The sequence below is a fragment of the Mucilaginibacter sp. 3215 genome (assembly GCF_050433785.1).
In the GTDB taxonomy this organism is placed as follows: Bacteria; Bacteroidota; Bacteroidia; order Sphingobacteriales; family Sphingobacteriaceae; genus Mucilaginibacter.
In genome coordinates, this window is record NZ_JBNPWO010000003.1 from 1 (window position 1) to 57,671 (window position 57,671).

A 57,671-nucleotide genomic window follows, 5' to 3' on the forward strand; every position below is an offset into this window, starting at 1 on the left:
TGAACCTAAGAAACGGAAAAAAGCAGCCTTTGAGATTGTTTACGACATATTCAATCCCTTAGGTTAACGGATATGGTGTTGTCACCAACAACTTCATATTTATTTTAACAGGTGTTCAACTTTTTTAGGTGTGAACACTTACAGATATCCTCCCAAAAAAACAACTGATAATCAACTATTTAATTTTAACGCATATTACCCATTCAAACAAAATGAACGCATAATAACTGATAATCAATTACTTAACTTTACACGGTTTTATAAGTTGAACACCCGTTTCTAAAAAATTGAACACTTAAATTTCATTTCAAAAACATGTTGTTGGTAACAACACCAACAACGGGCAGAACGAATTATTTGAATGGTAGTTTCATTCTGTCAATTCTTTAATCCCATAAATTCCGGTTCAGACAAATTCTAATCAATTATTCTTCCAGTGCTTGATCAGCCTACCTCCAAATATGGTGCTGCCCAGTCTTACCATATTGCTGCCCTGCTCAATGGCCAGTTTATAATCCGACGACATACCCATCGACAAAATATCAAAACTTTCTTCCTTCCTGAAATAGCTCAATTTTATGCCTTCAAAAAAGGTGTTCAGTTCGTAATATTCTTCTTTAATCTGCTTTTCGTTATCGGTATTGGTAGCAATGCCCATCAAGCCACGAATACGAACGTTTTTCATTGCAGCAAATTCTTCAGAGCGAAGCAATTCTATTGCTTCATCAAAGCCCAGTCCGTATTTGGTTTCTTCGTCGGCTATATAAATTTGCAAAAGGCAGTCAATTATTCTTCCGGCTTTTTCAGCATGTTTGTTGATCTCGTGCAAAAGCTTCAGGCTATCAACAGACTGGATCATACTTACAAAAGGCGCTATATACTTTACCTTGTTGGTTTGCAGGTGACCAATCAAATGCCATTCGATATCTTTAGGCAGTTGCTCATACTTCTCAACCATTTCCTGCACTATATTTTCGCCAAAAAGGCGCTGCCCCGCATCATAGGCTTCCTGTACATCGCTGGCAGGTTTTGTTTTTGATACGGCCAATAATATTACCTTATCTGCTTCCGTTTCCTTTTTTAAGCTTTTGATGTTATCTGCAATGCTCATTTATCCGTAAATTTGCTTAATTAATCAGCCGCTAAATTACTGAATGCATAAATATATAACCTTGTTTTTTTCTGCAGCACTTTTTTTATGTGCCTGCAATGGCAAAAGTATTCCCAACGACGTCCTCAAACCCGACGCCATGGCAGCGGTTTTAACCGAAATGCACATCATCGACGGCAGCCTGTATAATACTACGCAGATACCCGATAGTTTGTATAAATACGGCGCGGGTAAATACATTGCCATGTTTCAACGCCTGCATACCGATACCGCGCATTTTAACCGCAGCATGCGGTACTACGCCATGCAGCCCGATAAACTGCTGGCCATTTATGACCAGGTGGATATAAAAATTAAAAGTAAAACCGATTCGCTTGCCAAAGTGCAAACAGAACAGAGCAAGGCTACGCGTAAGCTCGATTCGCTAAAAAACTTAAATATTAAAACTAAAATAGATTCGGCAAGAAAAATGCATCCTCATGAAAACACGGAAGCCCGCAAAGCCGACTCATTGAAAAATTTAAAAACTAAACTAAAAACCGACTCGGCAAGGAGATTCCATCCCCGCAAAAGCAAGAAAGCCCGCAAAGCCGACTCGTTAAAAAACTTAAAGTCATAACCTGATGCTTTACCCCCAAAACAGTGTAGATAAGCTGGGTTTTACCGAGATAAAAGAACTGATAAAAGCACATTGCCTGAGCGAAATGGGTCAACAAATGGTTGACAAGATCCAGGTGATGAGCAATTACGACCAGATCCATAAATTCCTGAGCCAGGCAAACGAATTTAAGAATATCCTGGTAAATGATGAGGCCCTGCCCATCCAGCATTTTTTCGATATAAAGTCCCTTGCCAATAAAGCCCGTATAGAGGGCGTTTTTTTAAGCGAAGAAGAGTTTTACCAGGTTCAGGCTTCGTTAACCACGGTATTTGCCGTTATTGCCTATTTTAACGAGCGTGAAGGCCTGTACCCTAACCTTGAAGCCCTTTTTGAGCACCTGCCTATTGAAAAGGCGATCCTTAAAAAGATAGACGCCGTGATTGACCAAAAAGGCAAGATCAGGCCCAATGCATCGCGCGAGCTGATGGAAATTACCACAGGCATTGCCAAAGCCGAACAGGAAGCCCGCAAAAAAATTGATATGGTTTTTAAAAATGCCACATCAAACGGCTGGGCTGCCGATGGTTCATTAACTGTACGTGATGGCAGGCTGGTGATCCCCCTGCTGGCCGAAAACAAACGCAAACTGAAAGGCTTTGTACATGACGAGTCAGCCTCGGGCCAAACAGTTTACATTGAGCCCGAAGAGGTATTTGTGCTCAACAACCGCATCCGCGACCTGGAATTTGAACGCCGCCGGGAGATAGTAAAGATCCTGACCGCTTTAACCACCGAATTAAGGCCTTATGTGCCTTTGCTGCTCTCCTACCATGGCCTGTTAACCAAGCTTGATTTTGTGCGTGCCAAAGCGCTGTTTGCCATTGATATTGAAGCCGAAATGCCGCAGGTGATAAACGAGGCCAGGGTTAAATTATACAATGCCCGTCACCCCTTGTTGTTCCTGAATTTTAAGGCCGAGAAAAAAACGGTTGTCCCGCTTAATATGCAAATAGATGAAGGTATACGCATCATCGTGGTATCGGGACCTAACGCGGGCGGTAAATCTGTTTGTATGAAAACCGTTGGTTTATTGCAAATGATGGTGCAGGCTGGTTTACTCATCCCTGCCGATGAAGCCAGTGTTGTAGGTGTATTTAAACAGCTTTTTGTTGATATCGGTGATGACCAGTCGATAGAAAGTGATTTGAGTACGTACAGTGCTCACCTGTCCAAAATGAAAAACTTTGTGGAGCAGGCGAACGGTAAAACCCTCATCCTGATAGATGAGTTTGGTACCGGTACCGATCCGCAATTTGGCGGACCGATTGCCGAAGCCGTATTGGAATCGCTTAACCAAAAAAAGGTTAAAGGTATGGTAACCACCCACTACTCCAACCTTAAAATATTTGCCAGCAATACTGAAGGGATCGAAAACGCATCGATGTTGTTCAATAACATTGAAATGAGGCCGTTGTACCAGTTAGAGATCGGCAAACCCGGCAGTTCATATGCTTTTGAGATTGCACAAAAGATCGGTTTGCCGGCAAACGTGCTTAACCTCGCCAAAAACAAAATAAGCGAAGGGCAAAAAAAGGTGGACACCCTGCTGGTTGATCTGGAGCGTGAGAAACGTTCTATTTTTGAAACCAAACAAAAACTGGATAAGCAACAGCGCAAGGTAAATGAATTGCTGGCCGAAAACGAGAAACTGAAAAGTTATCTTGAAGAAAACCAACGCTCGCTCATTAAAGAAGCTAAAGACCAGGCCAAGAATATTATCCTGAACGCCAACAAGCTGGTTGAAAACACTATATCCGAAATTAAGAGCAGCAATGCCGATAAGGAAAAAACCCGCCAGCTGCGCGAAAACCTGAACGTTGAACTTAAAAAGAACACCGTTAAAACTGAGGCGCCAAAACCTGCAGCTCCTGTTGATGAAGAGCTGAAACCAGGCGACTGGGTGAAACTCACCGATTCGGAAACTACGGGCCAGGTAATTGAGATCATTAAAGAAAACGTAGTAATTGCCATTGGCGATTTGCGTACGGTTGCTAAAAAGAAACGCGTGATCAAAGTTTCCAAATCATCGGTACCTAAAGAGATCAGACGAAATTTCAGTTCGCACACCAATGACATGGCCAGTTTTAGTCCGGAGATTGACGTACGTGGCCAGCGTACTGAAGATGCGCTTCACGCCATTGAAAAACTGTTTGACCGTGCACTGATGATGGGCTTTAACAACCTCAAGATCATTCACGGTAAAGGCGATGGAATTTTACGCAAAATGATCAGGCAATACCTCAAAAAATATGAACAGGTTGACCGCATGGAAGATGAACATGCTGATCGTGGCGGAGATGGAATAACTTATGTATATTTGAAGTAACGGCAAGGTTAAAATATCATAAAAGACCCGTCATTGCGAGTACCCATCAGGGGAAACCTGAAAAAAAAAGTGATGACGTGAAAAATCATATTTGATAACCAGTTATTTACGATCACGTCATTATAAGGTACGAAGCAATCCCCGATTAGCATAGCCGCTCTGTACAGTTTGGGATTGCTTCGTACCTCGCAATGACGGCTTTAATTGAACTACGTTTTTACAATTTGCGCCCTAACCTATTTCAAATATGTCTTTAAAATCTATTGCGCCCATGTTATACACCCGGCAGGTACGGGAAAGTGTTGATTTTTACATTAATAACCTTGGTTTTACCTGTATTGGTTATGATGAAGACTGGGGATGGGCTACGGTAAGCCGTGATGATATTGAGATCATGCTGGCCTTGCCTGTTGACAGTGCATCGTTCACAGTGCCAAAATTTACAGGCTCATTTTATATCCGCACGGATAAGGTTGACCTCTTGTGGAGCGAACTGAAAGACAGGGCGGTGATTTGCTACCCCATTGAAGATTTTAATTACGGCATGCGCGAATTCGGCGTGTTTGACTATAATGGCTACCTGCTGCAGTTTGGAATGCCGATTGAATGATAGTTTCTTAACAAATATTAGTGGATAAGCCAATGATTTATCCGCTTCCCCGCCGTTGTTGGTGTTGTCACCAACAACATTTGCTTACCAGTTTTATTAACCGTAACGTAATAAAAAACATAATTTATTGAAAAAGTAGAAGTTGTTGGTGACAACACCAACAACGGCATAATAATAGTTTCTTAACAAATATTTGCGGATAAGGCAATGACTTATCCGCTTTTTGCATAAGTTTCCTATTTTTAGGGCAGCCAAACCCTAATAAAGATGCGCAGATTATATTTTCTTGTACTTTTTATTGCATTTACCGGTTCAATAACAAGCTGTCTTGCTCAAAATATTATTTTAAAGAGCAAAGATCAGCGCATCCGTTACACCGGGCGGATCAATCAAACCGATGAAGCTGCCGAACTATACTGGACGGGCTCATCCTTAAAAATCAACTTTGATGGAACAGGCGCATCGGCTGTGATGCAGGATGAACGGGGCGAAAACTATTTTACCATCATTGTTGATGACAAGGTTGTAAACACCATTCACCTTGATAATACCAAACAGGCTTATACCCTTGCCGAAAATCTGCCTGCGGGCAAACACACCCTTGAGCTATTTAAACGTACCGAATGGGACAAAGGCAAAACCTTTTTTTATCAGTTTACCTTAGCTAAAGACGCCACTGCATTAACTGCACCAGAGGCTAAAAAACGTAAGATCGAATTTTTCGGCAACTCCATTACCTGCGGTTATGCCGATGAGGACACCACCGGGCAGGACCGCGGCAGCGCTCCTTATGAAAACGGCTACTTGAGCTATGCAGCCCTTACTGCCCGTCACTTCGATGCACAGTATGTTTGCACCTCTAAAAGCGGTATCGGCATTACGGTGAGCTGGTTCCCGCTCATTATGCCCGAAATGTATAACCGTCTTGACCCAACAGACCCAACAAGCACCTGGAATTTCAAAAAGTATACGCCCGACGTAGTAGTGATCAACCTGTTTCAAAATGATTCGTGGATTGTAAACCAACCCAACAACCCACAGTTTAAAGAGCGCTTTGGCAGTAAAGCCCCCGAGCCGGAGCAGATCATTAAAGCTTATAAAGAGTTTGTAAAAAGTATCCGCAAGGTATATCCTAAAGCACAGATCATTTGTGCGCTGGGTAGCATGGATGCAACCAAAGCAGGATCGCCATGGCCGGGTTATATTGAGAAGGCTGTTGCTGCTTTAAATGATAAAGGCATTTACACGCACTTTATTCCTTATAAAAATACCCCCGGTCACCCGAGCCTGAAAGAGCAGCAAGCTATGGCCGATGATTTGATCGCTTTTATGGAGAAGACGGTTAAGTGGTAAATTTTAAATTGTCATCACTTCTTGCGCTCGTTTGCAACGAGCGCAAGAAATAACAAGCGCTAATCTTTTACTTTACTCCCCTACCTTCTGCTGATCAGGCAGCTCATTTGGGCCGGGGATATTGGTTTGTTGTTTTTTACTGGCATCCCCGTCATCATCTGCAGTTCCTTCCTGGTATTGCTGCTGCGGGCTGGGCTTGCTATCACTGGTTTCCGTTTGCCCACTGTCCTCATCCGAACGGCCGTTTTGTGATACGTTGATCACATTACTGTAGTTGGCGTTACCGGCCTGGTTAGGATCCTTAAAATTGCTGTTTTCGGGATGTTCCTCGGCAGGCTGGGTTCGATTAAAGTATTCGTTATTGTTGCCGGCCATTTGCGAGGGGTTGTCTTTATCATTACCTGCCGGGGTGATATTGTTTTGGCCAAAGTTTTCACCCCCCATTCCGTTTCCTTCCATACCCGGATCATTTGGGCTTTTCATTTCCGAACTGCCAAATAGATAGCTTCTTTTCAGGTCTTTTTCTTCTTCATTATTGTCGTCGTCATCCACCCGGTAAGCATTGGGTTTATTTCCTTCATGTTCGGGGCGTTTAAGCTCGTCGCTCCTGAACTCGTCGTCTCGTAATTCCATAGGTTTTGATATTTGATGTATTAATTAATAATAAAATTAATTTCTAATTGTTTTATAAAACCTATAAATCAATGTCAAATCAATCTCTTTTTGGCGTAAGCCTTGTGTGCCGGAGGTGCGCGGCTGACTTGTGCCCTCCGAATTTATCGTCCTAAAAAATTCACAGCCCAAGTTCCCCAACGCCTTTGCCATCGCACCAAACTTGAGCTAAGGCAAAATAATATCCCCTAAATCCATAAAACACAAACCTGCCCTAATAAGTTATCTACATAACCATAAGCTTCAGGCTTATTTTACTTATTTTTATAGCAACCAATTATAATATATGAATAAAGTAGTTAGTGGTGCTGATGAGGCCATCCGCGACATTACCGACGGTATGACCCTTATGCTGGGCGGCTTCGGCTTATGCGGATTGCCCGAAAATTGTATTGCCGCCCTGGTAAAAAAGGGGGTTAAGCAACTCACCTGTATCTCCAATAATGCCGGGGTTGATGACTTCGGTATCGGACTGATGCTGAAGCAGCGCCAGGTAAAAAAAATGATCTCATCGTACGTAGGCGAGAACGCCGAATTTGAACGCCAGTTACTAAGCGGCGAGCTCGAAGTAGAACTGATACCACAAGGTACGCTGGCCACCCGCTGTATGGCCGCCGGTTACGGTATGCCTGCCATATTCACCCCCGCAGGTATTGGTACCGAAGTGGCCGAAGGAAAAGAAGTTCGCAATTTTAATGGTAAGGATTATTTAATGGAGATGGCTTTTAATGCCGACTTCGCCATTGTAAAAGCCTGGAAGGGCGATACTATGGGCAACCTGGTATACCGGTCAACCGCCCGCAATTTTAACCCGGTAATGGCTATGGCCGGTAAGGTAACCATTGCCGAAGTGGAAGAACTGGTACAACCCGGCGAACTTGATCCGGACCATATCCATACACCGGGTATTTATGTGCACAGGATTTTTAAGGGAAGTAACTATGAAAAGCGCATAGAGCATGCGACGGTAAGGAGTAAACAATAAAACAATGCTTAGCCGCGCGTCATTGCGAGGAACGAAGCAATCGCGAACTTTACAGAGGGACTTGCAGGGCCGCTCTGCTTCTTGGGGATTGCTTCGTACCTCGCAATGACGGGAGCTACAAAATACATTTTCAAATTGAATTATGTTAGACAAACAAGGCATCGCAAAGCGAATTGCAAAAGAAATAAAAGACGGTTATTATGTTAACCTCGGCATTGGCATCCCAACGCTGGTAGCCAATTATATACCTGATACCATGGATGTGGTACTTCAATCAGAAAATGGTTTATTAGGTATGGGGCCCTTCCCTTTTGAGGGCCAAGAAGATCCGGATACCATTAATGCCGGCAAACAAACCATTACTATATTGCCCGGATCGGCAATATTTGATTCGGCGATGAGCTTTGGGATGATCAGGGCTAAAAAGGTAAACCTTACCATCCTTGGCGCTATGGAAGTATCCGAAAATGGGGATATAGCCAACTGGAAAATCCCCGGTAAAATGGTTAAAGGTATGGGTGGCGCTATGGATCTTGTAGCGTCGGCCGAAAATATCATTGTAGCCATGCAGCACGTAAACAAAGCGGGCGAATCAAAGTTGCTGCCCCAATGTACCCTTCCCCTCACCGGTGTCCACTGCGTTAAAAAAATCGTGACGGAGCTGGGTGTATTTGACGTTTTGCCCGAAGGTGGTTTCAGGCTTATTGAAAGGGCTCCGGGAGTAAGTGTTGAAGAAATAAAACAAGCTACGGCAGGGAAGCTCATTGTTGAGGGGGAGGTGCCGGAGATAATTCTGTAGTCACGTCATTGAGTAACCATCAAGGAAATCCTGAAAAACACCGCGATGACGTATAAAATATATCTTAGCGATGGTGCGCCGGGCGCGTTAGCGATAGCAGCGGATACCGGCCTTGTGGCTAATGCCCGTGCAGTATGAGCGTATAGCGCGGGCCACAGGCAACGCCCATATCACAAAACAGGCCAAAAAAAAACCAACTTGATAATCAATTATTTAGGATGACGTCATCATAAGGCACGAAGACAACCGACCGTAGGGAGCTCATTAATACCTATAAAACAAATTACAATTATTAATAATCCCCAATAAGCAAGTCCGCTCTGTATAGCTCGCGATTGCTTCGTTCCTCTCAATGACGATTTAGTAAAACCCTATAGCATCCCTCAAAGAAACTCCTATCTTTAAAACATGAATTTCATATTTGGCATTGCTGGAATGATGGGCATGGCCATAGCCGCGCTGCTGTATTTTATACCAGCTATAATAGCCCGCGAAAAAGCCGACTTTAAACTGATCTTCCTGTTAAACCTGTTTCTGGGATGGACTATTATCGGCTGGATCTGGGCGCTTATTTGGTCGTTTGAAAAGGAAAAAGCGCCTTTAGATTATTATAAAGCCGGCTATCCTGATTATACAACCGAAAAAGCGCTGAAGCTGCATGAACTATACAAACAATTTGATGCCGGCGTTATTACCAAAGCCGATTACGACAAAGCACTGAAAGAGATTTTAGGCGATCCGTCTTAAAATAAACGTCCCCTCAAATCAGCTGAAATCTCTTCTGTTATCACCATAATATCTTCAGCAACGTGGGTGTTATTGGTGATCACACGGTCGCATTCATCTTTGTAGGGCAGCAGGTATTCTTTATAGGCCGGCACTACGTGGTTGATCCATTTATACATCACATCATCATGCGAATAACCGCGTTCTATCAGGTCGCGTTTAAGGCGGCGCTGCAGGGCAACATCTTCATCGGCATCAATAAAAACCTTCAAATCAAGCAGCTCAGCAATATCTTTAAAATGCAAAATGAATAAGCCTTCCACTATCAGGATAGGTGCAGGCTTGATCTCTATCATTTTAGGGATAGCATCGGGGTTATTGAAAGTGTATTCCTGTTTCAGGATAGGTTCTTTGTTTAAAAGCTTGCTGATATCCTGCTGAAAATGTTCATGATCAATAGTTGAGGGGAGGTCAAAGTTATATTCTTTGTTCTCCTCCTTGGTCATGTTATGTGCTACCGGGATGTAATAATCATCCTGCGATACGAGGCTCACCTCGTCGGCAGTAAAATGTTCTAAAAAGCACTTTAAAAAAAAGGTTTTGCCTGAGCCGCTTCCGCCGGCAATTCCAATAATATAAGGTTTATTCATTCGGGCTGCCGTAGCTGATATTTACCTGGAAACGTTTATCTAAAGCACCTAAAGCATCGGCAGTGTTCTTGGTCATGATGATCAAAACATTTTTGTTTGTTTCGTTATCGGTAAAACGGCCAACAACCTTTGCAAAGGTGGTATGATTGTTCATAGGGTTGGTAATTTTAATGATGGTGCCTATTGGTGCTGTACGGTGCAGTACCAATTCCTTTTTAGGATCTAAACCAGCGTCATCCATCCAGGTAGCTACACCTTTTTCAACCTTCTCGTACAAACCAAAACGATTAGCTTTGCCATGATCGCCGGTGGTGTCCTGCTGCGCAGCAACAGAAGTTGAATCGCGCTGCATTACAGGCTGTTTAACCTCTTCGGGAGGTAAACCGCTGCGCACATTAATAACCTGGTTAGGAGCTAATGAATCAGAGCTTAATTTATTAAGTGCTTTGATATCCTCAACAGAAGTATTGAAACGCTTGGCGATAGAAAACAAGGTCTCTCCGGCTGATACTTTGTATTGCTGCACGTTAAGCATGCTTACTTTTTTAACGGTATCGGCAGCAGCCTGCTGTGGTTTGCTTGCAGCAGGTTGCGTTACAGGCGCAGGTGAGCTAACCGGAGCTTGTACCTGTGGTTTGTTTTGCTGAACAGGGGCCTGGGTAACCGGCTTTTGTTGTACAGGCGCAGGAGTAGTTGCTACCTGTTTTGCAGGCGCAGTTACGGCAGGCTGTGCAGCAGCTTCACCTGAAAAAGGTAATTCGGTAGGTACTTTAACAATACCGCCAATTTTAAGCGGGGCGTTATTATTAAACTGTATAATAGCTTTAGGGCTGACGTTGTAGCGACGGCCTATAGAGTAGTAATTGTCTTTGGGATCGAGTTTGTGAACAATCACTTTTTTGCCGTTCAGGTTTTCAACGCCTATCGAGTCGACAAGCGGGTTTGCAAAAAGCGATATGGAGAGTGTGAGTAAGGGAGCGACCAATAATAAAATCTTAAATTTCATAATAAATTATAATACAGTAATTTACAAGTTCAACACTATTAAGCCCGATCTGTTTTTTAAATAGATGAGCTGATTATTATGTAGTACAAACGCCTCGGGTTGCATTTTTTGTATAGCGTTATGTAACAAATCGTGATACAAAAGGGTACCCTCCTCGTTAAATACAAACAAGTGCTGTTCAAGATGCTCCTGCAAAAGCGTGTGCAAAGATACAATTCTGAATCTATTGTAGCTGATATAATGAACCGCATTTGCATATACGCTGAGCGGTAAATATGAACTATTTACTTCCGTTGCAGGTACCAATTCAGGGCTAATGATCTGATTATTCAGAGGTTGATCAGGCACGGGCTCATATCCTTTTAGTGCATTGCCGGTTTTAACATCAAGTAAAAATAATTTCTTTGGTTGTAGCTGGGCATTGTAAACTACAGGGCCATTTACCGACAAATGATCAAAAGCTAAAGTAAAGTTGCTCCATAATGCCTTGCCTGTTGTAGCTTCAATAGCTGTCAAGCCCTTATGTACCGGCCCCATAGCCGATTGGTAATTATGTAGCAACAATACACTGTCGTAAGCAGCTTCAATACCGATAAGCCAGCGCTCGGGGGTGGTTAAACCTTCAAAATAAACATCACCGCTTTGCAGGCTCAGGGCCGAAAAACTAACCTGCTTATCGGCATGGTCCCTGATCTCCAGAAACAGCGTTTGGCTGCTTTCGTCAATTTCCATACGCCAAACCGGGGCCTGGTAATTTTTGATGATGAAGGGTAAAAGCGAAGTCATAAAGTTGCAAATATGCTCATTAAAATTAAAACTGTTTACCTTTACCAAACATTGCCCGCAAAGGCATGTTACACTTAAAAACATCACTATTTATTTATGAATGCTAAAGAAATAAGCCTCGAAGAAGTTAAAGTAAAACCCGTAGTTGACCACCTGAACGACCTGCTGGCTAATTACCATATCCATTACCAAAAACTGCGCGGCTGCCACTGGAACGTTAAAGGCACGAGCTTTTTTACCCTGCACCTGAAATTTGAAGAGCTGTACACTGCCGCGCTGGTTACTATTGATGAGCTTGCCGAAAGGATCCTGAGCCTTGGCAAACCTCCTATCAGTACTTTTAAAGATTATATTGAAACATCAAGCATCAAAGAGATCCAGACCATCGGCCTAAAGGATACCCTGATGGTGAAAGCTATTATTGAGGACCTGGCTGCGCTGATAAAAATGGAACGCGAGATATTGACCATCACCGCCGATGCCGGAGACGATGGCACAAACGACATGATCAACCGCTTCATGCAATTCAACGAAAAAAATACCTGGATGCTGCGTTCATTCGTGAACGAGGACTAACGCGTACATAATCCTACTGTAAAAAAGCCACATCGGGGACAAACCGGATGTGGCTTTTTTTAAAACGGGGTTTACACCGGTTTGCATATTTCATATATTTGCACTAAACAAAATGCCGTCTCTTTAAGCGGCAGATGCTCTGTTTATTTTCCTATGGTGTAATGGTAGCACGTCAGATTCTGGCTCTGAAGATTGAGGTTCGAGCCCTTGTAGGAAAACTTATTTTGAAAGCCCTTAGCTTATTGCTAAGGGCTTTTTTTTGCATTTTGTAGCCTTTATTAAAGACTTTATAAAGAAAATATGCCCATTATTGAAGCTAAAAAGCTTTGCCATTTTTGACGAATTTATCGAAAATGTTTTACCATTGTTTTACCTTATTTTATGGCAACGGTAAAAGAAGTGGTACTCAAAGAAAACAGCGAGATGGTGGGGCATGGAATTTAGTTATGGTTCATTGAACTTTGCAATTATAAAGCTAATATTTATCATCAACTGGATCGGGCATAAAAGAAATATTAAGATCATCAATAAGCCGCCGTCATTTCGGCCGCGCAAAAATCATCGTACTTTTGCTGATAATAAAAGCGGCGGAGCGGGGCTCCCTCATTTAATAACGCAAAGTATCTCAGAGATAACATCATACAACGACGACACCTTTGTTGCCATCTTTTTAAAGAATTTTTCCATACCCAAAATTGCAGCTTGGCGTACGCCGAAATTTTGCTGTGAGGCTCTATTTGTTTGTTATTACGCCACCTCCTCAATGCGCGCATTTTTGGGTGATGTGCCAAATTTTTCTTTGTATATTTTAGAGAAATGAGAAATGTTTTCGAACCCGCTTGTATAAGCAATGGTCGATACCGGGTCGCAGGAATTTTTGAGCTGGTATTCTGCATATTCCAGCCTGCGGTTTATTTGCCATTTTACCGGAGTGGTGTTAAAACGTTGGGAAAACTCCTTTTTGAAAGCGCTTACACTTCTGCCGGTGAGCTTCGCCATATCTTTTAAAGACAACTGCCTGTTAAAATTCGCTTCCATAAAATAAGCGAGGTCTACCTTTTTTTCCTCAACCAAGTATTTCAGAAACGCTACAATTTTTTTTGATTGATCATTCGCCAGGATCTGTAAAAGTATTTGATGGGCCACAAACTTTACTATACACCTGGAGTAATCCTGCTGGTGCGAAATATGCTGAATGGCCTGCGTTATATTTGCATTTATAAATTCAGTGGTTTTAAATACAAACGGAGGCAGATCTGCTATAAATCGTTCCTGCTTAAAATCCGGCACGTGACTTTCCAGAAAATAATCTACAAACTCATTTTCCATGAAAATAAGCAGGCTGGTATAATCATCAGACGGAAATATCTGATAATTACCGCGCCTCCTGAATTGTATATCGCCTGAATTGAGTTGTTGCACGCAGCCGGCGTACCGCACATCAATAGAGCCTGTTAAAACAAGTTCGAGGCAATGCATGGTTTGCAGTGCGTCGTCACAACTGTACGGCCGTTTCTTATCGACCAGCACGCCATACATTTCGGATTGACGTAACCGGATGTGTGTATGGTGATTTAATAAATCTTTGGGAAGTTGGATCATCGTAATAGTACTAAGCCACTCTAAGTTACAGTTTGCAACCCGCTATTTGTAATTTTTAAAGAATTGTAACAAAGCAATGATAATAGGTAGATAATTGGTCTCCCCCCTTGCGCTTATTAGTGTTTTCACAAACAAGATGGGTTTACAAAAACACTCCTTTACCCATAAGCCAAAGGCAGGTACTTCTCAGAACATCACCGTGCTTTCGGTGACGACACCTACTGCGGCGGGAGTGGTCACAAGTGGCTCAACCTCGTACACATCAACATCCGGATGTCATTTTCAAACACGGGGTCCCGCGTGAGAATTAAAGAAAGAAGATACAATTGGGGTACTATCAGTAAAAGAAATCTCAACTGATTTGTCATGTTCGGCAAAAGGGCTAATGCGCATTGCCAGAGAAACCCCAGATGCGTTGGTCTAAGTATCAGATACTACATCATTTAAAATGAGCTTTTATCTGATTTTAGTTCTTTATAATATCCTAAATATTAGAATATCAAAGCATTAACACTAAGAAAACCTCCAATGAAAAATTAAAGACAGATGCAAAATTGGATAAATATTCCCCGATAAAAAACAAGATCATATCCAATATAAATATAACCAAATTTAAAAGGATGTCGTAATTGAATATCAGGACTCAAATCTGTTTGTTTAAAATGCAACTAATTATGTAAGCGTATGTCTTTTATTAGTAGCACCTCAGGTTAACAAGCAATGGCAAAATATTTAGTCTTAACAGATCTGCAACTGATCGATCATTTAAAAAAAGATGATGAAAACGCCTTTTCCGAAATTTACAGTAGGTATGCAGATTCGTTAGCAGATTTTGCAACCTCCAAATTGTTTGACGTGGAGGATGCCAGAGATATTATTCATGATGTTTTTGTTAAGCTTTGGCAGCAAAGGGCCCAATTAAAAATTGACCGGGATTTAAAAGCTTACCTCTTCAAGCTAACCCGCGACCGGATAGTGGATAAAGTTAGAAAGAATATTACACGCCGGGAGTATGCGGCTATGCTGGACTCGCTGGCGGTTGGTTACGAAGTCACGATTGAGCAAAAAATAGCTGCAAAAGAAATAGCCAAAAGTATTGAAACATCGCTTGATGAATTATCACCCCGGGTAAAAGAAATCTATTTATTAAGCCGCGAAGAAAATTTAAGTATAATAGAAATAGCTGACAAATTGCAGCTTTCTGAACAAACTGTAAAAAATCAGCTTTCCACTGCGTTAAAACATTTACGAGCTTCACTGGCAATGGTTGCTACCGTTGCATTATTATTATGGCTATCCTAACCCGGCATCTCAGGCAATTACACGCCCCTTGTTTCAGCGTGTCTTCCTTATAGTTAAACTAAATTCACATCTAAAAAAATATTTCATTTCTCTATAGTACCAAAAGGCATCTCATACGGCTACTGTGAAATGGATAACAAATGAGCCGTCATGAAACAGCAGCCTTACTGGATCGTTACCTTAAGGGCGAAACCACAAACGAAGAAAATGAGTTGGTGAAACGTTGGCTGGAAGAGAATGGTAATGCCAACTCCCGATGGCAGGATTTAGATCGTTCAGTAAAAGACCAATGGCTTTCGAGTGTTTTCAGCGAAATTAAAAATACAATTCACGAAACGGAAATTAAAGTAGTGTCGCTTCCGCAAAGAAAGCGTCGGTTATGGCGAGGTGTGGCAGCTGTTGCAGCAGTGTTGCTGATCTCTTTTGCATTATACCTGGAAAGGCCATTATTGCAAAGCCGTCTGCATCCTGTTGAGCTTACAGCTCTTAAGGCACCTGTTAATCAGAAAAGGGTGATAACTCTTACTGATGGCAGCCGGGTGTGGTTAAATATTGGCTCAGAGTTAAAATATCCTAAGACATTCAATGGTAAAACAAGGGAAGTTTATCTTTCAGGTGAAGCTTATTTCGATGTCAGCCATGACACGGCTAAACCTTTTATTATTCATACCGGAACCTTGCTAACCACTGTGCTGGGTACAGCATTTAATATCAATGAGGACAAAAACAAACATACTATTCAGGTAACTGTCACCCGCGGGAAAGTCAGCGTTGCTAATGGCAATAAATTGTTAGGTGTAATTATCCCTAACCAGCAGATCAGCTTTAATACGTTAAAAGAGGAAGTTGTACAAGCTACTGTTAACTCAAACGCGATAGTTGCCTGGCAGCAAAGTGATTTGCATTTTGACGATATGAGCTTTGGTGATGCTATTGCACAGTTGCAAAAACACTTCAATGTGAAGATCAGTTTCGCCAATGCAAAATTGAAAGACTGCCGTTTTACAGGCACGTCCTTAAGTGATGAAGACTTGGATAAAATACTAAAAGTAATGTGCGTTTTTAACAATGCCTTTTATCAGACCAAACCAGACGGCAGCATCGTGATAGATGGGCCAGGGTGTAACAACTAAAAATAAAGAAAATAAAAAATGAACAATAGTTAAGCCCGGCTAAATGCTTTCGTCCTCCAGGCAGGACAATAAGCAAAATAACCTATAAACCGACCGTCATCGGCTTACAGGCGTCCCGGAAAACCGGGGTTTTAAATAATTGCGTCACTTAAAACATTTAAAAGTATGGATTTTTCTGCAAAAATGCGGAAGCCGGGAGGCGTATGTGCAGGTCTCAACGGTGTAATAAAATTAAACCAGTCATTTATTTTTCAGTTAATGCGCCTAAGCCTTGTCACTACCTTTTTTATATCAACCACTTTCCAGTTATTACTGGCTACTACTACTAAGGGTCAAAATATGCACTTGGACATGGTTACTATTGGCCTGCAGGATGAAAGTCTGGCCAGTGGTCTCAAAAAGATCGAGCAACAAACCTCGCTTCGCTTTTATTACCGCAAGGCGGAAATTAAAGCAATTGTCGGCCTTAACCTCGCTTTGGGGAACAGAACAATAGAACAAACCTTGCAGCAACTATTACAAAATACTTTTCTTTCGTTCCGGCAGGTCGAAGGTAATATATTAATCGAACGTGATGCTGAGCAAGCCAACTATGAGATTAAAGGCCGAGTAGTGGATGTAAATCATAAATCAATAGCTTTTGCAAACGTGATCATAAAGCAGGTCGCTACCGATAAAATAATCCAATCTGCACAAACCGATACAGGGGGGCGTTTCAGGCTCTCAGCAACAGAAAAAGGAGACTATCTGATCGGGATCTCGGAAGTAAGTAAGGACAGTTTGTTTCTTGCCCTAACTTTAGGAGACATGAAAACGGTTCAATTACCGGATGTCATACTAAATACATCAATCAAACACCTCAAACAAGTAACCATAACCAGCAAAACCCCTATGCTTGAACGAAAGGTTGACCGGCTAATATTTAACCTGAACAACACCATATCAGCGAGTGGCTCCTCCCTTTTTGACGCTCTGCGGGTGGCGCCCCTTTTAACAGTGTCAGAGAATGGCAGCATTTCTATGGTTGGTAAAGGTAGTATGATGGTTATGGTAAATGAAAAAATAATCTATCTCACCGGAGCCGACCTTGCCAATTACCTGAAGACGCTTCGGGCCGAAAATGTCGAAAAAATTGAGATTATCACCACGCCGCCTGCAAAATATGAGGCACAGGGAAATGCCGGCCTGATCAATATTGTTTTAAAGAAAAACGAATCGTTAGGTTGGCGTGGGTCGGTTGGTTCCACCTATTATCAAAACACCTACCCGTCCTTTAATAACAATATGGCTCTTTTTTTCCGGTCAAAAAAAGTGAGCAGTTCTTTTACATTTAACCAATCACATTATCGCTTTATAATTAAAGAATCGACAGATATAACCGGGCAGCCGAGCCAAATCCTCAGCGATGAGCGTCGTTTAGGAAGATCGCCAGGTTTGCAATCTGGGCTAAGTATAGATTACGAGCTGAACAAACACAATAACATCGGCCTTATTTATAATATTTCAGACTATAAATCGAATACCACCTTTAGTAACAACTATAGCTTTGTTACCGGCAAGGATATCGATTCTGTTTTAAACACTACAGGAAAAATTTCAAGGCCAGTATTTACACAAACCTTCAATTTATATCACGATTTAAAGCTTGATTCGGCCGGAAAGAAATTGAGTAGCTCTGTCAACTTTTTCACGAATAAGCCTGAAATGAGAAATAATTTTGTTTCTGAATCTGAAAACACCTATGCTTCAGTTCAAAATAATAATTTGTCAAAATACCGTATCTGGTCTATTCAATCAGATTTAACGTTGCCTTATAAATGGGCTAAAATAGAAACAGGTGCTAAGTTTGCTACCTATAATAACAGTGCCAGCATAGCATATTATAATTATATCCTCGATAACCTCGTGTTGGACAAAACGCGCAGTAATGATTTCGACTATACTGAAAATAACCTGGCCGCGTATTACAGTATGGAAGCTGAGCTATCGAAAAAATGGACAGCCAAAGCAGGGTTGCGTTATGAGTATACCCTGATGGATGGTTATTCGCCTACTTTAAATCAGCGTAATAAACGTGATTACGGTGCTTTATTCCCTACGGCTTACATTGTTTATAAGGCTGATAAAAACAATGTTTTTTCTTTAAATTATTCAAAGAGGATCAACCGTCCGAGTCTTAATTCCCTCAATCCATTTGCCTATTATACAAATATTTATACTTATTTTACCGGCAACCCATCGCTCTTGCCATCCTATAGTAACAATTTTGAGTTTAACTACCTCTATAAAGGCATGTTTTCTTTTACTGTCTATACACAACATACCAGTGATATGATCTCGCACCTCATAACCGTTAATGGCCCGGAGGTTCATACAAGCACAGAAAACTTTTTGTCGCAGGATAATCTGGGGGCTTATGCATCCTTTAACCGGTCATTATTTAAATGGTGGGACAACAGCATCTCCGCCTCTTTTTCCTATGCATCGCCAAAATCTAAAATAACAGCTATTAGCACTCCGAACGGAATTTCCGGCTCATTTAGTTTCAATAATACTTTCAAAACAAGTAACTTGCTAAGTTTTTATCTGAATTACAACCAAAATCTTCCATCAACGTATGGCAATATTTATACCTATAGTCAGCGTAGTTTTAGAATAGGGGCTACATTAAAGTTGTTGAATAACAATGTGATCATCAGCCCGGGTTATTTTTTGGGTAACACAACGAAATATGAATACCGTTATAGTGGATTTATACAAACAGACAAAACAGACTATAATTATAACACCTTTAGCCTTGGCCTTACCTATTTATTCGGAAGATCAAAGGTTTCCGGAAACAACAAGAACATATCTTTTGATGAGAAAAGAAGAGCTCAATAGTGAATATTCCGGAGGCGTTGACCAATTCATTCGGTAAATGAGTTTAGAGCAATCCGTTACACTTGACCATGGTATCTTCCTGAATTGGATAGCAAAATTTTATTTTATTAACAACCTATGTTGCTCTAATAAGCACGGAAAAGCGTGGTCAAGTGTGCCGGAAGATCCACACAAGGTGATGTTGGTCTTCCGTATAATGCAAGAACGTAATTAATCACAAACTTCCATATCATATAGCAATTAACTTTCAGCCACAATACTTGTAACATTTTTCATTTTCAGATTGGTAATAAGTTATAAAATAGCTTATTGTTGTATTTTGTGCGAGCGTAATAAAAACAAAAATAACCCGGACAACAAATCGTTTACTGTTTTAATGCCCACTTTTAGCTCATACGTTAAGTTAGCATACTACCCCATTTTCAACGCTTGGGCAAAAAAAAGCGCGAGGGGGAAATGGAAAAGCCTCGCCCTTTTGCTGTAAAAGAAATATAATGTAGCTGCTTTCAAGTACAGACACCATGCTTTGGCCGTGTTATGAGAAATGTCACATTCATTTGCTAAAGCGCTAAAGTTAACATTGCCCTGCACGCTCCGCACACAAACTAAGAATGTCCGAAAAAGTTTCAAATCCCTGATATTCATTAATTCCGTTAAACCTTTTTCTATATAGGTTTGAATGTAATTTGCATAAAAACAACAGGTCAATACCCCTGTCGAAATAGCAGGGTAGAAGCCATTAATCCTGGTTTGGGTATAGGAATCGCAACAACAATGTATACATCAATTGGGAAACCGGCAACTATCATTTTCGAGGGTATTTTACAGCTCCCTTGCATGTTTGCCAAATATAATTGGTGCGAATCTCTTGATTAACAGCAAGTCGATTTACTTATCTGGTATGGCTACTTCAAAGCCTCGTTAAATCTTCCTGAAATTTTTGAGTATAAAAATCCTATCCTCCTGTCTTACTTAATAATCACAGGTCAGACTCTGCCAAAACCAACGCTATAACCCATTATAATAATACGCATCAGTTGGGAATTACCCCGGGATGTTAGGATATCAGTATGAACGAAGCCACTATTCAGGACTTGTTACAAAAAATAGCTTTTGAAGATGATCAGCAGGCTTTCAAGGTGCTGTATTTTCAATACTATAAAAGGCTGTATAATCTGGCCTCTTTCTACGTGCGATCTGCCGAGGCTACAGAAGAAGTAGTGAATGATACCTTTATTTCGATCTGGTCACGGAGAAAACTTTTGGCAGACATTACTGACTTCACTTCTTATATCTACAAAGCGGTAAAAAACAAATCGCTGAATTTCCTGAAACAAAGAAACTTCCCGATACATTTTAACATCGACGACGTTAAGGCAGAAATTGAAGATGTTACCCTGAATATTGAGGACCAAATGATCGTGGCAGACTTTCAGCTTTTAATAGAGCATGCAGTTAATAGCCTGCCTCCGCAGTGTAAGCTGGTATTTAAGATGATCAAAGAAGATGGTCTTCCGCACAAGGAAGTTGCCGAGCTTCTTAATTTATCCGTAAGGACTATCGAATATCATATGAGTATTGCTTTGAAAAAATTGTCGGAAAGCCTCAACTACCAAAAGAACACACCCCTGGTTTCCTCCAAATAAGGAAGCTCTCATTTTATTTCATTAGAAAATATTTTCCTTCCTTCCCCGTGCCGGGCAATTTTTGATTGTCTATAAAATTAGAGAACACTTATGGTCAACAATACCTGGATACTTATTTACAAAAAGCTGAATAATACGGCAACTCCGGAGGAACTGAAAGAGATAGACCAGATCCTGAAGGAAGATGGCGGGTCACAATACCCTATAGCCATGCTGGAGCATCTTTGGCGATTATATCCGATATCAAAAGGATGTGATAATGAGCCAAAGGAAGAACGATGGGCGCAATTACAAGCTCAGTTAAATAATAGGCCTGATGCTTATGTTGAAGATGAATACCGAGCCGAAACGATCCAATCGATGCATCGCGGAAGGCTCAACTACATATTGATAGCAGCAGCGGCTGTCATTTTATTTTGTAGCAGCATAGCATTGATCTATTTCAGGTCAACCGACAAAAAAAACGGGATCTGTGAGATTAAGGTACCAATGGGGGGAATTACAAATATACAATTACCCGATGGCAGTACGGTTATCCTGAATGCGGGCAGCAAGCTTGCCTATAAAAACACATTTGATGCCAGGCACCGGGAGATAACCTTATCAGGCGAAGCCTTTTTCGATATCGTTAAAGACCCGGCACACCCGTTCATAATAACAACGCCAACAATAAAAATCAGGGTTCTGGGTACCCGGTTTAATATCAGATCTTATCCGGGTGATAACACTTCCGAAGCAGCTTTAATACGCGGTGTTATTGAGCTTACTGTACTGAAAAATCCTGACCGACAAATTATTTTAAAGCCTTCGGAAAAACTGACAGTATTCAATCAACCGGTAGAAACATCGGCATCACGGTATAGGTCAACCGATACCACGTCAAAAGCGATAGTTGAGCTCAGTGAAATCCACCCGGGCAAAAGGGATTCTTTACCCGCAGAAGCCGGATGGATCAAAAATAAAGTAGCTTTTGACACCATGGAATTTGAGGAGGTAGCAAAAATGATGGAGCGGAAATACAGCACCACCATCATTTTTAAAAAGGAAGAATTGAGAAGGTTAATCCTAACTGGAAAATTTGAAAATATAACGCTTGACAAGGCGTTGCAGCAACTTAAGCTAACAAGCAATTTCAATTATCAAATTATAAATAACCAGGTATTCATTTATTAAATTTCAAACATGCGTATGATCAAATAACAGACCAACAATAAAAAAGAACGGGAAATGCTTCCAACATTCCCCGTCAAATGGTACAATAACTACCAGTCCGTCTTAATAAACCAATTAGTTAAATACCCTTGATACTAAATTATGAAAAAAAATCAAGGCCGCATATGTTATTTGCGGCACGAACGACTTTTGAACGTTCTTCTCATGACAAAATTTATACTTTTCCTGATCATTGTCTCGACACTGCAGTCCTATTCAAAGGGTTTCGGGCAGACCGCGATCAATCTTAACCTGAAGAATGTAAGCTTGAAGACTGCATTCCGGGAGATCGAAAAAAAATCTGACTATCACTTTCTTTATAACGATGAAACGATCAGGCACATTGACAAGCTTAAATCTGTCGAGGTAAGTAACGCATCCATCCATGCCGTGATGGACCTGCTGATCAGTGACACCGCCATTAAATACCAGCTTAGCGAAGATAATACCGTTATCATTTATTCAAAAGGCGAGCAATTGAATGCTCTTGTGGTGAAAGGTAAAGTAACAGATGATAATGGCCAGCCCCTACCGGGCGTTTCTGTTCGGCTAAAAGGTACCTCTGCCGGTACACAAACAGATTTGAACGGCAATTATTCCTTAAACGTTCCGAACGGCAACGTCTACCTGGTATTCAGTTATACCGGCTTTGAGCCCCAGGAGATCAATGTTGAGAGCCGTACTGCCATCGACATAAAGCTGAAAGCCAAAGATAATTCGCTTAGCGAAGTTGTGGTAGTTGGCTATGGTGTTCAGCGCAAATCTGACCTGACCGGCGCTGTAACCAGCATAAAGGGCGCCGACCTAACTAAAATCGGGGGCAGTAACGCGGCAGAGGCGCTACAGGGAAAAACGCCGGGTGTGCAGATCCTGAGCCAGGGTGGTCCCGGAGCCGCACCTACAGTGTTGATACGCGGGCTCGGCACAAACGGCGACCCTACCCCGTTATACGTTGTTGACGGTATGATGGTGACCAATATCAGCTTCCTCGCACCGAATGATATCGCGTCCATGGAAATTTTAAAAGATGCTTCCGCCACCGCAATATATGGATCGCGGGGAGCAAACGGAGTCATCCTCGTGACAACTAAAAAAGGAAAGCCAGGCAAACCGGTCATCAATTTTTTAACAAGCCAGGGGTTCCAGTTCCTGACACGTAAATTTCACGTCGCCAACGGCCAGGAATACGCTCAATTGGTCAATCTGTTTAAAACCAATGCAGGTTTAGCACCGGTTTATGATAATATCAGCCAGATAGGCGCCGGAACTGACTGGACCAAAGAAGTAACTCAAAACGGAATCGTCAGCGATTATCAACTTTCTGTTGGGGGAGGAAGCGAAAATGTTAATTATAATATCAGTGCCAGTTACCATAATGAAGATGGCGTATTAAAATACACCAACTATAACCGTTTAACTCTGCGCGCCGATAATGAATATAAAATCAGCAAAAAATTAACCTTCGGGCATAACCTATCGCTGGCCAGCAGTCATTATAACGGCGATGGCGGTTCCAATACAGGCAGGGGTATTAATTCAATAACCCGTATATCACCCTTGATCCCCGTTTACAAAAGCAACGGTTCATTTTCATCAGGTCAGGATGTGGATATCGTTAACCCATTTGCTGAGCTTTACCTTCATAAAGATGTTCAAAACCATCCGCTGCAATTTGTTGGCAACGGGTATCTGAACTATGAATTGTTTAAAGGCCTTACATTCCGGAGCAGCTATGGAATTGATTATACTTTGAATAATATCAACAGGTATACACCGCCATACAACCTGGGGGCAAATCAAAGCAGTTTAACCAGTATTGAAAACGGATATACTACGGTTTCAACCTGGCTATGGGAAAATACGCTGGCTTACGACAAACAGCTTGGCGCATCTCACCATCTGAACCTCCTGGCCGGTTATACCGCGCAGAATACTGATTATAGAGGAGTAGACGTAACAGGAAGCGGCCCGTTAACTACAACCGATCCCAATTATCGCTATATCCAGGTTTACCCGATATCAAACATCAATTCACTTGGTGCATTGCCTTCCAGCGAATCTATTCTTTCTTATCTTTTCCGGGCTAATTACAGCTACAAGGACAGGTACTTGTTAACCGCTTCGTTCCGTGGCGATGGTTCCTCAAAATTCGCCGAAGGGCATCGCTGGGGATATTTTCCGTCAGTAGCCCTCGGATGGCGGGCCTCCGAAGAGAAGTTCCTGAAGAACGTTTCGTGGATAAGCAATCTGAAAGTACGCGGGAGCTGGGGCCGGATCGGCAGCAACAAAATCGCCAATTACCAAACTTTCAACCTGCTTAACCAGGAAACAACTTATGATGGTGTATTTAATGGCGTTTTCTATCCTATGGCAACAATCGTAGCCGCATCAAACCCTAATATCACCTGGGAGGTTTCACAACAAACTGATGCCGGTATTGAATTTGGCACACTAAAAAACCGATTACGCTTTGAAGGCGACTATTATCGCAGGGACACTAAAAACCTGTTATTGATATTGCCTGTCCCGGGTGGCTCTACAGGTACTGCCCCTGCATATTCAAATGCGGGAACTGTGCGGAACAGCGGTGTGGAACTGGCGGTAAGCTGGAATGATCGCATCGGGGGTTTTGGATATGGCGTAAAAGTAACCGGAACGGCCAATAAGAACAGAATCCTGGACTTTAAGGGCCTCACTTCGTATACATCAGATTTCCAGGTGCCATCTACCCACGTGTCAAAAGCAGGTGCCCCTATTGGTGACTTTTATGGTTATCAATCTCTCGGCATTGTGCAAAGCCAGGCGCAGATTGACCAGCTAAATGCAGCAGCTGCAGCAAAATCAGGCAATCCAACAAAGCAATACTGGTCGGGATTAAAGCCGGGTGACCTGCTGTTCAAAGACATAAACGGCGACGGGTTCGTTGATGCTAATGACAAAACAGATATCGGTTCGCCCTATGCAAAATTTGTGGGAGGGTTAACGCTTTCTGCAGATTACAAAGGTTTTGACCTAACCATTGATATGATGGGCAGTTTCGGCGGTAAGATCTACAATGACACCAGGAACCAGTTTGTAAGCTCCGGGCTATCCAACCTGAATGTTGAGTGGCTGGATTCCTGGACCCCTACCCATACCAATACCACCATTCCGCGCTATGCCGTTAACACGTCAACAACGCAATCATCTGATTTCAATATTTTTGACGGCACTTATATCAAAGCACGGTTCATCGAACTGGCATATACTTTCAATAAGCAGCTATTGAAAAGAGTTGGAATTTCGGCACTTCGCGTGTATGTCAACACCACCAATCCTTTTTACATAACCAAGTACAAAGGCTTCTCTCCTGAAGTATCAAATGCTTACGGGGTTTCAACTATAGGCGATGATTTCCGGACATATCCCGTTTCGGGCACTGCCAGATTGGGTATAAACTTAACTTTTTAAATAAGAAATAACAGTTATGAAAAATATTATAAAATTCATTGTTGTTTTAGAGCTTTTTGCGACATGTTCCTGCAAAAAAAGTTTTCTTGATAAAGAGCCGCTTGGGGTGCTTTCGAGCGCAACCTTTTCGGCTGATACAACAACACTTGGCTTGGCGGTAAACCGCCTTTATGGCTCCATAGCCTGGAGGGAATTCCGTATCGGGCAGCACCAGTACTCAACGAAGGAGATGTGCGGGGATGACTTTATTGTGGGCGGTAATGCTGACTTTAAAGTGTTCCAGGATTACAGCTACCTCACAGATAATTACATGATAGAGCGCTACTGGGGACGGGCCTTTGAAAATATCCATTATTGTAACGTAGTAATTGACCGTACATCGACTTTGAAAGCCTCCTATTCGGCACAATTATTTGAAGCCCAGGCCAAATATTTCAGAGCTTATTACAACTTCGATCTAACGAATGTGTTCGGCGATGCACCGCTGCGGGACCATGACCCGGTATCAACTGCTGAATATAATATCCCTAAAAGTTCGCATGCGGATATTATTAAACTCGTGATATCAGACCTGAAATATGCTATAGATCACCTACCAACAAGGAGCCAATGGGGAACGGCCAACCTCGGCCGCGTGACCAAAGGTACGGCACAGGGACTGTTATCAAAGGTTTATCTTTATGAGCAGGATTATGCTAACGCGAAGTTATACGCCGAAGCAGTTATCAACGGCGGCGAATCCAGTCTTTACAGCAATTACCGCAACCTGTTTAGCCCGGATCAATTGTATTCTACTGAAAATATGATGCCCGGTGGATTTATTTACAACACATCCCTTCCTGCCGGGCGCCAATACGGACCTTACCTTCAATACCAGGGGCTTCCCTCGCTGGGTTCAAATGGTGATATCTTCCCCTCACCTAACCTGGTTAGCAGTTATGAAAAAGGTGACCCGAGAATGAGCGCAACTATTTTTACGAAAACAGACATCATTCCCGGCTTTAACAACAACCAGCCGGTGGCATTCCCGGCATCAACTAATTATGCCAATAAAAAAGTGATCTGGCCATATTCATACTGGAACGGCGGTAACTTTAACTTTCAGAGTGTGAACCCAATGTATCTGAGGTATGCTGACATCATTTTGATAGCCGCCGAAGCCAACAATGAGTTGGGGAATATATCTGATGCGTTGAAATACCTGGAAATGATCCGTTTCAGAGCCCGTGGTAATAAAACATTCGCGGCATCAGTTGCAGCAGGCGAAAATGATGGAGCGGGTATCCTTCCACAAATTATAACTACGGATAAAACAGCATTGCGGTTAGCCATCTGGCATGAACGCCGGATAGAGCTGGCCCTTGAATTCAATCGCTGGTACGACCTGGTTAGATATAACAAAGTAGCCGGCCCCAACGGCAGTTCGGGCACCGGCTACACAGAAAACCTGCTAAAAACTGTTTACGGGAGAACTAATTTTAATTATGCCAAATTCAGTCATTTTCCGCTTCCGCAGACCTTTGTTACATCGTCAAATGGCGTACTCAAACAAAACAGTGCCTGGTAATTGCTCCTTACTTTTTTCGTTGTTCAAGCTCGCATGAACTGCAGACCGTAAATAAGCAACAAATAAGCCAGCGTATATCGGAACTAATAAATAGTTCGACTAAAGGCAAGCTTAGCATTTAGTATTGCCTCAATTAATTTAGTCAGCTTTTGAATTAAAATAATTAGGTGTTCAATAAATCCAACATGTTGAATTTATTGAACACCTCTTACAAAGGAAAATGGCTCAATTATGCGTCTTTTTCACTCTACTTTTTCTTCTCATATTTCTTAAAATCCGCCCTACGACCATCAGGAATCCACAAACTAATTAGACTCTTCCTAATATCAAAACATTAATTCCATAGTAAAATATTAGTAAAACAAAAAACTTATATCAATTAACGTGAGATAGTCACTATTTAATCTGACAGTTGAGTTACAAACTCTTTATCGTTTCCCAGTCAACCACGCCAACTTTATTTGCCCAGGCCAGATATTCCTTTTCCAGTTTAATAACCTTTGCGCGATATTTCATAGCCAGATCCTTCGTTTCAGATCGGTCTGCTTCCAGATCATATAACTCCCATGGTTGCTTCGGTTCGGCTACGAGCTTCCATCGGCCTTTTCTTATGGCCCTGCTACCTTCGTGCTCCCAAAACAAAGTTTCATTACCTCCGGCAGCTTTGCCTTTAAAAACATTAAGCAAACTGGTACCTGCCAATGTTGTAAGGCGCCTGTTTTTAAACAGAGCCGGATAAGTTACCCCGGCCAGTTCCAAACAGGTAGGCATCAGATCGATCAAGTGGCCAGTACTGCTGTTGGTAATCCCAGCTTTGATATATCCCGGATACCAGGCAATCAACGGAGTGGCTATGCCACCTTCGTGTGTGTTGCGTTTAAACAACTTAAATGGTGTATTGCTCAGGTTTGCCCAGGGAATCTCATAGCTGTCAATTGAATTTACGGAGCCGGGGGGGCCGTTCTTTTGTATTACTGTTGCCAGGCTTTTAACCTCATCGGCGCTGCCTCCATTGTCTGATGCAAAAAGGACAATGGTATTTTTGTCTTTTCCCAGTTGCTTCAATTTGGTCATGATCTCACCTATGCAGGCATCCATGCGGTAAACCATGGCGGCATAAATAGCCATCCGGTTATCCCATTTATCTTTTTCATCGGGAGATAATGAATCCCATGCAGGGGCACGTTTATCCCTTGCTGATAGCTGCCATTGTTTTTTGATGATACCTGTTGCCAGCTGTTTTTCATAACGCTGTTTCCGTAATACATCCCATCCTTTAAGATATTGACCTTTAAACTTTGCAATATCCTGCGGCAGTGCCTGGATAGGCCAGTGCGGAGCATTGTAAGCTACGTACATAAAAAATGGCTTCTGCTGGTCTTTGATCTCATTCAATGATTTAATTGCAAAATCAGTGATGGCTTGTGTCAAATATTTTGAAGTATCGCTGCGCGAGATCTCTTTATCATTCAGCATAAAAGTGATCTTGCTGCCATCATTATACAGCGGTGCCGAGTTGAAATAACTGCTCCCGTTATTCAGCATGGTAAATGATTTATTAAACCCGCGGTTGTAAGCCAAAGCAGATTGTTGCAGTCCCACATGCCATTTCCCAGATACAATAGTATTATAACCAGCCTCATCTTTAAGCAATTCGGCAATGGTGGCGCTATGGTCATTCAGGTATCCCTGATATGCCGGCGAACCTTTATATTTTACCATATCACCAACACCCGCCTGATGCGGATACAAACCGGTAAGCAATGCCGCACGTGACGGACAGCACCTGCCCGCGTTATAAAATTGTGTCATTTTTAAACCTTCCCGGGCAAGCCTGTCAATATTAGGCGTGCTGATCTCCGAACCAAAGCAGCCTATATCAGAAAAGCCCATATCGTCGGCCAAAATGACAACGATATTGGGCTTTTGCTTAGGGGCCTGCCCAAATACAGGCCCCGTGCAAAATATAGCTACCAGTAGGTAGCCAATGTATTTACTCATGTTCCGATTTTATTTATTATTGGCAATTTTCAGGTTTTTCATGGTCAATTATTGTTTTCGAGTTTGTGGATCCGTTTATTGTTGATATCATCACGATCAATAAAAGGATAGATGTGATTCTTTTTGGCTTCCGCGTCAAACAGATCTTTCAGTTCCTTTAGCTTTTCAGGATATTTTTTGGCGAGGTCAACGCGCTCGTTAAAATCCTCATTCAGGTTATAAAGCTTCCAAACATCCTTATCGTAATTACGCTCGGGGATGGTTTTCTCTTTCGGAAAGTTTAGCAGGTCCACATTATCCGGGCGGTGCGCAGCCTCGGCCTTCCAGCCATCTTTGTAGATAGAGCGGGAAGTGAAAATGTAGTAATACTGCTGTGTATGCAATGTTTTCGCCTGTGCGTTATTGAATGAGTTAAAGAATGACTTGCCCTGCAATGTATCCTGCTTAATGCCCTTAACGTACTCCGGCAGTTTTAAACCGGCAGCTTCAATAGTGGTCGGGAATACATCAGATACATGGCTGTATTGCGTACGGATACCGCCTTTTTCTGTGATTAGTTTCGGGTAATAAACAATAAGCGGGTTATGGGTCCCCCCTTCAGCGTCAGCGTCAGATTTCCAGTATTTGAACGGTGTGTTTGCTGCCTGTGCCCAGCCTAAAGGATAGTTGGTTGAAGCCTCTGGCGTACCAATGGTTTCGTAATCGCTTTCGTTCTTTTTGATATAATCGACCTCAGGTGTGGTTGCAGCCGAGTTTTTAGGATTGATAACGCCGTGTACAGTTCCTTCTTTACTTGCACCGTTATCCCCTATCATCACAAAAACCAAGGTATTATCAAACTGCCCGGAAGCTTTCAGATAGTTAATCACGCGGCCAACCTGGTGGTCTATATAAGTCAAATAGCCTGCATAAACTTCCATGAACCGGGCATACAATTTCTTCTGATCAGCAGGCAGGCTGTTCCAGGCCTGGATCCGCTCGTTACGCTCGGGGAGTTTAGCATAAGCCGGGATATAGCCGGCCTTTTTCTGATTGTCAAAAACCTTTTGGCGATAAACATCCCATCCCTCGTCAAACTTACCTTTATACAGGTCGCTCCATTCATGGCTCACCTGGTGCGGGGCGTGGGTAGCGCCGGGGGCATAGTATAAAAAGAAAGGCTGATCAGGTGCAGCTTTATGAGCGGCATCGATATATGCAATGGCTTTATCAGTGATTTGCTCGTTCAGGTTACGGCCATCAGGTTTGATGTGAAAATTATCCTCTACCAAATGCGGCGGGTTATATTGATCGGTAGCCGATTCCAGGAAACCGAAGTGATGGTCAAAACCTTTACCGGTAGGCCAGCGGTCAAACGGACCAACCGCTGTAGTATCCTCATCAGGCGTTACCCCCCATTTACCTACAGCGAAAGTGCTGTAGCCATTAGAGCGAAGCGCCTCGGCAATGGTGCCTTTATCTGGCGGGATGCGGCCGTCATAACCCGGGAAACCCGCAGCTGTAGAAGCATGGGCAAAGTTACCCATGTGTACATAATGATGGTTACGCCCGGTAAGCAGCGACGACCGTGTTGGTGCGCAAATGCCTGCCGTATGGAAGTTAACATAGCGTAAGCCGTTGTTGGCCAGCGTATTAAAATTGGGCGTACTGATGAGCCCGCCAAAGGTTCCTGACGCGCCGAAGCCTACGTCATCAAGCAAAATCCAAACGATGTTTGGCGCACCTTTTGGTGCTTTGAGTGGTTTATTCCACCACTCTTTTGATTCGGCAAGCGTTTTGCCTTCCACGCCCTTGTAATTAGCGGGATCAATTGGCGCTATGTTGGCCGGTATTACCTTTACTTGCGGCAGTTGCGCAAAAACAGGTGCGCTGAAGGCAACGGCCATTGCCGACATGGCGACAATACGTTGATAAACGGATTTCATAATTGTAAATGGTTATATAAGTTTTTTAATTAATCCAATCAAGCTATTAGCTTTGGGCTTTCTGCCTTCCGTTTTTAGCTTTCATGTTATTAGTTACTTTTTATAGTTTTTGTGGATACGCTGGTGGTAAACATCATACCAGTCGATAAATGGATACAGGTTATTTTTTTGAGCCTGTGCTTCAAATACAGCTTTCAATTCTCTTAACTTTTCAGGATATTTTTTGGCGAGGTCAACCCGTTCGTTGAAATCCTCATTCAGGTTGTATAACTCCCAGGTATCCTCATCAAAGCTTTTATCGGGCACGTTTTGACCAACTTTAAAATCGCCCAATTCCACGTTATCCGGGTGGTGTGCAGCTTCAGCTTTCCAGCCATCGCTATAAATCGATCTCGACCCAAAAATGTAGTAATGCTGCAACACATGTTTTGATTTTGCTTCGGGATGATCAAATGAATACACCAAAGAAGTGCCCTGCAAAGTATCCTGCTTAATACCGCGGATGTATTCAGGTAATTTAATGCCGGTATATTCAAGCGTGGTAGGTAGTACGTCAATCACATGACCATACTGGGTGCGAATCCCTTTTTCTTTAATGCCTTTTGGATAATAAACTATCAGCGGGTTACGGGTACCACCTTCAGAGTTAGCATCCTGTTTCCAGTATTTAAATGGCGTATTGGCTGCCTGCGCCCAGCCCAGTGGGTAGTTGGTGCTTGCCTGCGGTGTACCGATATCGTCAATGTCTTCAATGTTAGTTTTCAGATAAGCATCTTCGGCAATCAGTTTAGCCGAGTTCTTTTTAGGGTTGATAACACCATGAACCGTCCCCTCTTTACTGGCTCCATTATCGCCAATGATCACAAATACCAGCGTATTATCCAGCTGACCGCTTTGTTTCAGGTGATTGATGAGCCTGCCGACCTCATGATCGGTATAGGTCAAATATCCGGCATAAACTTCCATGAAACGGGCGTACAGTTTTTTCTCGGCATCAGGTAATGATTTCCAGGCCGGGATGCGTGAGTTACGCTCAGGCAATTTAGCGTAGGCCGGGATAATGCCCAATTTCTTTTGCCTTGCGATGACCTTCTCCCTGAAATCGTCCCAGCCACTGTCAAACTGGCCTTTGTACAGATCGCTCCACTCCTTCGCAACCTGGTGAGGCGAATGCGTTGCACCCGGCGCGTAATACAAAAAGAAGGGTTTCTCAGGAGCTACCTTATGCTGGCGTGTAAGGTAGAAGATGGCTTGATCAGTAATCTGATCAGTAAGGTGACGGCCGTCGGGAGTTACATGAGCGTTGTCTTCAACCAAATCAGGTTTATACTGGTCGGTAGCCGATCCCAAAAATCCGAAGAAATGATCAAAGCCTTTACCTGTAGGCCAGCGGTCAAACGGGCCTGCATCCGTAGCATCCTCGTCGGGTGTTAAACCATATTTGCCAACCGCGAAAGTGTTGTAGCCATTTTCGCGCAAGATCTCCGCTATAGTCCCCTTATCAGATGGAATGCGGCCATCATAACCCGGAAAACCCGCCGATAAGGTTACATGCGAAAAACCACCTTCATGAACATAATGATGGTTACGTCCGGTTAACAAAGCCGATCGCGTTGGCGCGCAGATCCCTGCTGTATGAAAATTAGTATAACGCAGGCCATTATTGGCCAACGTATCAAAATTAGGGGTTTTAATGATGCCGCCAAAGGTACTTGTAGCGCCGAAGCCCACATCATCTAAGATGATCCATAATACGTTTGGCGCACCGGTGGGCGCTTTATGAGGCTCAGGCCACCACTCCTTCGAATCATCAAGCGTTTTGCCCACCGTGCCGCCAAATACCGACGTTTGTCCGTTTTGTGCTTTGGCTGTAAATGCTGCAAGCAAGCCAAGCGAAAGGAACAATGTTATTTTTCTTGTTTTCATTGATAAAAAGTTTATTCGGCATAGCTGGAGCGAAACTTTACGCCCCAGCGGCCGTTTTCTTTGATTAGTATGTATAATGATAATTGAGATTACTGCCAGCCGGGGTTTTGCGTAAGCTTACCATTGCTGTTATCAATTTCCTGCTGTGGTATCGGGAACAAGTAAAATTTGCCTGCCGCACCTTTGCTCACATTGGTTTTACCTACTTTCAGCAGACTTGCCTCCAGTATGCCGTTGCCCGAAGCATCCCGCTCGCGGATCAGATCAAACCAACGCTGGTATTCAAATACAAATTCCAGTCTGCGCTCTAAATAAACCGCGTTACGGAATGAAGCCTGATCAAGCCCGGCAAGGTCATCCAGCCCGGCACGTTTTCTCACCCTGTTGATAGAAGCATATGCTTTGGCAGTTGGCCCGTTTAATTCATTTTCTGCTTCGGCATGGATCAGCAACACATCCGAAAAGCGGATGATAGATACATTGGCGCCCGACTCGGCTTCGTTAGATGCCACGCCCGGATCATAATATTTATTAAAGAATGGGATAGAGTCGTTGGGAATAGTAGCGTCATTCAGCTTACCATACCACAGATTAGTTGCAGGACTTTGAAAGCGCGTTACAAAACTCACCCGCTTGCGCTTGTCATTGGCCGGATACAGCTTATAAATGCTGAAAAACTTATCTACGCCGCCGGGTTTGGTAGCATCAGGCACCGGATAAAACACCACCTGATCGGCATAGCTGCCCACTATACCCGGGATACCGTTCAATATTGATCGCGGAGCCTGGTTGTTGCCCTGTCCCTGTGAGTTTGATTTAAACTGCGCCGAAAAAATATGCTCCTTTCCGTTTTTGGTCGCAGGCAAAAACACATCGGCATAGTTCGCAAACAGGTCATAGCCGTATGGGCCATTAATTACAGCTTCGGCCTGCGCCACAGCCTTATCCCATTTACGTTCGGTAAGGTAAACCTTAGCAAGTAATGAATAAGCAGCGCCTGCTGTAGCCCTGCCTACATCCGGACCGGTATAGTTATTTGGCAAATCGGCGCCGGCATTGATTAAATCGGTTTCTATTTGTGCATACACCGTAGCCGCCGCTGTACGCGGCAACTGCAGGTCAGCCAGGTTTATTGACGTTTGGTCATGTAGTACCAAAGGTACGTCACCATAAAGCCTCACCAGGTTAAAGTAATATAGTGCCCTTAAAAACTTAGCCTCGGCAACAAGCCTTTTATTTAGCGTTGCATCAAATTTGATATCTGGGATAGTATCAATAGCGATATTAGCTTTTTTAATAGCCGCGTAATGCTGCTGCCAGATCTGCAGGATGCGCAATCCTGATGCAGAATGGCCCAATACCGACTGTGAACGAACATCTGCGTTGGTAGCACCTGGGCCCGGGCCTTCATCATCGCCCATAAAATTCATACCTGTGTTAAAAAGGGTATTGTATGGTGTTTGCACCGCGTTTGCACCAGCATTAAGCAGAGAGTAAGCCGCAGTGACTGCAGCTACGGCATCGGCCTGGGTTTTATAAAACTGGCTTGCGGGAATGAACGACCGAGGGTCTTCCTTAAGTTTGGCGCATGAAACAGCGGCAAGAGCAACCAGTATAATGAGGTATTTAATATTTTTCGTCTTCATATCTAAAAAATCAAGGTTTAGCCGTTACAGGGTAAGCCCTATGCCAACTATTACAGATTTATTGTTCGGGTAAGCACCGTTATCAACTCCCGAGGTAATGGCCGATTGCTCGTTGCTGCTCACTTCAGGGTCATAACCGGTGTATTTGGTCCAGGTTGCCAGGTTTTGGGCACTCAGGTAGATCCTGACTTTCTTGATAGGCGACCTGGAAAGTACCGACTGCGGAAAAGTGTAGCCAAACCCAAGGCTTTTCAACCGCAAATACGATCCGTTTTCAACAAATCTATCAGATATAGTTGCCGCCGGATCCTGATATGCACTGTGCACATCGGTATTGGTGTTAGTTGCTGTCCAGCGGTTTAACAAGGTTGTGGTGGCATTGGTATAACCTGTTCCTAATTCCAAAACACCTCTTTGCTGGTTGTAGATTTTGTTTCCGTATGATCCCTGTAAAAACACACTCAGATCAAAACCTTTGTAAGCGAACGTATTTGTAATGCCTCCTGTAAACTTAGGTTGCGCATTGCCAAGGATCACCCTGTCGCCTGCTTGTGTTATTTTACCATCGCCATTAATATCCTGGTAGTTTTGTGCACCTGGCGAAGTATTGGCCGCCGGGGTGAGTACTGGTCCGCCGGCCTGGATGAGGCCATTGGTTTTGTAACCGATAAATGAACCTATAGGTTCGCCAACTTTAATGATGGATGGCAGCGATGAATCTGGGATGAACTGGTTAACGCCGTTACCGCCAAGGCTCAGCACTTTATTACGGTTAAGTGCAAATACCAGGTTGGTGTTCCATACAAAACTGCCAACAATATTGCGCGAGTTAATACCCAATTCAAAACCTTTATTTTGAACCGAACCCACGTTTTCATATTGCTGCGGGTTGGTGATAGCTGTATTGGTGATAATGGTTAAACCGCTTGTTGCCGGTAAGGGCAGGTACAGTAACAGATTGGTGGTTTTCTTGTAATACACATCGGCTGTCACTGTAACCCTGTCTTTAAATAAGCCCAGGTCGAAGCCAAAATCATATTGACTGGTTTTTTCCCAGGTTAGGTTGGGATTGTATAAACTATTAGGTGCGAAACCGGCAACGGTTGAATTACCAAAATTGTAGCGATAGTAACCTAACTGCGAGTACGACTGGTAAGCAGGGATATCGCTGTTACCGGTTTGGCCGGCACTTAACCTCAGTTTTAACTGGCTGATGGCTGTTACATTTTTCAGGAAATCTTCGCTCGATGCATTCCAGGCTACAGCAGCCGACGGGAATGACGCCCATTGATGCCCCGGCGCAAACTTCGACGAACCATCGGCACGCAGGGTTAAGGTTAGCAGGTATTTACTGTTAAAACCATAATTGATCCTGCCCAGATAAGATTTTAAAGCCCATGTATTTGACGATGATGATGGTGCGATTGCAAAACCACTGCCCGATACCGAAGTAACACTACCGGAACCAAGGTTATTAAAGGTGTCATAATCGCTCACAAAGCCCGATGAGCCTGTAATAGCTCCTTCGGCTTTAAACTGTTGCTGGGTAAAACCTGCCAATACATTTAATGAATGTTTACCAATTTTTTTGTTGTAGGTAAGCGTATTTTCGTTTAGCCAGTTAAATGAGTTTAGCGTACCAACCTCGCCAAGGCCTGAATAGCCCGAGCCTTCATAAACAGTAGAAGGCAGGTAGCGGTTTTGCTTATTGTCGATGATATCGACACCGGCCAATACTCTTGCGGTAAGGTTTTCGGTGATCTTATAATCACCTGCGATATTGCCTAAAATGCGGCTTGTGGTAGTTGTATTGGTTTGGTTATATAGCGTATTGATCGGGTTTCCGTAGGTGCCCTCAAATACGTTTTTGATAAAGAATGAACCATCGCTATTGTAAACCGGGGTGGTTGGCGTCATTAACAAAATGGCAGGAACAACACCCTGGGGTGCAATTTGCGCGGTGGTGCGGCTACCGGTAATGAATGAAGAGATCTTGAACTTATCGTTATAATCGTGCTCTACATTTACCCTGCCTGCGTAACGCTCAAAGTTGGTATTTTGCAAGATCCCGTCCTGTTTAAAGTAATTGCCGGAAAAGGCAAGTCTTGTACGCTCGGTACCTGAAAATATCGAAAGGCTATGATTTTGTGAAGTCCCCTTACGGAAAGCGGCGGCCTGCCAGTCGGTATTAGCGTTATATGGGTTAAGCTGCGCCTCAGTTTGGGCGGTTTTACCGGTATTTACCAAAGCATCGTTACGTAAAGCTTCCCATTGCGGGGTGTTAAGCAGCGACAAGGTTTTAATTACCTCCTGTTTGCCATAGCTGCCATCATAATTGATAGATGATACGCCGGCTTTTCCCTTTTTAGTCGTGATGATAATTACACCATTGGCGCCGCGTGTACCATAAATAGCCGTGGCCGAAGCGTCTTTCAAAACCTCGATGCTTTCAATGTCCGATGTATTGATAGATGCCAGCGGATTGATCTTTGGGCCATTGGTTACACCTGCATCGGTAAGTGAGTTGCTGTTTGAAGTAGGGAAACCATCAATGATATACAGCGGCTCAGCAACGGCATTGATAGAGTTTACACCGCGGACCTGTACAGTTACGCCCGCTCCCGGCTGCCCGGTGGCCTGTGTAACCTGGATCCCCGAAACGGAGCCCTGCAAGGCCCTGTCGAGCGAAGGGACCGGCTGTTTTAAAGCAAGCGCGGGCACGGATGCAACCGAACCGGTAATATCCTTACGTTTTTGGGAGCCGTAACCCACTACAACCACCTGGTTTAGTTGAGTTTGGGCGTCTTTAAGTTTAATTTCAACCGGGCTGCCATCGGCGATGAACTCCTTCTTTTCGTAACCTGTAAAGGTGATGATGAGCTTGTATGGAAACTTCTGCCCGGTTATAAAGCTGAACTTACCTTCAATATCGGTTGAAACTATGTGCGTGGTACCCTGGATCTTAACTACAGCGCCGGGCAATGGTTCTCGGGTTGTACTATCAATTACACGACCAACCAAATGTGAGTTGATGGTTGGCTGGGTTTGCTGCGCGATGGTTAACAGCGGAAAAGCGATCAACAACAGAAATGGGATTAATAGTAGTTTTTTCATGTCGACAGGTTTTTAGAAGATGAAAAACCGGACAACTGATCAGTAACCGTATTAAACGGCTTGTATAATTGCTGCGGATGAAAAGCATCCTCAATTATTTGCAGCGTAAAAGCAGCTGTATGCAATGGGAAAGGTAACGCGTAGCCAACCCCTGCAATTGCAATATTTTGCATAGATTTGAATAATTAAAATGACACCATTGAAACAGGCTCAACGCCAATCGATCCCTGTTTCGTTGTTTTAATGACTGAGGGAAAGGCTTTGCTTTTCCCTTATTTGAAGAATGTAATTGTTTACTTTTTCATGTTCCTTTCTGGTTATGCCTGTTAAGCAGGCCGATCGATCATTTATTTTAGGGGTATTATTTTAATTGCTGACACAACGGAAACCAAGGTGCTCCATACCGCTGTCTTCGGTAGTTTTCATCCGGCGCGATACGCGGTAACCTGAGCAATAACTATCGTTACACAAAAACGAGCCGCCCCGCACTACCCTTTTAATGGCATAAGGCTCGTCCGGGTCATATGATTTTGAAGCGCCTTTAGGGTTTTTAACTCCCGCCGGACTGCTTACTGTTTTGTAGTAGTTGTTATTGTACAAATCGGCACACCACTCCCATACATTACCGGCCATATCATACAAACCGTAACCATTGGGCGCAAATGAACTAACCGGAGCCAAATAATAGTAATGATCGCGCTGGGTGTTTTTATAGGGGAAACTTCCCTCCCAGGTATTTGCTTTAGGCTGCCCTTCGTTCACTTTTTTATTTCCCCAGGGATAGATCTTATCTTCAAGACCGCCCCTCGCCGCCCGCTCCCATTCTGCTTCGGTCGGTAAACGTTTACCAGCCCATTTGCTGTAAGCCACAGCATCGTACCACGAAACCTGCACTACCGGATAATTATCTTTACCCTTGATATCGCTACCCGGCCCGTGCGGGTGTTTCCAGTTGGCACCTGTTTTCCATGCCCACCACTGGCTGTAATCGTTCAGATTAACCGGTTTACTTGCGGGTACAAATATCAGTGAAGCCGGTACCAGCAAACTATCCGCAGGTTTTTCGGTACCCGGGGGCATTTGCTTTTTAAGCTCGTTCCAGTCGGGCTTGCGCTCGGCTGTGGTGATATAGCCTGTAGCTTTTACAAACTTTTCAAACTGGGCATTTGTTACCTCGGTTTTATCTATCCAAAAACCATCGACAGTTACGTCGTGTTTGGGGTATTCATCAGGTTCAGCCTGCTGGTTATCGGCCCCCATCCTGAAAGTTCCGGCCGGTACCCAAACCATCCCCGCATGGCTGGTTTGGGTATTACCCGTATCGGGCAGAGCAAGCGCCGCACCGCTTAACCCCGCTGCTTTAAACCTGTTGGGGATATTTGATTCGCAGCAAAGTTTCTTTTTAGCACCGGGAACCGTGGCAACCGCAATACCCGCCACTGGTTTCGCCGGTTGTTTACACGATGCTAACCATACGGTACTAAAAAGTATAAGTACAATCTTTTTCATTACGCTTTTACAGGCTGTAACTGAAATGCTGTGTCAACCTGTTCAGCTTCGGGCTGCACTGCAACATCGGGTCTGTATAAGTGATGAGGTTGCAAAGGCACATCTTCTCTAATCATCGGGCCATCGGCCGCAAGTTCACTTCCGGGTATCTTTGATTTAAATAAAGGCCAGGCCAGTTGTGCATACCATTGGTCACCTTCATAATGTGAAATACCATAAGCTTTAGGATACTGGCGAGAGATGTGTGCTGTACCGAAAATAATGTCCCACCAAAAGAACATATTACCAAAATTACCTTTATAATAGCCTACCCCGTCATCGGTAGTAGCTGCATGGTGCGCATGATGCGTTGCAGGCGTTGAAATGGTACGTTCCAGGATCCAGGCTAATGGGTGTAATATTTTATATTTATAAAATGGTTTATCCCATGGGATGCTTGAATGCGCCAGCGTAGTGATAGTTCCTTTAATGCCTTTTACAACTACAGCGGGGATCCCTAAACCAAGGTAAACCAAAGCTGTTGTTAAATAGGTCTGCGAAAAAAAGATGGTATAAATGATATTTTGCCTGCTGGCCATTGCCATACCCATGTACGATGCCGAGTGGTGTGTACGGTGAAAACGCCATAGCCAGGGTACCTGATGGTGCAAACGGTGATACCAGTATTGGGTAAGATCATCGGCTACCGCGATGATGATGAATCCCCAGAAAAACGGAACCCAATCAAAGGTGTTCTTTAATCCTGGTAATACAGCCGGCAGCACTTTTAATCCGTAATAGGCCACCAATGGTTTTACCACCAGTTTAGGGATGGTAAAGCAGGCAATATCCACCCATTTTTCATTTTTGTTCCAGCGCTTTTTATAAAGGCCGAACGAAAATTCCAATACACCGAGTACCAATACCAAAACGGAAAAGCCATAGCCGTTAAGGTTTTCTATTATTTGCTTTATCTGATCAATCATTGTCTGGCGAGTTTGATGTTTTAGTTTTTATGGTGTTTTCCTGTTTATGCTGATGTTGCTTCTTTTCCCATGGGCGCTGACCGGTGATGGCGAAAGTGCCAAACATGAGCGCGATAGGCAGGATATAAAGCAGCAGGCTCAATGAAGCGTTTTTGATAATCTGCTTTTTGGTTGATTGATCCAGTTTCATGAGGGTGTACTGTTTTGAGGTTGAACAATTTGCGCTGTTTTAGTTGCAGAGCCTTTTTCCAATAGCTTACGGCCAAGCCACAGCCCGCCAAAAATGATAACAAAAGGTATGAGGGTTACTATAACGCCTACCAACACCTTTTTCCCAATCAGGGAAACGTCGTTAATGGTCATAATGAACTTATATTAAGTGATTAACAATGCAGGCGTTGCATAGCAATCCGCATAAAGCAGCAATGCCTGGTAAATAATGTAATGAATTGAAAAATTGAGTACCGTGCGATCAACGCACGATTATGGAGGAGGGATTACCCCTTGTACTGATTAGCAGCAACAACAAGAATAACAACAGGAAGTAAAAGCAACAGCGGTTAACTGATAATTAGCAAGGCCGTATTTAGGTAAAAGTTCGGGTTGCATGGTGGGTGCTTTTAAAGATTTTAATTTGTTGTTATTAATTTTCTGAGGCAAATGTAAAAAAAGATTTGATAAATACTACTAATTCTATAGAAATTATATAATAATAATTTATAAGTAAAATAAAGATGTCCCGGCGCTTTTTTGAGATACCTCTGGCTACGTCCCGGATTACCTGAACAAATACAGAGATCAGCCTACAAAGAACCGTAATTAGGCTACAAAGCAAAAGGCCTGTTCCCCGAACTTTGCTTTTATCAAATAAATATAGTATGACACAGCAAACGAATAAAATATGGTTCATCACTGGCGCTTCGCGCGGTCTGGGACGTATATGGACAGAAGCGGCATTGGAGCGCGGAGATCAGGTGGCCGCGACGGCCCGCGAACTGAGCAGCATCGCTGCATTAAAAGAACAATATGGTGATCGGGTATTGACACTGGAACTCGACGTGACTAACCCTGCTCAGGTTAAAGACGTCGTTAATAAAGCGCATGAGCATTTTGGCCGGTTGGACATCGTGTTGAATAACGCGGGGTACCCACTGATCGGGACGATCGAGGACGGCAGTGCCGGCGATATCCGCGCCCTTTACGAAACCAACGTGATAGGCCCTGTCAGTGTTATCCAGGCGGCTTTGCCGCTGCTGCGTGGGCAAGGTTACGGACATATTTTGGGTACTTCCAGTAACCTGGGGCATCTGGCCATGCCGATCCTGGGCTATTACTGCTCGTCCAAATGGGCGTTTGAAGCGATCCACGAAAGCCTGGCCCTGGAAGTGGCGCAGTTCGGTATCAAAGTAACCATCATTGAACCGGGCGCATATGCAACAGAATTTGGTAGCGATCAGATCCCGAAGGTTTTCGAAGGAAATCCGGTCTACCACGATTTTAAAGCGAAATTCATGGAGGGACTAAAAGGCATGGAGAGAGGCAACCCGGCCGCTACCCCGCAGGCGCTGTTCAAAGTGGTGGACTCTGAAAACCCGCCGCTACGTTTTAACCTTGGTAGCCATAACCTTACCGGCCTGAAAGCTGCCTATACGGAGCGCATTGCCACCTGGGAAGCCTGGGATGAAGTTTCGCGCTCGGCGCAATGAAATTACAAAATACGGACACCAGCCACTGCAAATTACGGACTGGTGTCCTTAACTTAGCTATGATGAAAAAGGATGAGAACCCGCCCTTGAAACTGGAGTCGCTGACCGAGGCGCACCGGATGTTCGGCTTGCCGCAGCCTAAACACCCACTGATCAGCCTGATTAACGGCGCACACACCTTGTTGGAAGGCAAATTGCCCACCCGGCATGTGCTGGCCTATTACAAGATCGCTTACAAGCCCAGGCTGGGCGGTAAGTTGAAATATGGCCAGGGTTATTATGATTTTGATAACGGCGGTTTGTTATTCGCCGCACCGGGGCAGATCATCGGCGGTAACGACCTGGAGGGGACGGCATGCTCAGAGTACACCCTGATCATCCACCCGGATTTCTTTTTGGGGTACCCACTGGCCAAAAAGATCAAGCAATATGGCTTCTTTTCCTACAGCACCAACGAAACACTGCATCTCTCGGAAGAAGAAAAAAACACGGTCCTGGCTATCTTTAGCTTTATGGAAAAGGAACTCGACGGCCGGATCGACGACTTCAGCCAGGAGGTGATGATCTCCCAGATTGAACTGCTGCTCAGTTATGCCAACCGTTTTTATAAGCGGCAGTTCCTGACGCGCAAAGCGGCCAGCACCGATATCCTGCAACGGTTGGAGGAAACCCTGGATGCATATTTCAATGATGAACTGACGTTGAGCCGCGGCATCCCTACAGTTGCTTACCTGGCCGAAAAACTGAACCTTTCGCCTAACTACCTGAGTGACATGCTGCGATCACTGACCGGGCAAAGCGCCCAGCAGCACATTCATGACCATCTCATTGAAAAAGCGAAGGAAAAATTGTCCACCACCAGCCTGTCGGTCAGCGAGGTGGCCTATGCCTTAGGTTTTGAGCATTCACAGTCGTTCAGTAAGCTATTTAAGACCAGGACGAATCTCTCGCCGCTGGAATTCAGGAAATCTTTTAATTGACAACTTACTGTTATCCGCTATCATTTTAATAATTAAACGTTTGGCAGATAACAGTTGACCCGTTTTTTGCAGCTGCCAGAATTGCCGGTTGTTCCGCAACTTGAACTACCGGGGTTTGCAGTCGCCAGAAACGTTTACATTTGCACAGAAACGCCCTTTTTCAAATTACCTGCGCCAAAATATTCTTTGCCATCTTTAAGAACGACAACTTTTAAATGGGCAACCTCCTTATTAATGGGATAATTGCCCTCCTGGGCAACCACACGCAACATGATTTCATGGCCGCTTTTTGTTGCCTTGAATTTGATTTTGCTGTACTGCTTTTTCTTAAATTCCCAACCTTCGCCCCTATCCCAGTAAAGTTCGCCCGTAGCGTTGCCTTTTGCATCTGGATTAATATATAGCGTTAAAGTGTTCAACGATTTCTCGCCTGTATTTTGGATAACGTTTCCGGCAGGAATAATAGCACCGCTTTTCAGCAATAATTTAGCTTGATAAGGATCTGATTCTTCGCCATCAACAAGCGTTACCTTCTCCCATTTTCCGGCAGGCAGTTTGATATCTTTAGCAAAAGATGGAACTACCAGAAGGTTGCTGCCTAATAAAAATGACTGCTCTTCACTTCTTAAACTTAAATCTTTCGGATCGGCAAAAAAAGATGGTTGCATTACCGGCAAGCCGGTTTTGTGGGCATAGTAAAACAGGGTATAAAACAATGGCAATAAGCGATACCGACGACTAATTGCGATCTTCGAAGTTGTTTCAACGGCATCGCCAAATGCCCATGGCTCTTTGTTATTTGTACCCGCGCAGGCGTGCCCGCGGGCAAACGGCAAAAACACACCGAAGCCGAGCCATTGGGCCCACAGATCAGGACTGGTATTACCCAAAAAGCCGCCAATATCGGGCCCACTGAAAGGCTGACCTGACAAACCAAGGGTAAGGGACATCGGTACTGATACTTTCATAAACCGTTCGTCGGCTAAATTATCTCCCGTCCAGGTTGCGGCAAAGCGCTGGCCACCCAGCAAATTGGCTCTTGTTAAAATAAATGGCCGCTTATTTGGATTGGCCTCCATCACACCCTGCCGGGTAGCCTGAACCATCAACCGCCCATAAGCATTATGGTATAACAAATGCGGCCCGGCGGGGAGTGCATCTCCACCCCTGTGTTGGTTATTATAAGGCATGGTACCCAATCTTTGCTCTTTCGGTAAAGCCTCGTCATTTACCGCCGGCTCGTTCATGTCGTTCCATACGCCATCAACCCCGGAAGCCATAAATTGATGATACAAATCCGCCCACCATCTACGCGCTGCAGGCATGGTAAAATCAGGGAAAGCACAATCGCCAGGCCAAACTTTGCCGTGATATTCCCGACCGCCAGCGCCTTTAACCCAAATATCGTTGGCTGATCCGGATTGATAAACCGCATATGAACTATCAGCCTTAACACCTGGATCTATCATAAAAACAGAATGAAAACCTTTGGCATGCAGATCATCGTTCAGTTGCTTAGGATTTGGAAAATTATTTTTATTGAAGGTAAAAACACGGAAACCTTCCATGTAATCAATATCCATCCAAATGGCATCGCAAGGTATTTGCTTTTCCCTGAAGGTGTTGGCTGTTTCTCTCACACGCTGCTCTGAAACGTATGAAAAACGGCACTGCTGATAACCTAAAGCCCACCTTGGCGGCATTTCTATAGTGCCGGTCATTTCGGCCAGCCCCTTAACCACCTCTTGCGGTGATTGACGATCGATCACAAAGACACGAAATAACGGACCTTCGGTATTGTAGGCTATTTCTTTCGAATCCGTTTTCAGTTCCGCTTTCCAATAGCTATCAAAAAGAATTCCGAATGCGGTGCCGTCTTTCCGTACACCCATTACCCACGGATGGGTTTGATAAAGGCGTTTTCCATTATCTGTGCCATAAGCACCGTTATCGGTATTCCAAAGTTTTATAGTTTGGCCGTTCCTTAATAGCGGGCCAGTGACTTCTCCGCCGCCATATAGGCTAATGTCGCCCTCCAAATGAACAACGGCGCTTGCCTTCCCCTCATTCAAATTAAACTCAGGAAAAATACGCCATCCTGCCGGAACAGCTTTTTTAATAGAAGGTTCCCTTTGGAGCATCAGAGACGGAACTTTAGATTGATTGAAACCTTCAGGAACAAATTCAACAATGGATTTGCCGATGAGGCCCGATTGCCGGATAGGGATATTTTTTGCATCGACCGAAGAAAAGACCAGCAGAAAAAAGAGAATCAGATAATACCTGATAGAGGTTGTCATATAAAGTTTTAGTTGATGAATTTTAATCCTGAACATTACAGGATCAAAGTAAAACATGAAGGCAGCACCGTGAGCAACAAGTTGTTTCTACAGGTCGAAAAATCCAGCAACATATTTAATTAACAATTTAATATTCAGCTATTTAAACAGAACCCGCATGAAAAAAATCTCATAAAAATCGCGCAACCAACCAATGCATAGCTTAAAAAACCGCGTTTTTCGAGAGAATATCCCTTTCCTTAAAACAGAGCTTGTAAATTTTAGATGTAATTTTATCCCCGTTTGCATAAAGCATCCCTCTTTTGTTTTCGAAATTGGTTTTTGCCGCCTTAGTATATTATCATGCAAACACAACATCTGCCGAAATCATTCAAATTTATATAGTTGAAAATGAAGAAAAATTTACTGCTTGTTATTATCTCATTATCCCTGGTAGTTCGCTGTTATTCGCAGGAACTGAGATCTGATAAAATATTAGCTGTTCTGAAATCTGAACTCGAAAAAGAGAACTCATACGATCTTAAAAAAGAAGACCGCATAAAACAGCTACGCAATCGGCTTAACCTCAGCGACAAAAAGAACTTTAATGCCCAATACGCCCTTTGCAGCCAGATTTTTGATGAATACCATTCCTTTAAGTTTGATTCGGCATTTATGTACGCGAGGAGGATGATCGCCCTTTCAGAAAAGTTTAACAATACCAACAAACTAATTAGGAGCCAGGTACAGCTCGGCAGCACGTTGCTTAACTCCGGTTTTTATAAAGAGGCCTTTGATGCTGTTGAGGCTATTAACATTCATGGCTTATCCGATTCGTTGAAAGCAGATTATTTTAACCTCCGCGCAAGGCTAAACGCGGGGATTGGTGATTATGATGATGACGCTTATTTCTCGAAGATCTATCGCCAGCGATCTGACGAAGATTTTAAAAATGCCGAGGTCGCAACGCCATCAAATGAGTTTGAAAAAACCATCAACATGGCATTTCAACCCGACTCGATCAGGGACAAAAAACTAACCCCCGATTTTTACTATGACTTTATCATTAGTAAGAACCTGCCCGAACACAAAGTAGCTATGGTTGCCACCAGGCTCAGTTTTGCCTACACCGGCGATAACCGGATCCTGTTCCTGGCACTTGCCGCGATAAACGATATTCGATCGTCAACCAAAGAAACACTGGCAATATTTCTGCTGGGGCAGGAACTGTTTAAGCGGAGCAAAACCGAAGACGCATATATTATGATGCAGCACGCTGTAAAAAATGCAAGGTTTTACGGAGCCCGGAGCCGGGAGGTGCAGATAGAATCCATATTACCACTTGTTGCCGGTAAGGTTATCGACCAGAAACAACACGAAAGGGATAAATTACTGATAGGCTTCCTGATATTTTTGATTGTTGCTGTAGTACTTTTCTTTTTACTGGTGATTTACCGGAAGCAGATTGAACGCATTAAAAATAACGAGCGTGTAATTAAGGAAATTAACAGCGACCTAAAAAGCATTAACGGTAAGCTCTGGGAATCATCAAGAATTAAAGAAGAATTTATCGGCCTGTTTTTTAAAACCTGTTCATCTTATATCGAAACACTTGATAAAGTTAAACGCCGCACGCAGCACAACATTAAGCTTGGCAAATACAATGAAGCCACCGCCGTGCTTGATAAAGTACAGGTAGACAAAGAAAAAGATCAATTGTATGACACTCTGGATACCATGTTTTTAACGCTTTTCCCCAATTTTATAACATCTTTCAATGCCCTGTTAAAAACCGAAGACCAGATCTGGCCTAAAAGCGGTGAAATGCTGAATGCCACCCTCCGGATCTTTGCTTTGATGCGCCTGGGGGTAAGCGAATTAGAAACTATTGCCCAAATACTTGATTATAGCGTAAGCACCGTGTACACCTACAAAAACCGGGTAAAAGTAAAGGCAATGGTACCTGCCGAGGATTTTGAGCGAAAAATAATGGAGATCAAATTTATAGATGATCTGCAACTTATCGGTACACCGTTATTGACCTAAAGGACCCAAAGCAAACAGCCACCGGATCTCAAATATCCGGTGGCTGTGGGTTAAACCAACCGCTTAATAGCCGGGGTTTTGTTTGAATTGCGGATTAACGTTCATAATATCCCGCCCGATAGGAAATATCTCGGTATGCTTGTCTCCATCAGGTTTCTTATCCCACCAGGTACCGGTGTTGAACACTCCCCAACGGATCAGGTCGGTACGTCTCCTGTTTTCACCAAGAAATTCCCGGCCCCACTCGTCAAGCATTTCCTGGTCGGTGAGCTGGCTACCATCCGGTTTATAAAGGCTTGAAGACCCATCAGGATAGTTGCGTCGCCTTACCTGGTTCAGATAATTGGCGGCACTGGCTTTATCACCCGCCCTATAACGGCACTCGGCCAGCGTATAATAAATTTCTGATAACCTGATCTCCGCGTAAGCTGAAGTGATCCTGTTAGGGTCTGGTGTTGGATAAATAGGATATTTCACCATAAAAATGCCTGAGTTATGATCGGCATGATTCATATCCGACTCCTTATCTGCAATTTTGGTTCCCGGTTTTGCGCCGAGGAACATTCCCACCTGGTCGCGGATGTAAAGTGGGTAAGGGCCTTTATTGCCTTTAACGGTATCGGTGCGGCTTACACCGTTTACCAAATGCGTATAAGGCAGATAGCCATATAAAAACATACCCTCGCGAGTACTGTTGCCCAGGTTTTTATATTTCTTTAACCGCAGGTCATCGGGGTATTTATGAAATTTAACAAAAGGTTTGCCCAACTGGAAAGCGTACTCAACGCTATCTATATCGTGTCCGGGTTGTAATGCATAGCGCGGGTTAGCCTGCCCGAAATCTGTAAATCCGCAGTATAGCGGAGCTGCGTCGTAAGTCATTCCCCAAAAAAACATCCCGCCATCGTACTGCCAGTGTGTACGCGCCAGTGAGCCTGGAAAACCGTAGATCACTTCTGAGTTTAATGTGGTGTTGGTATAATCGAAAGGGGCATCCCATCGCGTATCAAGTTGATAAGCACCATATTTACCGCTAATGATGTCACGGCAAACGGCTTCGCATTCGGCATATTTATCGGTACCGGTATAAACTTTGGCGTTGAGATAAAGTCGGGCCAGCAATGATGCAGCACCAGCTTTGGTCCAGCGCCCTATACCTGCTGCACCAAGCTGTTGCCGGGTGGGCAATCCATCGATAGCGCCTTTCAATTCCGATTCGATGTAATTAAACATTTCCTGCGGGGTAGATTGCGGGTTACCGTGTGTAGCTGTTTTTACATCGGTAACAATTTCAATATTGCGATAAAAATCAAATGCCCGTAAATAAAACCAAGCCCGTAAGGTATGCAGTTCTGATTTAAAATCGGTTAATTCTGCATCGGTAACACTGAGTTTTGCCGGGTCTTTGATGCCTTCCATATCGGTAAGCGAGTTGGTTGCCAGCACAATGCCCTGGTAAAAGTTTGTCCATGCACCGCTTGTAAAGCCATCTGTAATAGTCCAGGTATGGTAATGCATACGTTGATAGTAGCCCCCATCCTGCCAATCGCCCTGGCGGTTGTAGGTAGCCATCTCGTCGGTACAATCTTCGCCTGCAGCATAAACATCATTGCCCTGGATACTCCAGTACGCGTGTTCAAATGGGCGTAAAAAATCCCTGATCACATCATCCCTCCTGCTCAGAAAACTCGCGGCATCTACCTTATCATACACGTGCTCGTCGAGTTTTGTACAGCTGGCAGTCAGCATGGCCGACAGTAAAATACCGCTGATATATACTTTATATTTTTTCATGTCTTTTCAATTTTAAAAGGTTGCCTGCAGGCCAAGGATTAGTTGAAGTGTAGCCGGATAATAATTCAGCGAGGTGTTCACGCCCGGTGTAAGCCCGTTAACCTGTACCAGGTCAGGATCGCCGCCGGTAAAGCTTGTAAAGGTGTGCAGGTTTCTGCCGGTGGCGTAAATACGTATTGATTTAAGGTATTTGGTTTTAAACGGCTGGGTATAACCTAAAGCCACGTTATCTATTTTTACAAACGAGCCATTTTCCAGGAAATAATCTGAAGCGATAGCTGTTGTTGCCGAATTAGTTAATAACGAGTATTTACTTTTACTATCATAGGCCGATCGCAGCACGTTAGCATCGCTTTGGCTTGATGGCGTACCTATGTAGAAAGCCGCGGTATTGAATATTTTATAACCAAATGTGCCGCGTAGAAAAATCCCCAGATCAAACCTTTTGTACCTGAAAGTATTGCCAATGGAACCGATAAACTTTGGTAAACCGTTCCCTACAAATTGTTTATCATCTGATGATGCCTGGTTGGCCTGAACTATGGTGCCATCTTTTTTATAAACCTGCAAAGCCCCATCCTTATTCACCCCTGCCGAGCGCAGCGTATAAAACTCGCCAATGCTACGTCCTTCCTGGATACGCTGTATATTACCCGGCGACCCCGGAGCAGGCAAACCGGCCAATTCAACAAATGGCGCGCCTTTGTAAACATCGTTAGAGAAGGAAATGAACTTGTTACGGTTATAAGCCAACGCCGCGGTTATGTTATAACTGAAATCCGGCTGCCTGATTACACTGCCATTCAACGCCAATTCCAGGCCGTAGTTTTTCATAGTACCTACGTTGGCAAAGGTTTGCGATTGGGAGTTTGGCGGCAAGGGCACGTTATAATAACCAAGCAAATCCTTGTTTTTGCGGATGTAATAATCAAGTGAACCAGAGATGCGGTTATCCAGGATAGAAAAATCAATACCAGCGTTAAAGTTGATCGATTTCTCCCATTTCAAATCGGGGTTTACGTTTGATGTAGGGCCATAAACCTGGTAAGTTTGGCCGTTGTACGGAAAATAGCCCGCACCACCATATAGCAGCAATGAAAGATAACTATCGAAATCCTGGTTACCTGTAACGCCGTAATCTGCACGTAGTTTAAGATCGTTTACCCACGGCAGCGCGCCTTTCATGAAACTTTCTTCGGATACACGCCACGCCGCCGAAGCTGCAGGAAAATTACCCCATTTGTTTTTTATACCAAATTTGGACGATCCTTCCCTGCGCAAGCTTGCCGTAAGAATATAACGATTGTTAAAATCATAATTCAAACGACCGAAGAATGAGATCAATGTTGAGCCATTCTGCGTTGAACTTACGGCAGATTGGCCCTGCCCGGCGGCACCACCGTTGTATAAACCCGAGCCAAGATTGTTCCACAGGTATGAATCGAATGGAAAATCATAATTCTGGGCGTAAAAAGTATTGTAGTTGTATAGGGTGTATGAATAACCGCCTAAGGCTTTGAGGTGATGTTGACCGAGATTGAGCGAATAATTTCCTGTCCATTCCATGTTTTTCTGGTCATTCTCTTCCTGCCGCTGCGACGCGAAATTGGTTTGGGTTATTTTGCCCGCGTGCAAAATTGATGATAATGTTGAAGGGGTAAAATTGAAGCTCCTGGTCGATTTACTGATTTCAGATATTGTTACCGTTGTGCTCAGGCTTTTAAGAATATTTACCTTTAACGATCCGTTAAGATCCATTTCTTTGATTTGCGCTTCAGATTTGATCACATTAGCGTTCTCAACCGGATTATTGGAGAAAAAGCCGGTATTGATATAGTTGTACCTTCCCGCGTTATCGTAAATTGGATAAGTCGGGTTTAAAGTGAGCGCGTTGTTGAAATTACCCTGATCAGAGTTTTTGGTATTCATATACCTGGGCGCGATATTCAAGGAAGCCACGAAAACGCCATTGTCTGATGTATGGTTGACGTTGATCCTCGCGCCATATTCCTTTTTATGCGCCCGCAAGTCAATTCCATCCGCATTGCGGTAGTCGGCCGATGCGAAGTAATTCGTTTTACCAGAACCACCCGACAATTGGGCCGTATGCTTTTGAGCAAATGCCGGCGAATTGGTAACCGCATCCATCCAGCTTGTTTTAGCGCCGTAATCCTGTCCCTGGCTATTTTTTACCCTGTCGGCAATAAACTGTTCGGGTGTAAGGTTTTGCAGTTGATTAGTTAAATAGTCAAAACTGGCATAACCTTCATAAAACGTACGCGCCTGCGATGAGCCTTTTTTTGTGGTGATGATGATAACGCCGTTGCTTCCGCGTGTACCATAAATAGCCGATGCGGCACCGCCTTTAAGCACATCGATACTTTCAATATCATTTTGGTTGATATTATCAATGTTGCCGCCGGGTACACCATTCACCACATACAACGGCCCTAAACCCGCGTTACGCGATGAAACGCCCCGCAACTGAACACTGGGCGATGAATTGGGATCTGCACCGGAAGTATTGGTAATACTAAGTCCTGCAACCTTTCCCTGTAACGACATTAGCGGACTGTTTGAGGCCACCGGAAGCAGATCTTTTGAGGAAACGTGTGTAATAGCGCTCGATACCTCACGTTTATCAAGCGTGCCATAGCCAACGCTTACAACAACCACCTCCTGCAATGAATTATTTGCCGCGGAAAGCGCTACGTTTAATGTGGCATCGGCAGTTAACGGCATTTGTTTGGATGTGTAGCCGATATATGAAAAAGAGATCGTTTTAGCAGATGCGGGAACGCTAAGCGTATAAACGCCCTTAGCATTAGATGTAGTACCTACCGACATCCCGGCTACCACAACACTTACGCCTGGCAAAGGCGAACCGTCGGCAGCATCCGTAACAGTACCGGATATAGTTCTGTTTTGTGCCAGCGCCGTCCCGCTAAAAATACAACAGAGCACTATGGCGCTTAGCCTGAGTAAAAGTTTCTTGTACATAAAAAGAAATTATAGATTGATTTTTGAGGTTAATTTGGCCGCGCAATAAGGTCTCCGGCCACGACGAAAATGAGTGCTATTAAGGCGGGGAATGTGCCCGGTTTTCTGTTTTCATAAAGTGAGATTTTGATGGCCGCCAGGTATTGGCAAAGCGCAAATTGGTACGTTGTGAAATTAGAAAGTTAGTAATCCCAAATACACAATCGCGGCCGGCATCCGCAAAAAATCTCATAACAAACAGACACAAATACCTGCATAACAAGCATATAACTAAAATAAAAACGAGAAAAATCTCAATTAAAAAAGGTTATCATTTTCAATTGAGCGCCGATCAAACCGAATTGATGTAACAGGGAAAAGTAAGGCGCGTGTGAGGAGCTAAAGTTCATTCCATAGAAAAAGTTGTCAGTCGAGTTGACAACTTGCCCAAAATAGTACGCAAGCCCGACACTCCCACGAACCAATTTTTAGATGGTCTGAAAGGTTTTGCCAGTATGTTTGAAGATTGAGGTTCAAGCCCTTGTAGGAAAACATATTTTGAAAAGCTCTTAGCATATTGCTAAAGGCTTTTTTTTATTAAACGTTATCGCATGAACCAAGCTGCTAAGTTTACTTCGTCAATTTGATTTTCAATCAAGTTATTTTAGTTATACTCCTTAAGATAAATCATATTAAAATTACTTATATTTAAATTGCTTATATTAAATAATAGAAAATGCTTGAGACGAGGAATATATTTTTGGATACACAGACATTTGTGCAGAATAATTACTTCAAGAGTCCAAGACTTAATGAGCTCTTTGATTTAGCTGCAGCCGGTCATATTAATTTATTCTTGACTGAAATAACAATAAATGAAATCAAAAGTAATATTAAAGAAGACTTGCAACGTTCGTCGTCGGAGATCAATAAATTCAACAAAGCGATAAACAACAATGGTAAAATCATCAAAAATTTATCTTATGGTGAAAACTACACTAAACTCCCAGCATTTGACATAGAGGAAGCATTTAAAGACTTATTGAGCCAATTAGAAGAAATTATTAAAACTTCAAGAGTTTTAATAATAGATTATTTGGCAGTTGAACTGAAAGAAATATTTTCCAAATATTTCAAACATGAGCAGCCATTTGGTATTGGTAAAAAAAAGAGTGAATTTCCTGACGCATTTGTTATCAGCGCGGTAGAGGGTTGGTGTCAAAAGGAAAAACAAAGTATGTATTTTATTAGTGGAGATAAAGATTTCGATGATTTTTCCTTTAAAAATATCATAATTGAAAAATCGCTGTCGAGTTTACTTGATAAAATTAACAAACAACTTCATTCCGATAAATACGACTTAATTTCAAAAATCTATTATAACAACCAAGCACAAATTGCGCAAAAAATAAAAGATGCCTTTATATTTAAAATAAAGGATGAGATTGGTTTCGATATAAGTATAGAGAACACCTTAATAACTCATTTTGAGATTACTAATTATCAAGTTGAGGACATGAGTGATAGCCTTGAAACGACACTTCAGATAACAGGAGAAATAGAATACAGTTTAGACGTAACATATGAGGACTGCTCTTATGCCATTTATGATAAAGAAGATGACCGATATTATGGATGTGAATCTAATACAGTAACATTAGAACAAGAGCAGACTTTTCACGCACAAATTGTTATTGAAGCAGATCTTGACGATAAAGAAGCTGAACACAATTTTGAAATAATTTGTAAATCCGTTGATGCTCCAGATGAATCGGATATTGCAGAACAATTAGATGGGTATGTTTTTCAATTTTAATCTATAATTGAATGGTGAGATTAGTAATAGATATTCCAAAGACTAAAAGTATCTTGGTTAAACAAATACTTAGAGGGCTTGGTGTTACTATACAGCAGGAAATTAAATCGCCGCCTTCGGTATATAGGAAGAAATTATCCCAAGTTTCAACGTGGACTGAAGAAGACCTAAAAGCTTTTGACGAGGGAAAAAATGCATTGAAAACTTCACTCCGCAACAATTTTAATTGTTTTACTCCCCCTACGCTACGCCGACCGTGTAGCTTTCTCAATATCATCCCACATTTCATCCGGTATCATTTCAAGTCCGCTAAACTGGCCGGCACCTTGCAGCCATTCCCCTCCATCGATAGTAATTACCTCACCATTGATATAGCCAGAGAAATCAGACACTAAAAAGGCAGCCAGGTTAGCCAGCTCCTGGTGTTCGCCTACACGTTTAAGCGGCACCCTGTTTTTGAAATCAAACTTTTGGGCCATATCTCCGGGCAATAATCTTTCCCATGCGCCTTTGGTGGGAAAGGGTCCCGGCGCAATGGCATTGGCACGGATGCCGTGCCTGCCCCACTCAACGGCTAAGGACCTGGTCATGGCCAGCACACCGCCTTTTGCACAGGCCGAGGGCACGACATACGCCGAACCGGTAAAAGCATAAGTGGTAATAATATTCAATATGTTTCCGGGCATTTTCTCCCTGATCCAATATTTGCCCAAAGCCAGAGAACAATTGGCCGAACCTTTTAAAACAATATCAATGATAGCCGAAAACGCGTTTGCCGATAAACGCTCGGTAGGCGAAATAAAATTACCGGCCGCGTTATTCAATAGTGCATCAACCTGCCCAAATGTTTCAATAGCTTGCTGCAACATCGCTTCCACCTCGTCGTACTTCCGCACGTCGCAGGCTATTGGCAATACTTTACGCCCGGTTTCGGCTTCCATTTCGGCAGCGGTTTGTTGCAGTACATCCAATTTGCGACTGGTAATTACCAGGTTAGCGCCCAAATGCAAAAAGTAAGTCCCCATTGCTTTACCTAAACCTGTTCCGCCGCCCGTTACAATGATGGTTTTTCCTTTTAAAGCGTCATCTCTTAACATTCCACCAGCAGTTACGGCGTTTGGATTTGCAGCATCATTTGAAGTTTTAGGATCAGTCATCGTCAATTATTTAACAGCTGTATTCTTTGATTTTAAATTCTGGATCATCATCTGCAGGCCTTGCCTGGTTTCGGGTGCCCACCATTGCTTCAGCATCTTATCAAGCGTATCGGTTTGGTCGGCTTTGAGTTTCCCTATCAACTCCTTTCGCAAATTCAATTTACTTTCCGTCCAGGTAACCGGGTTCAGTTTCATAAAGGCTGTCACCTTTTCTATTGCAGCGTTCATTAACCTATCCGGTGAAACAACGTCATCGATAAGCCCGGCTTCTAAAGCTTCGTTTACCTTAAGCAGCTTACCTTCTATTAAATACTGATAAGCTTTACGCTGACCAAGCCAAAATGCATATAAATTAAAAACACTATCAGGCACAATAATACCAACCGGAACTTCATTTAATCCGATGATAAATGCTCCTTCTACCATCACCCGATAATCGCAGCAAATAGCTAATATACAGCCGCCGGCCGGGCTGTGACCACTAATGGCAGCTACCAAAGGTTTCCTGAAAGCGGCTAAAGTATTTTGCAAGGCTAAAAAATCCACCCAAAATTGGCGGCTTTGCGCTTCATCATAATCATAGGCCTCAATCAGGTCGATCCCCGATGAGAAAAAGCCTTCCTTGCCGGTTAAGATAACCCCGCCCACGTTGTCATCATGCTCCAATGTTTTGATACAGGCCGCCAGTTCTTTAACCATTTCATGATTAATGGCATTTGAGCGGCCCCTGTCAAGCGAAATTGTAACCAGCCTGCCCTGTATTGTTGTTTGAAATGTATTCATCGGTTAACTTACAAGAGTTGGATCCTCACTTACTTCGCAGGGATACATTTTATCTATTTCGGTTTTGTATTTTTCGGTGATCACTTTCCGTTTCATTTTACCTGTAGGGGTAAGCTCACCGCTATCTATCGACCATTCGTTGGGAAGCAAGGTTATCTTCTTCACCTGCTCAACATGATTAAATTCTGGGTTATAGTTATTGATAATGGATTGATAAAGCTCAATAACCTTCGCATTTTTAACCAATTCGCTATTGGATGAAAAAGTGATGTCATTTTCCTTACACCAGGGTTTTAAATGGGTGTAAGATGGTACAATGAGCGCCGCGACAAATTTCTTTTCCGCACCAACAACCATCATCTGCTCAATAAAATAATTTTCCTTCATCTTATTTTCGATAGGTAGCGGGGCCACGTATTTACCGCCCGAGGTTTTAAAGATCTCTTTTTTACGGTCTGTTATTTTCAGGAACGAATCCTGGTCCAGTTCGCCTATATCCCCGGTATGGAACCAGCCGTCTTCCAGTACCTCTGCCGTTAGTTCAGGGTTTTTATAATAGCCCAGCATCACATTCGGGCCTTTACAGAGGATCTCGCCATCAGCGGCGATCTTCACCTGCACACCGCTCAGCAAACGACCTACGGTACCAAATTTCCTCTCGCTTTTTTCATAACAGTTAACAGCAATTACAGGCGATGTTTCGGTAAGCCCGTAACCTTCCATAATCACAATATTAGCTGCGGTAAAAATTCTTTCCAGTTTTATGGGGCAGGCCGAACTGCCGACTACGATGGCTTTTATATTTCCGCCTATAGCAGCACGCCATTTGCTGTAAACCAATTTATCGGCTATGGCCAGTTTGATCTTATACGGCAGGCTGGTATTATTAATTTCATAAGCTTCGGCCAGTTTTACCGACCAGAAAAAGATCTTCCTTTTAATACCGGTTAATTTCTGCCCCTGCACCATAATTTTTTCAAATACTTTTTCGAGCAAGCGGGGCACGGCTGTAAAAAGTGAAGGCTTTACCTCTTTCATATTTGCGCCTATGGTGTCCATACTTTCGGCGTAATAAATAGAAAAACCGTAGTACAGATAAACATAGGTACACATCTTTTCAAAAATGTGGTTCAGGGGCAAAAAACTCAAAGCACGTTTTTCTGTAACGGGGATCCGGCTAAGAATGTCGCCGGATGCCGAGGCGTTGGTCATGATGTTTTTATGCGTAAGCATTACCCCTTTTGGCCTGCCCGTAGTGCCCGAAGTATAAATGATAGTTGCCACATCATCTTCGGTGATCTGATCATTTATCTGCTGTATTTTTTTCTGATACTCTTCTTGCAAAGGTTTAAGCAATGTGCCCCAATAATCACAGCCATCGATGTTATCGAAAGTAAATATGCCTTTTAACGAGGGGATATTTAAATGAACTTCCTTAACCTTATCGCATAAATCTTTGCTACTTACAAATACATATTTCACTTCGGCCTCGTTCAGGATCTGCTCAATTTCTTTAGTGCCTGTATTTGGGTATAGCGGGACCAGTATGGCTCCCGTTTGCTGTACTGCCAGATCGGTTATGATCCACTCGGGCCTGCCGTTGCTTATCAAACCTATTTTATCGCGGCCTTCGGTAGTGCCGTCACCGCCCGAAACGCCCAGGGCCAACAGGGCCGCGGATAGCTGGTTGATCATGGCATGCACTTCTTGGGTGCTGTATGACCGCCAGGAACCATTCTCCTTCGCATTCAAAAGATCCACCTTAGGCTCCTTAGCCTGGGTAATCATGCAATCAAACAATCTTGTCGCCTTTTCCATGCTTGCAATGGTTTAGATAAAGGTAAATTACTATAACATTTCAAATACACCCGCCGCGCCCTGCCCGGTGCCTACACACATGGTAACCATGCCATACTTTTTCTCCCGTCGTTTCAATTCGTTAAAAAGCTGAACAGAAAGTTTAGCCCCGGTACAGCCAAGCGGATGACC

Annotated in this window: 42 protein-coding genes (1 of these 42 running past the window's edge); 19 read left to right on the plus strand and 23 right to left on the minus strand. The window is 43.4% G+C overall.

All coding sequences use genetic code 11. The features are described from left to right. Nucleotides 1-421: 421 nt before the first annotated feature. Nucleotides 422-1,111: a YggS family pyridoxal phosphate-dependent enzyme gene (locus tag ABIC84_RS06530; RefSeq protein ID WP_429263053.1), complete on the minus strand. Its 690-nt coding sequence runs from the start codon at nt 1,109-1,111 to the stop codon at nt 422-424. Nucleotides 1,112-1,154: 43 nt separating this feature from the next. Here ABIC84_RS06530 and ABIC84_RS06535 point away from each other — a divergent pair, with 43 nt between their 5' ends. From ABIC84_RS06535 to ABIC84_RS06550, 4 genes are all read left to right on the plus strand, one after another. Further along, on the plus strand, nt 1,155-1,730 hold the full coding sequence (locus ABIC84_RS06535) for a DUF4296 domain-containing protein (protein WP_090523992.1): 576 nt from the start codon (nt 1,155-1,157) through the stop codon (nt 1,728-1,730). 4 nt (nt 1,731-1,734) lie between these two features. Continuing rightward, the gene (locus tag ABIC84_RS06540) at nt 1,735-4,098 is read left to right on the plus strand and encodes an endonuclease MutS2 (RefSeq protein ID WP_429263054.1); all 2,364 of its coding nucleotides are present in this window, start codon (nt 1,735-1,737) and stop codon (nt 4,096-4,098) included. A gap of 247 nt (nt 4,099-4,345) precedes the next feature. Next, complete coding sequence (locus ABIC84_RS06545; protein ID WP_429263055.1) at nt 4,346-4,708, plus strand: VOC family protein; 363 nt, start codon at nt 4,346-4,348, stop codon at nt 4,706-4,708. Between the two features lie 267 nt (nt 4,709-4,975). Beyond that, complete coding sequence (locus ABIC84_RS06550) at nt 4,976-6,061, plus strand: SGNH/GDSL hydrolase family protein (protein ID WP_429263056.1); 1,086 nt, start codon at nt 4,976-4,978, stop codon at nt 6,059-6,061. Nucleotides 6,062-6,133: 72 nt separating this feature from the next. On the opposite strand, the gene ABIC84_RS06555 is transcribed toward ABIC84_RS06550, so the two are convergent. Then, on the minus strand, nt 6,134-6,694 hold the full coding sequence (locus ABIC84_RS06555; protein WP_429263057.1) for a hypothetical protein: 561 nt from the start codon (nt 6,692-6,694) through the stop codon (nt 6,134-6,136). 325 nt (nt 6,695-7,019) lie between these two features. Here ABIC84_RS06555 and ABIC84_RS06560 point away from each other — a divergent pair, with 325 nt between their 5' ends. The 3 genes from ABIC84_RS06560 to ABIC84_RS06570 all read left to right on the plus strand — a co-directional run bounded on the left by ABIC84_RS06560 (nt 7,020) and on the right by ABIC84_RS06570 (nt 9,264). Then, nucleotides 7,020-7,718 (plus strand): CoA transferase subunit A, encoded by a 699-nt coding sequence (locus tag ABIC84_RS06560; RefSeq protein WP_413318342.1) that lies wholly within the window; start codon nt 7,020-7,022, stop codon nt 7,716-7,718. Between the two features lie 142 nt (nt 7,719-7,860). After that, entirely contained in the window at nt 7,861-8,517 is a 657-nt protein-coding gene (locus ABIC84_RS06565; protein WP_429263058.1) for a 3-oxoacid CoA-transferase subunit B, read from the plus strand. A gap of 408 nt (nt 8,518-8,925) precedes the next feature. Continuing rightward, entirely contained in the window at nt 8,926-9,264 is a 339-nt protein-coding gene (locus tag ABIC84_RS06570) for a superinfection immunity protein (RefSeq protein ID WP_429263059.1), read from the plus strand. Here the strand turns inward: ABIC84_RS06570 and ABIC84_RS06575 are convergent. The 3 genes from ABIC84_RS06575 to ABIC84_RS06585 are packed head-to-tail and all read right to left on the minus strand — an operon-like array spanning nt 9,261 to nt 11,685. Continuing rightward, entirely contained in the window at nt 9,261-9,893 is a 633-nt protein-coding gene (locus ABIC84_RS06575) for a uridine kinase family protein (RefSeq protein WP_429263060.1), read from the minus strand. The two genes, ABIC84_RS06570 and ABIC84_RS06575, sit on opposite strands and share 4 nt — an antisense overlap. Next, the gene (locus ABIC84_RS06580; RefSeq protein ID WP_429263061.1) at nt 9,886-10,899 is read right to left on the minus strand and encodes a LysM peptidoglycan-binding domain-containing protein; all 1,014 of its coding nucleotides are present in this window, start codon (nt 10,897-10,899) and stop codon (nt 9,886-9,888) included. Before ABIC84_RS06580 ends, ABIC84_RS06575 begins: the two co-directional genes overlap by 8 nt. A 21-nt stretch (nt 10,900-10,920) precedes the next feature. Then, complete coding sequence (locus ABIC84_RS06585; RefSeq protein ID WP_429263062.1) at nt 10,921-11,685, minus strand: DUF4905 domain-containing protein; 765 nt, start codon at nt 11,683-11,685, stop codon at nt 10,921-10,923. A gap of 96 nt (nt 11,686-11,781) precedes the next feature. On the opposite strand from ABIC84_RS06585, the gene ABIC84_RS06590 reads away from it, so the two are divergent. After that, nucleotides 11,782-12,261, plus strand: coding sequence for a Dps family protein (locus tag ABIC84_RS06590; protein WP_090526149.1), 480 nt, complete (start codon nt 11,782-11,784; stop codon nt 12,259-12,261). Nucleotides 12,262-13,008: 747 nt separating this feature from the next. Here ABIC84_RS06590 and ABIC84_RS06595 read toward each other — a convergent pair. Continuing rightward, nucleotides 13,009-13,863: a helix-turn-helix transcriptional regulator gene (locus tag ABIC84_RS06595; protein WP_429263063.1), complete on the minus strand. Its 855-nt coding sequence runs from the start codon at nt 13,861-13,863 to the stop codon at nt 13,009-13,011. Nucleotides 13,864-14,583: 720 nt separating this feature from the next. Between ABIC84_RS06595 and ABIC84_RS06600 the strand changes: the two genes are divergently transcribed. The 7 genes from ABIC84_RS06600 (at nt 14,584) to ABIC84_RS06630 (ending at nt 27,056) form a co-directional block, all read left to right on the plus strand. Next, nucleotides 14,584-15,165 carry an RNA polymerase sigma factor gene (locus ABIC84_RS06600; protein WP_426589634.1) on the plus strand — a complete coding sequence of 194 codons (582 nt, stop codon included), beginning with the start codon at nt 14,584-14,586 and terminating at the stop codon, nt 15,163-15,165. Nucleotides 15,166-15,305: 140 nt separating this feature from the next. Then, nucleotides 15,306-16,298, plus strand: a complete 993-nt coding sequence (locus ABIC84_RS06605; protein WP_429263064.1) for a FecR domain-containing protein — start codon at nt 15,306-15,308, stop codon at nt 16,296-16,298. A gap of 165 nt (nt 16,299-16,463) precedes the next feature. Further along, nucleotides 16,464-19,181 (plus strand): TonB-dependent receptor domain-containing protein, encoded by a 2,718-nt coding sequence (locus ABIC84_RS06610; protein WP_429263065.1) that lies wholly within the window; start codon nt 16,464-16,466, stop codon nt 19,179-19,181. 1,070 nt (nt 19,182-20,251) lie between these two features. Then, complete coding sequence (locus tag ABIC84_RS06615) at nt 20,252-20,827, plus strand: RNA polymerase sigma-70 factor (protein ID WP_429263066.1); 576 nt, start codon at nt 20,252-20,254, stop codon at nt 20,825-20,827. A gap of 90 nt (nt 20,828-20,917) precedes the next feature. Beyond that, nucleotides 20,918-22,000, plus strand: coding sequence for a FecR family protein (locus ABIC84_RS06620; RefSeq protein WP_429263067.1), 1,083 nt, complete (start codon nt 20,918-20,920; stop codon nt 21,998-22,000). A 204-nt stretch (nt 22,001-22,204) separates the two neighbouring features. Next, nucleotides 22,205-25,489, plus strand: a complete 3,285-nt coding sequence (locus ABIC84_RS06625; RefSeq protein ID WP_429263068.1) for a SusC/RagA family TonB-linked outer membrane protein — start codon at nt 22,205-22,207, stop codon at nt 25,487-25,489. A 16-nt stretch (nt 25,490-25,505) separates the two neighbouring features. Continuing rightward, the gene (locus ABIC84_RS06630) at nt 25,506-27,056 is read left to right on the plus strand and encodes a RagB/SusD family nutrient uptake outer membrane protein (protein ID WP_429263069.1); all 1,551 of its coding nucleotides are present in this window, start codon (nt 25,506-25,508) and stop codon (nt 27,054-27,056) included. 417 nt (nt 27,057-27,473) lie between these two features. On the opposite strand, the gene ABIC84_RS06635 is transcribed toward ABIC84_RS06630, so the two are convergent. The 10 genes from ABIC84_RS06635 to ABIC84_RS06680 form a co-directional block, all read right to left on the minus strand. Beyond that, entirely contained in the window at nt 27,474-29,057 is a 1,584-nt protein-coding gene (locus ABIC84_RS06635; protein ID WP_429263070.1) for an arylsulfatase, read from the minus strand. A 44-nt stretch (nt 29,058-29,101) separates the two neighbouring features. Beyond that, a complete protein-coding gene (locus ABIC84_RS06640) occupies nt 29,102-30,982 on the minus strand; it encodes an arylsulfatase (protein ID WP_429263071.1) in 1,881 nt (626 codons plus the stop codon). A gap of 93 nt (nt 30,983-31,075) precedes the next feature. Continuing rightward, the gene (locus ABIC84_RS06645; protein WP_429263072.1) at nt 31,076-32,908 is read right to left on the minus strand and encodes an arylsulfatase; all 1,833 of its coding nucleotides are present in this window, start codon (nt 32,906-32,908) and stop codon (nt 31,076-31,078) included. 89 nt (nt 32,909-32,997) lie between these two features. Further along, the gene (locus ABIC84_RS06650; RefSeq protein ID WP_429263073.1) at nt 32,998-34,554 is read right to left on the minus strand and encodes a RagB/SusD family nutrient uptake outer membrane protein; all 1,557 of its coding nucleotides are present in this window, start codon (nt 34,552-34,554) and stop codon (nt 32,998-33,000) included. 24 nt (nt 34,555-34,578) lie between these two features. Continuing rightward, nucleotides 34,579-37,668, minus strand: a complete 3,090-nt coding sequence (locus ABIC84_RS06655) for a SusC/RagA family TonB-linked outer membrane protein (RefSeq protein WP_429263074.1) — start codon at nt 37,666-37,668, stop codon at nt 34,579-34,581. After that, nucleotides 37,665-37,841, minus strand: a complete 177-nt coding sequence (locus tag ABIC84_RS06660) for a hypothetical protein (RefSeq protein ID WP_429263075.1) — start codon at nt 37,839-37,841, stop codon at nt 37,665-37,667. Before ABIC84_RS06660 ends, ABIC84_RS06655 begins: the two co-directional genes overlap by 4 nt. A gap of 193 nt (nt 37,842-38,034) precedes the next feature. Beyond that, entirely contained in the window at nt 38,035-39,177 is a 1,143-nt protein-coding gene (locus ABIC84_RS06665) for a formylglycine-generating enzyme family protein (RefSeq protein WP_429263076.1), read from the minus strand. Further along, nucleotides 39,177-40,142 (minus strand): sterol desaturase family protein, encoded by a 966-nt coding sequence (locus tag ABIC84_RS06670; RefSeq protein ID WP_429263077.1) that lies wholly within the window; start codon nt 40,140-40,142, stop codon nt 39,177-39,179. The genes ABIC84_RS06665 and ABIC84_RS06670 overlap by 1 nt, the downstream gene beginning before the upstream one ends. Further along, nucleotides 40,135-40,332 carry a hypothetical protein gene (locus ABIC84_RS06675; protein WP_090523922.1) on the minus strand — a complete coding sequence of 66 codons (198 nt, stop codon included), beginning with the start codon at nt 40,330-40,332 and terminating at the stop codon, nt 40,135-40,137. Before ABIC84_RS06675 ends, ABIC84_RS06670 begins: the two co-directional genes overlap by 8 nt. Beyond that, complete coding sequence (locus tag ABIC84_RS06680) at nt 40,329-40,505, minus strand: hypothetical protein (protein WP_167516193.1); 177 nt, start codon at nt 40,503-40,505, stop codon at nt 40,329-40,331. Before ABIC84_RS06680 ends, ABIC84_RS06675 begins: the two co-directional genes overlap by 4 nt. Nucleotides 40,506-41,020: 515 nt before the next feature. Here ABIC84_RS06680 and ABIC84_RS06685 point away from each other — a divergent pair. Both ABIC84_RS06685 and ABIC84_RS06690 read left to right on the plus strand, forming a co-directional pair. Then, nucleotides 41,021-41,848 carry an SDR family NAD(P)-dependent oxidoreductase gene (locus tag ABIC84_RS06685; protein WP_429263078.1) on the plus strand — a complete coding sequence of 276 codons (828 nt, stop codon included), beginning with the start codon at nt 41,021-41,023 and terminating at the stop codon, nt 41,846-41,848. A gap of 62 nt (nt 41,849-41,910) precedes the next feature. Then, nucleotides 41,911-42,828: a helix-turn-helix domain-containing protein gene (locus ABIC84_RS06690; protein WP_429263321.1), complete on the plus strand. Its 918-nt coding sequence runs from the start codon at nt 41,911-41,913 to the stop codon at nt 42,826-42,828. Between the two features lie 134 nt (nt 42,829-42,962). Here ABIC84_RS06690 and ABIC84_RS06695 read toward each other — a convergent pair whose 3' ends face one another. After that, nucleotides 42,963-45,128 (minus strand): TIM-barrel domain-containing protein, encoded by a 2,166-nt coding sequence (locus tag ABIC84_RS06695; protein ID WP_429263079.1) that lies wholly within the window; start codon nt 45,126-45,128, stop codon nt 42,963-42,965. A 390-nt stretch (nt 45,129-45,518) separates the two neighbouring features. On the opposite strand from ABIC84_RS06695, the gene ABIC84_RS06700 reads away from it, so the two are divergent. After that, the gene (locus tag ABIC84_RS06700) at nt 45,519-47,153 is read left to right on the plus strand and encodes a DUF6377 domain-containing protein (RefSeq protein ID WP_429263080.1); all 1,635 of its coding nucleotides are present in this window, start codon (nt 45,519-45,521) and stop codon (nt 47,151-47,153) included. A 63-nt stretch (nt 47,154-47,216) separates the two neighbouring features. Here the strand turns inward: ABIC84_RS06700 and ABIC84_RS06705 are convergent, their stop codons facing one another. Then, nucleotides 47,217-48,947, minus strand: a complete 1,731-nt coding sequence (locus ABIC84_RS06705; RefSeq protein WP_373614381.1) for a RagB/SusD family nutrient uptake outer membrane protein — start codon at nt 48,945-48,947, stop codon at nt 47,217-47,219. A 12-nt stretch (nt 48,948-48,959) separates the two neighbouring features. After that, a complete protein-coding gene (locus ABIC84_RS06710; RefSeq protein WP_429263081.1) occupies nt 48,960-51,947 on the minus strand; it encodes a SusC/RagA family TonB-linked outer membrane protein in 2,988 nt (995 codons plus the stop codon). 715 nt (nt 51,948-52,662) lie between these two features. On the opposite strand from ABIC84_RS06710, the gene ABIC84_RS06715 reads away from it, so the two are divergent. Then, on the plus strand, nt 52,663-53,742 hold the full coding sequence (locus ABIC84_RS06715) for a PIN domain-containing protein (protein WP_429263082.1): 1,080 nt from the start codon (nt 52,663-52,665) through the stop codon (nt 53,740-53,742). 245 nt (nt 53,743-53,987) lie between these two features. Here ABIC84_RS06715 and ABIC84_RS06720 read toward each other — a convergent pair whose 3' ends face one another. The 4 genes in view from ABIC84_RS06720 to ABIC84_RS06735 are tightly spaced (at most 30 nt apart) and all read right to left on the minus strand, a layout consistent with a single transcriptional unit that may run on beyond the window. Continuing rightward, nucleotides 53,988-54,899 (minus strand): SDR family oxidoreductase, encoded by a 912-nt coding sequence (locus ABIC84_RS06720; RefSeq protein WP_429263083.1) that lies wholly within the window; start codon nt 54,897-54,899, stop codon nt 53,988-53,990. A 6-nt stretch (nt 54,900-54,905) separates the two neighbouring features. Then, nucleotides 54,906-55,682 (minus strand): enoyl-CoA hydratase/isomerase family protein, encoded by a 777-nt coding sequence (locus ABIC84_RS06725; protein ID WP_429263084.1) that lies wholly within the window; start codon nt 55,680-55,682, stop codon nt 54,906-54,908. Between the two features lie 3 nt (nt 55,683-55,685). Then, entirely contained in the window at nt 55,686-57,500 is a 1,815-nt protein-coding gene (locus tag ABIC84_RS06730; protein WP_429263085.1) for an AMP-dependent synthetase/ligase, read from the minus strand. A gap of 30 nt (nt 57,501-57,530) precedes the next feature. Then, on the minus strand, nt 57,531-57,671 hold the end of the coding sequence (locus tag ABIC84_RS06735; RefSeq protein WP_429263086.1) for an acetyl-CoA C-acyltransferase. Its footprint extends 1,035 nt past the window's final position; only the last 141 of its 1,176 coding nucleotides appear in the window; the start codon falls outside the window, past its right edge — the gene reads right to left on this strand; the stop codon is at nt 57,531-57,533.

What these genes read in the sequence shown, in the direction of transcription:
- ABIC84_RS06530 (WP_429263053.1), bottom strand. Translation starts at nt 1,111, where the DNA reads ATGAGCATTGCAGATAACATCAAAAGCTTAAAAAAGGAAACGGAAGCA.
- ABIC84_RS06535 (WP_090523992.1), top strand. Translation starts at nt 1,155, where the DNA reads ATGCATAAATATATAACCTTGTTTTTTTCTGCAGCACTTTTTTTATGT.
- ABIC84_RS06540 (WP_429263054.1), top strand. Translation starts at nt 1,735, where the DNA reads ATGCTTTACCCCCAAAACAGTGTAGATAAGCTGGGTTTTACCGAGATA.
- ABIC84_RS06545 (WP_429263055.1), top strand. Translation starts at nt 4,346, where the DNA reads ATGTCTTTAAAATCTATTGCGCCCATGTTATACACCCGGCAGGTACGG.
- ABIC84_RS06550 (WP_429263056.1), top strand. Translation starts at nt 4,976, where the DNA reads ATGCGCAGATTATATTTTCTTGTACTTTTTATTGCATTTACCGGTTCA.
- ABIC84_RS06555 (WP_429263057.1), bottom strand. Translation starts at nt 6,694, where the DNA reads ATGGAATTACGAGACGACGAGTTCAGGAGCGACGAGCTTAAACGCCCC.
- ABIC84_RS06560 (WP_413318342.1), top strand. Translation starts at nt 7,020, where the DNA reads ATGAATAAAGTAGTTAGTGGTGCTGATGAGGCCATCCGCGACATTACC.
- ABIC84_RS06565 (WP_429263058.1), top strand. Translation starts at nt 7,861, where the DNA reads ATGTTAGACAAACAAGGCATCGCAAAGCGAATTGCAAAAGAAATAAAA.
- ABIC84_RS06570 (WP_429263059.1), top strand. Translation starts at nt 8,926, where the DNA reads ATGAATTTCATATTTGGCATTGCTGGAATGATGGGCATGGCCATAGCC.
- ABIC84_RS06575 (WP_429263060.1), bottom strand. Translation starts at nt 9,893, where the DNA reads ATGAATAAACCTTATATTATTGGAATTGCCGGCGGAAGCGGCTCAGGC.
- ABIC84_RS06580 (WP_429263061.1), bottom strand. Translation starts at nt 10,899, where the DNA reads ATGAAATTTAAGATTTTATTATTGGTCGCTCCCTTACTCACACTCTCC.
- ABIC84_RS06585 (WP_429263062.1), bottom strand. Translation starts at nt 11,685, where the DNA reads ATGACTTCGCTTTTACCCTTCATCATCAAAAATTACCAGGCCCCGGTT.
- ABIC84_RS06590 (WP_090526149.1), top strand. Translation starts at nt 11,782, where the DNA reads ATGAATGCTAAAGAAATAAGCCTCGAAGAAGTTAAAGTAAAACCCGTA.
- ABIC84_RS06595 (WP_429263063.1), bottom strand. Translation starts at nt 13,863, where the DNA reads ATGATCCAACTTCCCAAAGATTTATTAAATCACCATACACACATCCGG.
- ABIC84_RS06600 (WP_426589634.1), top strand. Translation starts at nt 14,584, where the DNA reads ATGGCAAAATATTTAGTCTTAACAGATCTGCAACTGATCGATCATTTA.
- ABIC84_RS06605 (WP_429263064.1), top strand. Translation starts at nt 15,306, where the DNA reads ATGAGCCGTCATGAAACAGCAGCCTTACTGGATCGTTACCTTAAGGGC.
- ABIC84_RS06610 (WP_429263065.1), top strand. Translation starts at nt 16,464, where the DNA reads ATGGATTTTTCTGCAAAAATGCGGAAGCCGGGAGGCGTATGTGCAGGT.
- ABIC84_RS06615 (WP_429263066.1), top strand. Translation starts at nt 20,252, where the DNA reads ATGAACGAAGCCACTATTCAGGACTTGTTACAAAAAATAGCTTTTGAA.
- ABIC84_RS06620 (WP_429263067.1), top strand. Translation starts at nt 20,918, where the DNA reads ATGGTCAACAATACCTGGATACTTATTTACAAAAAGCTGAATAATACG.
- ABIC84_RS06625 (WP_429263068.1), top strand. Translation starts at nt 22,205, where the DNA reads ATGACAAAATTTATACTTTTCCTGATCATTGTCTCGACACTGCAGTCC.
- ABIC84_RS06630 (WP_429263069.1), top strand. Translation starts at nt 25,506, where the DNA reads ATGAAAAATATTATAAAATTCATTGTTGTTTTAGAGCTTTTTGCGACA.
- ABIC84_RS06635 (WP_429263070.1), bottom strand. Translation starts at nt 29,057, where the DNA reads ATGAGTAAATACATTGGCTACCTACTGGTAGCTATATTTTGCACGGGG.
- ABIC84_RS06640 (WP_429263071.1), bottom strand. Translation starts at nt 30,982, where the DNA reads ATGAAATCCGTTTATCAACGTATTGTCGCCATGTCGGCAATGGCCGTT.
- ABIC84_RS06645 (WP_429263072.1), bottom strand. Translation starts at nt 32,908, where the DNA reads ATGAAAACAAGAAAAATAACATTGTTCCTTTCGCTTGGCTTGCTTGCA.
- ABIC84_RS06650 (WP_429263073.1), bottom strand. Translation starts at nt 34,554, where the DNA reads ATGAAGACGAAAAATATTAAATACCTCATTATACTGGTTGCTCTTGCC.
- ABIC84_RS06655 (WP_429263074.1), bottom strand. Translation starts at nt 37,668, where the DNA reads ATGAAAAAACTACTATTAATCCCATTTCTGTTGTTGATCGCTTTTCCG.
- ABIC84_RS06660 (WP_429263075.1), bottom strand. Translation starts at nt 37,841, where the DNA reads ATGCAAAATATTGCAATTGCAGGGGTTGGCTACGCGTTACCTTTCCCA.
- ABIC84_RS06665 (WP_429263076.1), bottom strand. Translation starts at nt 39,177, where the DNA reads ATGAAAAAGATTGTACTTATACTTTTTAGTACCGTATGGTTAGCATCG.
- ABIC84_RS06670 (WP_429263077.1), bottom strand. Translation starts at nt 40,142, where the DNA reads ATGATTGATCAGATAAAGCAAATAATAGAAAACCTTAACGGCTATGGC.
- ABIC84_RS06675 (WP_090523922.1), bottom strand. Translation starts at nt 40,332, where the DNA reads ATGAAACTGGATCAATCAACCAAAAAGCAGATTATCAAAAACGCTTCA.
- ABIC84_RS06680 (WP_167516193.1), bottom strand. Translation starts at nt 40,505, where the DNA reads ATGACCATTAACGACGTTTCCCTGATTGGGAAAAAGGTGTTGGTAGGC.
- ABIC84_RS06685 (WP_429263078.1), top strand. Translation starts at nt 41,021, where the DNA reads ATGACACAGCAAACGAATAAAATATGGTTCATCACTGGCGCTTCGCGC.
- ABIC84_RS06690 (WP_429263321.1), top strand. Translation starts at nt 41,911, where the DNA reads ATGAAAAAGGATGAGAACCCGCCCTTGAAACTGGAGTCGCTGACCGAG.
- ABIC84_RS06695 (WP_429263079.1), bottom strand. Translation starts at nt 45,128, where the DNA reads ATGACAACCTCTATCAGGTATTATCTGATTCTCTTTTTTCTGCTGGTC.
- ABIC84_RS06700 (WP_429263080.1), top strand. Translation starts at nt 45,519, where the DNA reads ATGAAGAAAAATTTACTGCTTGTTATTATCTCATTATCCCTGGTAGTT.
- ABIC84_RS06705 (WP_373614381.1), bottom strand. Translation starts at nt 48,947, where the DNA reads ATGAAAAAATATAAAGTATATATCAGCGGTATTTTACTGTCGGCCATG.
- ABIC84_RS06710 (WP_429263081.1), bottom strand. Translation starts at nt 51,947, where the DNA reads ATGTACAAGAAACTTTTACTCAGGCTAAGCGCCATAGTGCTCTGTTGT.
- ABIC84_RS06715 (WP_429263082.1), top strand. Translation starts at nt 52,663, where the DNA reads ATGCTTGAGACGAGGAATATATTTTTGGATACACAGACATTTGTGCAG.
- ABIC84_RS06720 (WP_429263083.1), bottom strand. Translation starts at nt 54,899, where the DNA reads ATGACTGATCCTAAAACTTCAAATGATGCTGCAAATCCAAACGCCGTA.
- ABIC84_RS06725 (WP_429263084.1), bottom strand. Translation starts at nt 55,682, where the DNA reads ATGAATACATTTCAAACAACAATACAGGGCAGGCTGGTTACAATTTCG.
- ABIC84_RS06730 (WP_429263085.1), bottom strand. Translation starts at nt 57,500, where the DNA reads ATGGAAAAGGCGACAAGATTGTTTGATTGCATGATTACCCAGGCTAAG.